48 protein-coding genes (2 of these 48 only partly in view) are annotated in these 57,671 nt (G+C 38.5%); 27 read left to right on the top strand and 21 right to left on the bottom strand.

The window, feature by feature from the left end:
* The 7 genes from murC to H4J38_RS02700 form a co-directional block, all read left to right on the top strand.
* Nucleotides 1–635, top strand: the final stretch of a protein-coding gene (gene murC, locus H4J38_RS02730; RefSeq protein WP_182130102.1) for a UDP-N-acetylmuramate--L-alanine ligase. The gene continues 826 nt to the left of window position 1, outside the view; 635 of the gene's 1,461 nt are visible here — the last part of the coding sequence; its start codon lies beyond the left edge, outside the window; it ends in the stop codon at nucleotides 633–635.
* Nucleotides 632–1,567: a D-alanine--D-alanine ligase gene (locus H4J38_RS02725; protein ID WP_182129207.1), complete on the top strand. Its 936-nt coding sequence runs from the start codon at nucleotides 632–634 to the stop codon at nucleotides 1,565–1,567. The genes murC and H4J38_RS02725 overlap by 4 nt, the downstream gene beginning before the upstream one ends.
* A 3-nt stretch (nucleotides 1,568–1,570) precedes the next feature.
* The gene (locus H4J38_RS02720) at nucleotides 1,571–2,350 is read left to right on the top strand and encodes a cell division protein FtsQ/DivIB (protein ID WP_182129205.1); all 780 of its coding nucleotides are present in this window, start codon (nucleotides 1,571–1,573) and stop codon (nucleotides 2,348–2,350) included.
* Nucleotides 2,351–2,355: 5 nt separating this feature from the next.
* The gene (ftsA, locus tag H4J38_RS02715) at nucleotides 2,356–3,591 is read left to right on the top strand and encodes a cell division protein FtsA (RefSeq protein WP_182129203.1); all 1,236 of its coding nucleotides are present in this window, start codon (nucleotides 2,356–2,358) and stop codon (nucleotides 3,589–3,591) included.
* A 78-nt stretch (nucleotides 3,592–3,669) separates the two neighbouring features.
* On the top strand, nucleotides 3,670–4,833 hold the full coding sequence (gene ftsZ / locus H4J38_RS02710; RefSeq protein ID WP_182130100.1) for a cell division protein FtsZ: 1,164 nt from the start codon (nucleotides 3,670–3,672) through the stop codon (nucleotides 4,831–4,833).
* Between the two features lie 136 nt (nucleotides 4,834–4,969).
* Nucleotides 4,970–5,887 (top strand): UDP-3-O-acyl-N-acetylglucosamine deacetylase, encoded by a 918-nt coding sequence (gene lpxC, locus H4J38_RS02705; protein WP_182129202.1) that lies wholly within the window; start codon nucleotides 4,970–4,972, stop codon nucleotides 5,885–5,887.
* 620 nt (nucleotides 5,888–6,507) lie between these two features.
* A complete protein-coding gene (locus H4J38_RS02700; protein ID WP_182129200.1) occupies nucleotides 6,508–8,196 on the top strand; it encodes a methyl-accepting chemotaxis protein in 1,689 nt (562 codons plus the stop codon).
* A 56-nt stretch (nucleotides 8,197–8,252) separates the two neighbouring features.
* Here H4J38_RS02700 and H4J38_RS02695 read toward each other — a convergent pair whose 3' ends face one another.
* Nucleotides 8,253–8,717 (bottom strand): DUF721 domain-containing protein, encoded by a 465-nt coding sequence (locus H4J38_RS02695; RefSeq protein WP_182129198.1) that lies wholly within the window; start codon nucleotides 8,715–8,717, stop codon nucleotides 8,253–8,255.
* Between the two features lie 77 nt (nucleotides 8,718–8,794).
* Between H4J38_RS02695 and H4J38_RS02690 the strand changes: the two genes are divergently transcribed.
* The 3 genes from H4J38_RS02690 to mutT all read left to right on the top strand — a co-directional run bounded on the left by H4J38_RS02690 (nucleotide 8,795) and on the right by mutT (nucleotide 13,056).
* Nucleotides 8,795–9,646 (top strand): M23 family metallopeptidase, encoded by an 852-nt coding sequence (locus tag H4J38_RS02690; RefSeq protein WP_259365364.1) that lies wholly within the window; start codon nucleotides 8,795–8,797, stop codon nucleotides 9,644–9,646.
* A gap of 126 nt (nucleotides 9,647–9,772) precedes the next feature.
* Complete coding sequence (secA, locus tag H4J38_RS02685; protein WP_182129194.1) at nucleotides 9,773–12,451, top strand: preprotein translocase subunit SecA; 2,679 nt, start codon at nucleotides 9,773–9,775, stop codon at nucleotides 12,449–12,451.
* A gap of 203 nt (nucleotides 12,452–12,654) precedes the next feature.
* Nucleotides 12,655–13,056: an 8-oxo-dGTP diphosphatase MutT gene (gene mutT, locus H4J38_RS02680; protein WP_182129192.1), complete on the top strand. Its 402-nt coding sequence runs from the start codon at nucleotides 12,655–12,657 to the stop codon at nucleotides 13,054–13,056.
* Between the two features lie 99 nt (nucleotides 13,057–13,155).
* Here the strand turns inward: mutT and yacG are convergent, their stop codons facing one another.
* The 9 genes from yacG to H4J38_RS02635 all read right to left on the bottom strand — a co-directional run bounded on the left by yacG (nucleotide 13,156) and on the right by H4J38_RS02635 (nucleotide 21,577).
* Nucleotides 13,156–13,392 (bottom strand): DNA gyrase inhibitor YacG, encoded by a 237-nt coding sequence (gene yacG / locus H4J38_RS02675; RefSeq protein ID WP_182129190.1) that lies wholly within the window; start codon nucleotides 13,390–13,392, stop codon nucleotides 13,156–13,158.
* A gap of 119 nt (nucleotides 13,393–13,511) precedes the next feature.
* Nucleotides 13,512–14,258, bottom strand: coding sequence for a cell division protein ZapD (gene zapD / locus H4J38_RS02670; RefSeq protein ID WP_182129188.1), 747 nt, complete (start codon nucleotides 14,256–14,258; stop codon nucleotides 13,512–13,514).
* Nucleotides 14,259–14,375: 117 nt separating this feature from the next.
* On the bottom strand, nucleotides 14,376–14,990 hold the full coding sequence (coaE, locus tag H4J38_RS02665) for a dephospho-CoA kinase (protein WP_182129186.1): 615 nt from the start codon (nucleotides 14,988–14,990) through the stop codon (nucleotides 14,376–14,378).
* Nucleotides 14,991–15,047: 57 nt separating this feature from the next.
* On the bottom strand, nucleotides 15,048–15,929 hold the full coding sequence (locus H4J38_RS02660; protein WP_404842581.1) for a prepilin peptidase: 882 nt from the start codon (nucleotides 15,927–15,929) through the stop codon (nucleotides 15,048–15,050).
* A gap of 130 nt (nucleotides 15,930–16,059) precedes the next feature.
* Nucleotides 16,060–17,316 carry a type II secretion system F family protein gene (locus H4J38_RS02655; RefSeq protein ID WP_182129184.1) on the bottom strand — a complete coding sequence of 419 codons (1,257 nt, stop codon included), beginning with the start codon at nucleotides 17,314–17,316 and terminating at the stop codon, nucleotides 16,060–16,062.
* Nucleotides 17,317–17,488: 172 nt separating this feature from the next.
* The gene (gene pilB, locus H4J38_RS02650) at nucleotides 17,489–19,198 is read right to left on the bottom strand and encodes a type IV-A pilus assembly ATPase PilB (protein WP_182129182.1); all 1,710 of its coding nucleotides are present in this window, start codon (nucleotides 19,196–19,198) and stop codon (nucleotides 17,489–17,491) included.
* A gap of 136 nt (nucleotides 19,199–19,334) precedes the next feature.
* Nucleotides 19,335–19,775 (bottom strand): prepilin-type N-terminal cleavage/methylation domain-containing protein, encoded by a 441-nt coding sequence (locus tag H4J38_RS02645; RefSeq protein WP_310733432.1) that lies wholly within the window; start codon nucleotides 19,773–19,775, stop codon nucleotides 19,335–19,337.
* A 392-nt stretch (nucleotides 19,776–20,167) separates the two neighbouring features.
* On the bottom strand, nucleotides 20,168–21,055 hold the full coding sequence (nadC, locus tag H4J38_RS02640; RefSeq protein WP_182129180.1) for a carboxylating nicotinate-nucleotide diphosphorylase: 888 nt from the start codon (nucleotides 21,053–21,055) through the stop codon (nucleotides 20,168–20,170).
* Complete coding sequence (locus H4J38_RS02635; RefSeq protein ID WP_182129178.1) at nucleotides 21,056–21,577, bottom strand: TIGR02281 family clan AA aspartic protease; 522 nt, start codon at nucleotides 21,575–21,577, stop codon at nucleotides 21,056–21,058.
* Between the two features lie 92 nt (nucleotides 21,578–21,669).
* On the opposite strand from H4J38_RS02635, the gene ampD reads away from it, so the two are divergent.
* The 7 genes from ampD (at nucleotide 21,670) to H4J38_RS02600 (ending at nucleotide 31,410) form a co-directional block, all read left to right on the top strand.
* A complete protein-coding gene (ampD, locus tag H4J38_RS02630) occupies nucleotides 21,670–22,257 on the top strand; it encodes a 1,6-anhydro-N-acetylmuramyl-L-alanine amidase AmpD (RefSeq protein ID WP_182129176.1) in 588 nt (195 codons plus the stop codon).
* A gap of 112 nt (nucleotides 22,258–22,369) precedes the next feature.
* Nucleotides 22,370–23,248 (top strand): beta-lactamase regulator AmpE, encoded by an 879-nt coding sequence (gene ampE, locus H4J38_RS02625; RefSeq protein WP_182129175.1) that lies wholly within the window; start codon nucleotides 22,370–22,372, stop codon nucleotides 23,246–23,248.
* Between the two features lie 722 nt (nucleotides 23,249–23,970).
* On the top strand, nucleotides 23,971–24,741 hold the full coding sequence (gene pdhR, locus H4J38_RS02620) for a pyruvate dehydrogenase complex transcriptional repressor PdhR (protein ID WP_182130094.1): 771 nt from the start codon (nucleotides 23,971–23,973) through the stop codon (nucleotides 24,739–24,741).
* A gap of 143 nt (nucleotides 24,742–24,884) precedes the next feature.
* A complete protein-coding gene (aceE, locus tag H4J38_RS02615; RefSeq protein WP_182129173.1) occupies nucleotides 24,885–27,560 on the top strand; it encodes a pyruvate dehydrogenase (acetyl-transferring), homodimeric type in 2,676 nt (891 codons plus the stop codon).
* 25 nt (nucleotides 27,561–27,585) lie between these two features.
* Nucleotides 27,586–29,256, top strand: a complete 1,671-nt coding sequence (gene aceF, locus H4J38_RS02610; RefSeq protein WP_182129171.1) for a dihydrolipoyllysine-residue acetyltransferase — start codon at nucleotides 27,586–27,588, stop codon at nucleotides 29,254–29,256.
* A gap of 240 nt (nucleotides 29,257–29,496) precedes the next feature.
* Nucleotides 29,497–30,927 carry a dihydrolipoyl dehydrogenase gene (lpdA, locus tag H4J38_RS02605; RefSeq protein WP_182129169.1) on the top strand — a complete coding sequence of 477 codons (1,431 nt, stop codon included), beginning with the start codon at nucleotides 29,497–29,499 and terminating at the stop codon, nucleotides 30,925–30,927.
* 138 nt (nucleotides 30,928–31,065) lie between these two features.
* On the top strand, nucleotides 31,066–31,410 hold the full coding sequence (locus tag H4J38_RS02600; protein ID WP_182129167.1) for a hypothetical protein: 345 nt from the start codon (nucleotides 31,066–31,068) through the stop codon (nucleotides 31,408–31,410).
* A gap of 249 nt (nucleotides 31,411–31,659) precedes the next feature.
* On the opposite strand, the gene H4J38_RS02595 is transcribed toward H4J38_RS02600, so the two are convergent.
* Both H4J38_RS02595 and H4J38_RS02590 read right to left on the bottom strand, forming a co-directional pair.
* On the bottom strand, nucleotides 31,660–34,455 hold the full coding sequence (locus tag H4J38_RS02595; RefSeq protein WP_182129165.1) for a bifunctional aconitate hydratase 2/2-methylisocitrate dehydratase: 2,796 nt from the start codon (nucleotides 34,453–34,455) through the stop codon (nucleotides 31,660–31,662).
* 386 nt (nucleotides 34,456–34,841) lie between these two features.
* A complete protein-coding gene (locus H4J38_RS02590; protein WP_182129163.1) occupies nucleotides 34,842–35,555 on the bottom strand; it encodes a hypothetical protein in 714 nt (237 codons plus the stop codon).
* Nucleotides 35,556–36,448: 893 nt separating this feature from the next.
* Here H4J38_RS02590 and H4J38_RS02585 point away from each other — a divergent pair.
* On the top strand, nucleotides 36,449–36,829 hold the full coding sequence (locus H4J38_RS02585; RefSeq protein ID WP_182129161.1) for a YacL family protein: 381 nt from the start codon (nucleotides 36,449–36,451) through the stop codon (nucleotides 36,827–36,829).
* 38 nt (nucleotides 36,830–36,867) lie between these two features.
* Here H4J38_RS02585 and H4J38_RS02580 read toward each other — a convergent pair whose 3' ends face one another.
* The 3 genes from H4J38_RS02580 to rapA form a co-directional block, all read right to left on the bottom strand.
* Entirely contained in the window at nucleotides 36,868–37,851 is a 984-nt protein-coding gene (locus H4J38_RS02580; protein WP_182129159.1) for a DUF3530 family protein, read from the bottom strand.
* Between the two features lie 116 nt (nucleotides 37,852–37,967).
* The gene (locus tag H4J38_RS02575; protein ID WP_182129157.1) at nucleotides 37,968–38,651 is read right to left on the bottom strand and encodes an RluA family pseudouridine synthase; all 684 of its coding nucleotides are present in this window, start codon (nucleotides 38,649–38,651) and stop codon (nucleotides 37,968–37,970) included.
* 93 nt (nucleotides 38,652–38,744) lie between these two features.
* Nucleotides 38,745–41,657: an RNA polymerase-associated protein RapA gene (gene rapA / locus H4J38_RS02570; protein WP_182129155.1), complete on the bottom strand. Its 2,913-nt coding sequence runs from the start codon at nucleotides 41,655–41,657 to the stop codon at nucleotides 38,745–38,747.
* A 414-nt stretch (nucleotides 41,658–42,071) separates the two neighbouring features.
* On the opposite strand from rapA, the gene H4J38_RS02565 reads away from it, so the two are divergent.
* The gene (locus H4J38_RS02565) at nucleotides 42,072–43,451 is read left to right on the top strand and encodes a PhoH family protein (protein ID WP_182129153.1); all 1,380 of its coding nucleotides are present in this window, start codon (nucleotides 42,072–42,074) and stop codon (nucleotides 43,449–43,451) included.
* Nucleotides 43,452–43,622: 171 nt separating this feature from the next.
* Complete coding sequence (locus H4J38_RS17340) at nucleotides 43,623–46,946, top strand: response regulator (protein ID WP_182129151.1); 3,324 nt, start codon at nucleotides 43,623–43,625, stop codon at nucleotides 46,944–46,946.
* Nucleotides 46,947–46,957: 11 nt separating this feature from the next.
* Here the strand turns inward: H4J38_RS17340 and H4J38_RS02555 are convergent, their stop codons facing one another.
* Nucleotides 46,958–47,917 (bottom strand): hypothetical protein, encoded by a 960-nt coding sequence (locus tag H4J38_RS02555; RefSeq protein WP_310733431.1) that lies wholly within the window; start codon nucleotides 47,915–47,917, stop codon nucleotides 46,958–46,960.
* Between the two features lie 257 nt (nucleotides 47,918–48,174).
* Between H4J38_RS02555 and H4J38_RS02550 the strand changes: the two genes are divergently transcribed.
* From H4J38_RS02550 to H4J38_RS02525, 6 genes are all read left to right on the top strand, one after another.
* Nucleotides 48,175–49,953: an acyl-CoA dehydrogenase C-terminal domain-containing protein gene (locus H4J38_RS02550; protein WP_182129149.1), complete on the top strand. Its 1,779-nt coding sequence runs from the start codon at nucleotides 48,175–48,177 to the stop codon at nucleotides 49,951–49,953.
* Nucleotides 49,954–50,486: 533 nt separating this feature from the next.
* Nucleotides 50,487–51,788, top strand: coding sequence for an alpha/beta hydrolase (locus H4J38_RS02545; protein WP_182129147.1), 1,302 nt, complete (start codon nucleotides 50,487–50,489; stop codon nucleotides 51,786–51,788).
* A complete protein-coding gene (locus H4J38_RS02540) occupies nucleotides 51,788–52,543 on the top strand; it encodes a VacJ family lipoprotein (protein WP_182129145.1) in 756 nt (251 codons plus the stop codon). The genes H4J38_RS02545 and H4J38_RS02540 overlap by 1 nt, the downstream gene beginning before the upstream one ends.
* A 152-nt stretch (nucleotides 52,544–52,695) precedes the next feature.
* A complete protein-coding gene (locus H4J38_RS02535; RefSeq protein WP_182129143.1) occupies nucleotides 52,696–53,469 on the top strand; it encodes a 1-acylglycerol-3-phosphate O-acyltransferase in 774 nt (257 codons plus the stop codon).
* Nucleotides 53,469–53,819, top strand: a complete 351-nt coding sequence (gene rraB / locus H4J38_RS02530; protein WP_182129141.1) for a ribonuclease E inhibitor RraB — start codon at nucleotides 53,469–53,471, stop codon at nucleotides 53,817–53,819. Before H4J38_RS02535 ends, rraB begins: the two co-directional genes overlap by 1 nt.
* A 74-nt stretch (nucleotides 53,820–53,893) precedes the next feature.
* Nucleotides 53,894–54,052: a hypothetical protein gene (locus H4J38_RS02525; RefSeq protein WP_182129139.1), complete on the top strand. Its 159-nt coding sequence runs from the start codon at nucleotides 53,894–53,896 to the stop codon at nucleotides 54,050–54,052.
* 72 nt (nucleotides 54,053–54,124) lie between these two features.
* Here H4J38_RS02525 and ccmE read toward each other — a convergent pair whose 3' ends face one another.
* From ccmE to ccmA, 5 genes are read right to left on the bottom strand one after another with little or no spacing between them, the layout of a single operon-like run.
* The gene (gene ccmE, locus H4J38_RS02520) at nucleotides 54,125–54,610 is read right to left on the bottom strand and encodes a cytochrome c maturation protein CcmE (protein ID WP_182129137.1); all 486 of its coding nucleotides are present in this window, start codon (nucleotides 54,608–54,610) and stop codon (nucleotides 54,125–54,127) included.
* A gap of 11 nt (nucleotides 54,611–54,621) precedes the next feature.
* The gene (gene ccmD, locus H4J38_RS02515; protein WP_182129135.1) at nucleotides 54,622–54,855 is read right to left on the bottom strand and encodes a heme exporter protein CcmD; all 234 of its coding nucleotides are present in this window, start codon (nucleotides 54,853–54,855) and stop codon (nucleotides 54,622–54,624) included.
* Complete coding sequence (locus H4J38_RS02510) at nucleotides 54,845–55,600, bottom strand: heme ABC transporter permease (RefSeq protein ID WP_182130090.1); 756 nt, start codon at nucleotides 55,598–55,600, stop codon at nucleotides 54,845–54,847. The genes ccmD and H4J38_RS02510 overlap by 11 nt, the downstream gene beginning before the upstream one ends.
* Before the next feature lie 4 nt (nucleotides 55,601–55,604).
* Entirely contained in the window at nucleotides 55,605–56,288 is a 684-nt protein-coding gene (ccmB, locus tag H4J38_RS02505) for a heme exporter protein CcmB (RefSeq protein ID WP_182129134.1), read from the bottom strand.
* 11 nt (nucleotides 56,289–56,299) lie between these two features.
* On the bottom strand, nucleotides 56,300–56,971 hold the full coding sequence (ccmA, locus tag H4J38_RS02500; RefSeq protein WP_182129133.1) for a cytochrome c biogenesis heme-transporting ATPase CcmA: 672 nt from the start codon (nucleotides 56,969–56,971) through the stop codon (nucleotides 56,300–56,302).
* Between the two features lie 330 nt (nucleotides 56,972–57,301).
* Between ccmA and H4J38_RS02495 the strand changes: the two genes are divergently transcribed.
* A protein-coding gene (locus tag H4J38_RS02495; protein ID WP_182129131.1) for a glutathione peroxidase crosses the window boundary here: on the top strand, nucleotides 57,302–57,671 show its 5' portion. It continues 209 nt past the right edge of the window; 370 of the gene's 579 nt are visible here — the first part of the coding sequence; the start codon lies at nucleotides 57,302–57,304; its stop codon lies beyond the right edge, outside the window.

Below are 57,671 nucleotides of genomic sequence, written 5' to 3'. Positions count from 1 at the left end.
CATTTGTTGTTGAACGAAAAGACAGCGCCCCATTAGCAATTAACGTTAACTTGCCGGGCGAGCACAACGTGCTAAATGCTCTAGCAGGTGTGGCAGTTGCCATTGATGAGGGTGTCGCTGAAAGCGCTATTCAGCAAGCTTTACAAAATTTTGCGGGTATCGGTCGTCGTTTTGAAAAATTAGCTACTTTACACACTGAGCAAGGTAAAATGATGCTGATTGATGATTACGGTCATCATCCAACAGAAGTCAAAGCTACAATAGCGGCAATGCGTAATGGCTGGCCAGAAAAAAGATTGATCATGGTATTTCAACCACATAGATATTCTCGTACGCGTGATCTTTATGAGGATTTTGTTGAAGTATTATCAGAAGTCGATTGCTTATTTTTACTTGATGTTTATGGTGCAGGCGAAGCGCCAATTGCCAATGCCGACAGTAAAAGTTTAGCGCGTAGCATTCGTCTACGTGGCCAAATAGAGCCAATTTATGTCAGTGACAGCGATAAATTAGCCGAATTAATCGCTGCACAATTAAAAGATGGCGATATGGTTATTACTCAAGGTGCCGGAAATATTGGCGCCATTGCACGTAGTTTAGCAACAGATAAAAAGTTAACGGTGGTTAAATCATGAAGCCTTTAATTGAGCAAAAATTAGCTGTTTTATATGGTGGTACATCAGCAGAAAGAGCGGTGTCACTTAATTCTGGTATCGCGGTTTCCAAAGGCTTAGAAGACGCTGGTTTTAATGTTCAGCTTATTGATACTCAAGATTATTGTCTGAGTGATTTGGTAAAACTTGATATTGACCGTGTGTTTATTGCTTTACATGGCCGTGGTGGTGAAGACGGTTGTGTGCAGGGCGCGCTGCAATATATGAATATTCCTTATACCGGTTCTGACGTATTAGGTTCTGCGCTATCGATGGATAAAATTCGCAGTAAACAAGTTTTTCAAGCATTAAATCTACCAACAGCTGCTTTTGAAATTGTTGATAAAGCCCATTATCGGACGGTAGATGCGGCGAAAATTTTACAACAGCTAGGCAATGTAGTCATGGTTAAGCCTGCTAATGAAGGTTCAAGCATTGGCATGTCTAAAGCCAATAATGCCGAAGAATTGCATCAAGCACTTATTGCTGCTTTTAATTATGACCAACAAATTTTGGTCGAAGCTTGGGTGCAAGGTCCAGAGTACACTGTAGCCATTTTAGGGCAAACGCCGTTACCGGTTATCCATATGGAAACGCCGAACGATTTTTATGATTACGATGCTAAATATAAATCTAACACTACACAATACCACTGTCCGTGTTCACTTTCTGTGGAAGACGAAGCAGAACTGCAATCTATTGCCTTAAAAGCATTTAATGCCACAGGCGCAAAAGGTTGGGGTCGTGTAGATGTTATGCGAAACGCCCAAGGACAATGGCAGATATTAGAAGTTAATACAGTCCCTGGTATGACAGAAACTTCATTAGTACCTAAGGCCGCTAAGGTTCACGGCTTAAGTTTTAGTGAATTAGTAACAGAAATTGTCGCGATAAGCGCAAAAGGTAGTGCGTAACGTATGGCAACTGCAATAGAAAAACAGCTTCCTTTAAAGGAAGAAGTAGCAAGTTTACACTGGTCATTTTGGCTAGGCGTTTCGTTTTTCGTTGCTGTTATTGTCGCTATATTATCGTTCGGAATTTTTTTGAATAAACGTTTAAGTTCTGAAGAGTCAGCGCCTGTTACGTCAATTTCGATCGCTGGTGAAATGCCTTACACCACACGTTTAGATATTGAAACGGCAATAGAGCAAGTGAACTTAGGTAATTTTTTCAACTTAGATGTAAATGATGTACAGAAAAAAGTGGCAAAGTTACCTTGGGTATATTCTGTTTCAGTACGAAAAAAATGGCCAGATGAATTGAAAATTTATGTTGTTGATCAAAAACCTATTGCCCATTGGAATGGTGATTTTTTGATTAACGCTAATGGCAAAGCCTTTCAGGCTGACGTACAGCGTTTAGCGGTAAAATTACCGGCATTTTTTGGTCCAGAAGGTAGCGAGCAAATAGCCTTAGAAAATTTTAGAAACCTGAACAAACTATTGGATTTTAGCCAATTAGCCATTGATGAATTAGTACTGACCGAGCGTTTTGCTTGGCAGTTTATCTTAAATGATGGAGTTACCATTAATTTAGGACGTGATAGTCGTGTTGAGCGTATACAGCGTTTTATGGACATTTATCCAGAAATTAAATTGAATAAAAAGGAGGGTCAACAAGTTGATTACGTTGACCTGAGATACGATACCGGTTTAGCCGTTGGTTGGAAAACCGCGGATAATAAAGAAAGAGTTTAACCTTAATGTCAAAAATAACTGAAAGAAATTTAGTGGTTGGATTAGATATTGGAACGTCAAAAATTTCAGTAGCTGTTGGTGAAATAACGCCTGATAACCAACTCAGTATCGTTGGTGTTGGTAATCAACCGGCACGTGGCATGGACAAAGGTGGCGTCAATGATTTAAACCTGGTAATTCAGTCTATTCAGCGCGCTATTAATGAAGCGGAATTAATGGCCGATTGCCATATTACCTCAGTATACCTTGGTATTTCTGGTAAGCATATTAGTTGTCAAAATGAGAACGGTATGGTGCCCATTAATGACAAAGAAGTCATGCAGGATGATGTTGATAACGTTATTCATACTGCGCGTTCAGTGCCTATTTCAGCTGAGCGACGCATGTTACATGTGTTACCACAAGAATACAGTATTGACTGTCAAGACGGCATTAAAAGCCCAATTGGGATGTCAGGCGTGCGAATGGAAGCAAAAGTTCATATCGTCACTTGTGCAAATGACATGGCAAAAAATATCGTTAAATGTGTTGAGCGCTGTGACTTAAAAGCTGATCAATTGATTTTTTCAGCACTTGCTTCTAGCTATGCCATTTTAACTGATGATGAAAAAGAGCTAGGTATTTGTGTTGTTGATATGGGTGCAGGGACAATGGATATCGCAGTTTTTACCGGCGGCGCTTTACGCCATACCGCAGTAATTCCAGTAGCGGGTAATCAAGTCACTAGTGATATTGCGAAAATATTCCGCACCCCGTTAAGTCATGCTGAAGATATTAAAGTGCAATATGCTTGTGCATTGCGCCAAATGGTTAGTATGGAAGAAAACATTGAAGTACCGAGTGTTGGTGGACGTCCGGCACGTTCTATGTCACGTCATACATTAGCTGAAGTCGTTGAGCCTAGGTATCAAGAATTATTTGAATTGATACAAGAAGAATTACGCGAATGTGGTTTAGAAGATCAAATTGCTGCGGGTTATGTTTTAACCGGCGGTACATCAAAAATGGAAGGTGTAGTAGAGTTTGCAGAAGAAGTTTTTCAAATGCCAGCGCGCGTAGCACAACCATCTGATGTATGTGGATTGAAAGAGTATGTTAACGACCCAACATACTCAACGGTTGTCGGCTTATTGCATTACGGCATGCAAGCAAGTCAGCAACAAAGCAATGAACAAAAGAAAAGCGAGTCAGTTGGTAGTATCGGCTCAAAAATACTGGCTTGGTTTAAAGGCGAATTTTAATTAGCGGCATTAGCGGTTAGTTAAAGGTGTAAAAGAGTTTTGGTGGAACAAAACGTAATAAAAATCGGAGATAATAAAATGTTTGAATTAATGGAAGATCACAACGAAGAAGCAATCATCAAAGTTATAGGTGTTGGTGGTGGAGGCGGAAACGCGGTAGAACATATGGTATTACAAACCATTGAAGGTGTTGAATTTATTACCGCAAATACCGATTCACAAGCACTTCGTAATTCGGCTGCGAATGTTACCTTGCAGTTAGGACACGATGTAACTAAAGGTCTTGGCGCTGGCGCTAACCCTGAAATTGGTCGTCGAAGTGCAGAAGAAGACAGAGAAACTATCAAAGAAGCACTTAAAGGTGCAGATATGGTGTTTATCGCCGCAGGTATGGGCGGAGGCACAGGAACAGGTGCTGCACCAGTTGTTGCTGAAATTGCAAAAGAAATGGGCATTTTAACTGTTGCTGTAGTCACTAAGCCATTTCCTTTTGAAGGCAAAAAGCGGATGAATTACGCTGATCAAGGTATTGAATTTTTATCAAAAAATGTCGATTCATTGATCACTATTCCAAATGAAAAACTATTAAAAGTATTAGGGCCAGGTACCAGTTTGCTAGATGCTTTTAAAGCAGCAAATAATGTTTTATTAGGTGCTGTTCAAGGTATTGCGGAACTTATTACTCGTCCAGGACTCATAAATGTCGATTTCGCTGATGTTAGAACCGTAATGTCTGAAATGGGTACGGCAATGATGGGCTCAGGTACAGCATCAGGTCCAGATCGTGCAGAAGAAGCCGCAGAAGCTGCAATTTCAAGTCCTTTACTGGAAGATGTAGATTTAGCAGGCGCTCGTGGCATATTGGTCAACATTACCGCCGGTATGGATATCAGCATTGATGAGTTTGAAACGGTAGGTAACATGGTCAAAGCTTTTTCATCTGAAAATGCCACGGTTGTTGTTGGTGCGGTTATTGATCCTGAAATGACTGAAGAATTACGAGTAACGGTTGTTGCAACAGGTATTGGCGCAGATCGTAAGCCAGATATTACGTTGGTTAACCCAACGCCTATCGCAGAACCACAAGTGGTCGGTGGTGATTATATCCCTAGTCCACAGCCAGAGCTTTCAGCGAACCCAGTTACTATGCCGGAAGCGAATGCTCAAGCGCAAAAAGTGGCAGCAACAGAGCTTGATGATTATTTAGATATCCCTGCATTTTTACGTAAACAAGCAGATTAATATCTGTTAATAAAGTTAAATAATAATGCTTAAAAAGTTGGAATATTGATTTTGTTAGGCTTTTTTGATATATTACGTCTCCGCTTAATTCAGTGGCGGCTAATTAATGCAAAATATAGGCTTAAGAAGGCTATTTATGATTAAACAACGTACGTTAAAAGACAGTGTCTCTGCCATTGGTGTAGGGCTACATAAAGGTGAAAAGGTGCAGATCACTCTCCGTCCTGCGCCTGCTAACACCGGTATTATTTTTCGCCGAGTCGATTTAGACCCCGTTGTCGATATCCCCGCGACTCCGGAAGCTGTTGGTGAAACTACCCTTTGTACGTGTTTAGTGAATGAGCAAGGTGTTCAGATTTCCACCGTCGAACATTTGCTCTCTGCTGTTGCAGGTTTAGGCATTGATAACCTTATTGTTGAGGTTGACTCGCCTGAAATTCCAATCATGGATGGCAGTGCTTTACCCTTTGTATATTTAATTCAATCAGTTGGCATTGAAACGTCAAATGTTGCTAAACGTTTTTTACGTATAACTAAAGCTATTCGTGTTGAAGAAGGCGATAAATGGGCTGAATTGAAACCATTTGAAGGCTTTCGAGTTAATTTTGCTATTGAATTTGAACATCCGGTTATTTCTAATACTTGTCAAGCGATGAGTATGGATCTTTCGAGTTGCTCATTCATCAAAGAAATTAGCCGTGCACGTACCTTTGGTTTTATGAAAGACATTGAGTTTTTACGCTCTCATAATCTAGCCTTAGGTGGCAGCTTAGAAAATGCCATCGTGTTAGATGAATATCGTATGCTTAACAAAGATGATTTACGATATGATGATGAATTTGTAAAACATAAAATTCTTGACGCTATTGGCGACTTGTATATGGGTGGTGTCAGTATTTTAGGTGAATTCAATGCCTTTAAATCTGGCCATGCATTAAATAACATGTTGTTACGTGAAGTATTTAAACAAGTTGATTGCTGGGAGTGGGTGACGTATGAAGATACGATTGAATCGCCTATTCAATTTCAAGAGATTAACGCAGCAGCTTTTTAATACGATTTAGTTGATAATTCCGAAAAATTAAAACCAGTCATGTACTGGTTTTTTTATGGCTATTAATTAGCCTGTACTCTAGAAGGTGTACTTGCAACTTAGAATGAAATAATCGATTTAGCACATTAAACAAAGGCTATAGCAAGCTTAACCTGATTGGTATAAGTTTCATTTTCTGCCATTATCAATGGTTTTAACGTTGGGCATGAGATAAAAGACAGTATTGAACAAATCTTACTTATCCAGAGTTAAAGTAATTTACGTATTGATTGCAAGTATATGAATTAAAAAGTAGGGTAGAACATTAATTTTCAACATTTCAACATTTCAACATTTCAACATTTCAACATTATTATACCAATTCCATTAAGTTTGTGATCTTGTTATAAGAAGGAACAAATAAATCAAGACGATCAATTGAATAATATCTGGCTATTGGGATTGAGCGTGCAGGTTTTTAGTTTCAGACAAAACCTAAGTACTCACATCCATTTGAGCAACGCAGGCTTGGTGTATGTTAACCAGCACAAGAGGCACTAATTTAATGGAATTGGTATTACTGGACTTTATTGGGCGAAGTATTACTTGACTTGAAAACACTTACATAAAGGATTATGACAATGGAACAACGTTCGCTAGGTTTTTCAACTCTGAATTTTAATATATTAATGCGACTGACGATGGTTGGTGTTATTGCTTGTATTGTCTTGGCAATTATTTTATTAAATGGTTTTAAAGCTGATGCTTTGCAAAGTATTGAGCAGCAAAGTAATGAGCAAATTCAGCGCACAGTGTTAATGTTTATGGTTTCAACTGTAAAATTTAATGATGAATTTACCCGTGAAAGTGATGCCGATAAAAAAGCTATTATTCATAGCAACTGGATAAAAACCATTGAAGCAGTCGATACTGCCATTACCCATGATTTTGGCGAAGACATTCCACGGGTTAGGTTATTTACCGATGAAAAAGCCCTTAATTTAACCTCATTTGGTAAGTCCGTCACAGCAACTCAAACTGCCTTTGAAAGAAGCGCGATCGAACAATTTTCGCAAGGAAAGTTAAGCGCAATCACGACACTCAGTGATGACTATTATAAAATATCTATACCACTAATGAGTAATATGCATGATGGCTGCGCAAGTTGTCATAGTATTCCAATATCTGAAGAGAAAGTGTTAGGCGGCCTTGCTGTCGTGACAAATATTAAATCTAAAATGATACAAGCCCATGATTGGGCATTAAAAATGAGTGGATTAGTTTTTGTTATTTTTGCGATTGTTATTGCCATAGTATACTACTTTCTATATCACAATGTTTCTCGTCCCATAGCTAGCTTAACAAAGCACACACAAGCGATGGCAGACAAGTTGAAACAAGGGAAGCTAGTCGCTTGGCAAGACCAAGAGGCTAAGTATGAAATAGGACTGTTGTCGTCAAACATTCAAACCTTACAAAGTGTGCTTTATAACGTGTTAACAGATATTAAAACTCAAGCCAGTGATGTTGATGAACACGCAAAAACGACATTGGTGATCGCCGAAAAAGCCCAAAAGAATATTTTTACTCAGCGCGCAAATATAACTGATATTTCTAATGCCATTGCAGATTTAGAGCAAGTAAGTAGCGACGTTGCTGTTAGTGCTAACAATACTACCTCAACCACGCAAGTGATTACTCAGGGGATAACTGATAGCTATGAGAAGATGCAAGAAACCTTACAAGCTATTCATTTTTTATCAGACAACATCCAAGAAGCCAATGAAGTTGTAGGCCACTTATCAAAGCGCAGCGAAAGCATTGGTAGTATTATCAGTACGATTGATAGCATTGCTGAACAAACTAATTTATTGGCCTTAAATGCCGCTATTGAAGCCGCACGCGCTGGTGAGCAAGGTCGAGGCTTTGCTGTTGTCGCAGATGAAGTGCGAACATTAGCGCAGCGCACACAAACCGCTACTCGGGAAATAAATCAACTCGTAGGTGACTTACAAACTGGCAGCCAACAAGCAAATGTAGTGATGAAAAATAGTAGAGGAAAAGCCAAAGATACGGTTGATAATGCGCTGCAGGCAAGCGAGAGTTTGCAACAAGTAACCAAGCAAATAACCACGATTAATGAACTCAATGAGTATATTACCAAGGCCGCAGATCAACAATCATTAACCATTACTTCTTTAGCTAAAAATATCGAAGATATTTCTTTAATTAGTAGTGAAGTATTATCAGGTGCTGAAGAGACAGTGACACAGACGCAAAAATTGGGTGTTATTTCCAATAAACTCGATAATTTAATTGAAATTGAATAAATGGTCCAATTTTAACCTTTAAAGAATAGGCGCTGGTTGAGGCGCCTTTACTCTGGTTATTTTTTCTCAGCGTGAGCGGCTAATTTCTCTAGTTTTTTTCGTAAACTATCGGGTGCGGTTTCAGCTATTTTTAATAATTGTGCGGCAGTTGCTGCTGAAATTGTCGAATTAATGGCGTTAGGTATAACAGTTTTTTCCGGCACTTTATTGCGAAAAGGGGTGATTTTAATTTCTACCTGATTAAACACATTGTCAGTAACTTGGGTTAATTCTCGGCAAATATTCATTCTTTCGAATTGCAAACGTTGGCTCCAAACGGCAGAGTTTACCTCAATAATAATAGCATTAGCCCTGAAATTTGCTATTTTCCAGACATCTGCTGGTAGGTCGGGGCAAATTTGTCGTACAATGTCTGACAATACTGTTAAAGAGTTGGTTTTTGCGGCTATTTGTGCCAAAGTGCCTGACGTTGAATTAAACAGCGCTGACATGTCTATAGGGATTCTAGATTTTCTTGCCATGAGTCAGCTCTGAACTAAACGATGAATGAATTATGAGTTTAACATTACTATACCGTGGAAAGAACGTTAGATTTTCAATGAAGCTAAATAAGCTACATTGGCTATCTGCACTTGCTGCCTTTGCCTTGATTTCTGGTTTTATTGTTCATTTAATTGCTTCTGCAGATGATGTGCCACAAAATCCGACATACACAATGTCCAGCCTTCCCAACATTGATGATCCTAAAGTAAATAGCCAAGTAACGGCAGTAACCATGAAGTTGGCGGAATTACAAAGCCAAGTACTGAGGTTAAATGCCTTAGGTGATCGCTTAGCAGAAGAAGCTAGCATTCCAGATAATGAGTTCAATTTTGAGCAATCTCCCCCAAGTGGCGGACCCATGATTGATAGTAACGACAATAAGCAAGAAAGCTTAGATGAATTACTACACAATATTACTACTTTAGGGGAAACGCTAGGACATGAAGAAAAACAATTAAAAATGCTTGAATCTGTCAGTTTTGGACACCATATAGAGAATACACGGTATTTATCTGGTCGACCAATTACTAAGGGATGGTTGTCATCGTATTTTGGTATACGTAAAGACCCTTTTAACGGTAAGCCTTCAATGCACAAGGGTGTAGATTTTGCTGGCAGTGAAAATGCTGACATTATTGCTACGGCTTCAGGTGTTGTGAGTTGGGCCGGTGATCGTTATGGTTATGGTAAATTAATTGAGATTAATCATGGTGATGGCTTAAAAACTCGCTACGGCCACAATAAAGTAGTTAAAGTATCTGTAGGCGATGTTGTTAACAAAGGTCAAGTTATTGCGAAGATGGGTAGTACAGGACGCTCAACAGGGCCACACGTACATTATGAAATTTTACGTAATAACCGACAAATAGATCCAAAAAAATTCGTTTATCGAAAAGCAAAACAATAATTTTTGCTCGAATTTCAGTTGTTTAAAATATAACTGAGATTACAATACTAAGTAAGTTTATGTGATCGGCTCTGCCGATCATTTTATTTTCAGTTGAAGATATTCTTCTCAATATGGTTTAACACGATGTTTGTAAATTTAATGACGAAACTGTTTGGTAGTCGAAATGATCGATTACTTAAACAAATGCAGAAAGAAGTAACTAAAATTAATGCGCTAGAACCCGTTTTCGAAGCACTCAGTGATGAAGAACTAAAAGCAAAAACACCTGAGTTTAAAGAACGCGTTGAGCAAGGAGAAGAGCTTGATACTATTCTTCCTGAAGCCTTTGCGGTAGTACGTGAAGCGAGTAAACGTGTATTTAGCATGCGTCATTTTGACGTGCAAATGATCGGTGGCATGGTACTTAACTCTGGAAAAATAGCAGAAATGCGCACCGGTGAGGGTAAAACACTTACCGCTACCTTACCAGCCTACTTAAATGCCCTAACCGGTAAAGGTGTGCATGTTATCACGGTGAATGATTACCTTGCTAAACGTGATGGTGATTGGTGTCGTCCATTATTTGAATTTCTAGGCATGACCGTAGGTTGTAATGTTGCGGGGATGGCTCCAGATGACAAGCAAGCTGCTTATAATTCTGATATTACTTACGGTACAAACAACGAGTTTGGTTTTGATTACCTGCGTGATAACATGGCTTTTTCTCCAGAAGAACGGGCTCAAAAACCGTTAAACTTTGCTGTGATAGATGAAGTAGACTCGATACTGATCGATGAAGCGCGTACACCACTCATTATTTCTGGACAAGCAGAAGACAGCTCTGAACTCTATCGTAATATCAACCTCGTTGTACCAACATTAGTGCAACAGGAAGAAGAAGATAAAGAAGGCGAAGAAAGCACAGGCGACTTCACCATTGACGAAAAAGCCAAACAAATTTATCTAACCGAGCTGGGTCAAGTTCATATCGAAGAAATTATGATCGAAAAGGGCTTAATGCAGCAGGGAGATTCACTATACTCAGCAGCAAATATAACCTTATTACATCATGTTATGGCTGCGTTGCGTGCACATAAGCTATTCCAAAAAGACGTTGACTACATTGTAAAAGACGGCGAAATAGTAATCGTTGACGAACATACAGGTCGTACGATGGAAGGGCGTCGTTGGTCAGAAGGTTTACATCAAGCTGTTGAAGCAAAAGAAGGTGTAGATATTCAAAATGAAAACCAGACACTTGCGTCAATTACCTTCCAAAACTTTTTCCGCATCTATAATAAACTGTCAGGAATGACAGGTACTGCCGATACAGAAGCATTCGAGTTTAATCATATTTATGGTTTAGAAACCGTAGTAATTCCAACAAACCAGCCAATGGTGCGTAAAGATTTACCTGATTTAATCTACTTAACGGCTGAAGAAAAATTTGAAGCGATTTTAGAAGATATTAAAGATTGTGTTGAGCGAGGACAGCCAGTATTGGTGGGTACAATCAGCATTGAAACCTCTGAATTTTTATCTTCATTTTTAAAGAAAGAAAAAATCAAACATAAAGTACTTAATGCTAAGTTTCACCAGCAAGAAGCCGAAATTGTTGCTGATGCCGGTAAAATAGCTGCGGTAACCATTGCCACTAATATGGCGGGTCGTGGTACCGATATTGTACTAGGTGGTAACTTAGGCACAACACTTGAAAAGCTTGATAACCCAAGCGAAGAAAAAATTGCAGAAGTTAAAGCCGCTTGGCAAGAAGAGCACGACAAAGTCTTAGCTGCTGGTGGTTTGCATATTGTTGCAACAGAGCGTCATGAATCTCGTCGAATAGATAACCAATTACGTGGCCGCTCGGGTCGCCAAGGTGATGCTGGTTCAACCCGTTTTTATCTATCAATGGAAGATGGTCTGATGCGAATTTTTGCTTCAGAACGTATTACCAATATGATGCGTAAACTCGGCATGGAACGTGGCGAAGCCATAGAACATCCTTGGGTAACTAAGAGTATTGAAAACGCACAACGTAAAGTTGAAGGTCGTAACTTTGATATTCGTAAGCAATTACTTGAATTTGACGATGTTTCAAACGATCAACGTAAAGTCATTTACGAACAACGTAATGAATTAATGGATGAGGCAGATATTGCTGACGTTATTAAAGCAATCCGTGCTGACGTAGTAAACGGTTTGATCGCCCAACATATTCCACCACAATCATTAGAAGAAATGTGGGATGTTACTGGCTTAGAAGAGCGCTTTAAAGGCGAACTTACGCTTGAACTTCCTATTTCGAAGTGGCTGGAAGAAGATAGCAATTTACATGAAGAAACTTTACGTGAAAAAATTCTAGATGAAGTAGATGCAAGTTATGCTGCCAAAGAAGAAATGGTGGGTGCTGAGGTTTTACGTCAATTTGAAAAAGCAGTTATGTTACAAAGCTTAGACTCGCATTGGAAAGAACACTTAGCGGCAATGGATCATTTGCGTCAAGGTATCCATTTACGTGGTTACGCGCAAAAAAATCCTAAACAAGAATTTAAACGTGAGTCTTTCGAATTGTTTGCTGAATTGCTCGATAACTTAAAATATGACGTTATTGGTATTTTAAGTAAAGTTCAAATTAGAGCAGAGTCTGATGTTGAAGCGGTTGAAGAGCAACATAGAAAAGCTGATGAAGCGCCAAAAGAGTTTAAGCATGAGTCAGCTTCTGAACCAGAACAAGCGGCAATGCCACGTGTTGGGCGAAATGAGCCCTGTCCATGTGGCTCAGGTAAAAAATACAAGCAGTGTCACGGTAAATTAACCTAAACATTTCGCGAGTAAATTGTTTGTTATGCCAGTCAATTGACTGGCATTTTTATATTCAGACATGCTGTATTTCCAAGCATGATCAGTTTTTTGTAGATAGGGCTTAGGCCGGAGCCGCTCAGCGTCTATGTAGGCGATTAACGCAATGGACTAGCAGTTATTTGCAGCGGGAATACACTTTTAGATAGGTAGTTAGGTTAATTATGAAAAAAATAGTGCATGTCGCTGTTGGGGTGATCAAACACAAAGATAAGTTTTTTCTGACTAAGCGATTAGCGGATAGCCATCAAGGCGGAAAATGGGAGTTTCCAGGTGGCAAAGTTGAAGAAAATGAAACTGTCCATCAAGCGCTTCATAGAGAGTTAAAAGAAGAAGTTGCCATAGATACGCTAACTTGCACATCGCTAATGCAAATCAGCCATGATTACGGCGATAAAAAGGTACTACTAGACGTATTTGTTGTTGATAACTTTACTGGTGAAGCAAAAGCTTTAGAAGGACAGCAATCTGGTTGGTTTACTTTAACTGAATTTGAAGCGTTAAACTTTCCGGCAGCTAATAAAGCGATTATTGAAAAGCTGCAACAAAACTATCAGTCATCATAATCAGTAATTTTTAATAGAAGTCACTACCAGTAAATGTTGTAAACTATTCGCTGCAACAATACCTAAAGTATTACCTTTAGGTGATTTTAGACGTAGTTATTACTCAGGGTCAACAAAGAATTTATTATGCTGTAAAAACTCAGCTTCTAAAGCATCGAGCATTTCTTCATTTAAGTCGACTGCACCTTGTACGGGTTGACTAATTTTATGATTTTCGTCGGCCCAATCACCAATATCTATTAACTGACAACGTTTACTACAAAATGGACGGTATTGACTCTCTTCTTGCCAAATCACTTCTTTTTTACAAGTGGGACAAGCTACTTTTAGTGCCATAAAAATTATTACTAGCGGAAAATTGTAGAGACATTATAAGAAATATTTAGCTAAGCAGCTAGATATTGTTTAACTTTCGATAGAGCAGGCTAAGCTAGTTAATCTAATACTGAAAACTATTAGCATCGTGCTAACTGGAATTTTGTCGCTTGTTTGGAATATTTTCGTCCAGCTTCATTACATGGCATCATAAAACGGATAGAGTAGCGAAAACGATTGCCGCTAATGGTTGGGTAAAAAGGTAAATTATCAGCCACTTTAATGCGGATTAATATTAAACCTTCACCATTATCTTGGTAAAATCCGCTCTCGGTGGTTATTTCTTCGAATGCAGCTCGTTGACGAAGAAACATCAAGTTAAGCGATAAAGCGGCATTAATTTGTTCAAGTAGCGATAACCAGTGGCGGCATTGTGCTTCAACTTCAGTGCTAGGTTGGTTTAACCAAAACTGTAATTGTGGAAGATCAAAAAGTGAACTACCACCTTGAATAACAAAGCGTTGCTTTAAGCCAGTTAAAAATTTATCAGATTTTAACTGTAACCACTGGGCGTTATGCACTTTTAATTTACTGGAAAGTTCGACTGTCTTTTGTAAGTTGTTTTCAAGGGCTGCGTTATCAATATCTGGGTTTTGCGACCATATCACTAAATTTTGCTCTAACTTTTCTAAATCTTTAATCAAATCCCCACGAATATCATTACGTTCTAAAGTATCTAAAATGGCAAATAAAGCATTAAAAAACACACTGTGACTGGTGATAATATTATAGTGTAAACAGTCTGTCGCTTGAGCAAATAGTTGCTCGAGTTTTAAATAGTTACGTATACGCTCATTAAGCGGATGTTCATACAATATTGCAGTCATATTTTAGAAACTTTGTCGAAGGAAATAGCGAGCCATACCTTTATAGTAACCATAGCAGGGCAAAATGGCGAATTGTTTTGTAAAAACACGTGTTTATAAGGGCTTATTTATAAAGGGCTATTTATCAAAACTGAGCGCGAGTGAATGGTATTTTTGATCCAAACTTATCACCTGTTGGCGAATATTATCTAGGCTAGCATCTTGGTTGTGGATAATGTCATCAGCAAAGCTCAGCCGCTGTTCGCTCGACATTTGGCTAGCAATGATGCGCTTGATCTCTGCTGCTGAACTTGGATCGCGCGCTACCGTGCGAGCAACTTGGCTTGCTTCGTCTACATTAATCACTAATACGCGGTTAACTAATTTCTGCAAATTATTTTCCAGCAGTAACGGGGCGACTAATATGCAATAGCTGCTTGTTGCCTGTGCTATCTGGGCGAGAATTTCTTGTCGAATTAAAGGGTGTAATAAACTATTTAACCAAGCTTTATCATCAGCTTCACTAAAAATACGGCTGCGTAGTTTAGCTCTATTGAGCTGGCCATTACTCTCAATAAAGTCAGCCCCAAAATAAGTTTTAATGGCAGTCAGTGCTTTACTGCCAGGCTCTACAACAATACGGGATGCAATATCAGCATCAATAATATCAATACTTAACTCGGCAAACATATCGCTTACCGTAGTTTTACCGCTGCCTATTCCGCCGGTTAAACCGATTATATATCTAGACATCACTAAATTCAGTCATAACTGGTTCGTAAATAACTAATCCAAACATAACAAAATAGCCTAAGTTAGCGTGCTTAGGTACCAAGACCAAATGCCATTACCCCAAAGCAAAGTAATCCAACCCGCTAGCGCTAAATATGGACCAAACGGAATAGCTTGTTCTCGCTGATGATTCTTAAATACCATCAAGCTAATACCAATTACCGCGCCAACGGCTGAAGCCATTAAAATCAACAAAGGCAGTAATTGCCAGCCTAACCATGCGCCAAATAGAGCTACTAGCTTAAAGTCACCATGTCCCATACCGTCTTTGCCAGTAATTAACTTAAATAGCCAAAAAACGCTAAATAAGCTCATGTAACCGGCAACTGCGCCTATAACAGCGTCGTGTAACGGAACAATTGCCCCATTAATGTTGACCAATAAACCCAACCATAATAATGGCAGAGTTATTTGGTCAGGCAATAACATGTGATCAACATCAATTAAGGTTAAACAAATTAAGCCCCAAGTTAACACTAACAGCATCAGCGTGGTTAAGGTAACACCGTAATTTGCAGCGATAACAACACTTAATATAGCCGTTGAGAGTTCTACTAATGGATATCTAAGCGATATTTTATTCTGACATTGGCTGCATTTTCCACGTAAAAATAACCAACTGAACACGGGAATGTTTTCGTAGAAACGAATTTTATGTTGGCATTTAGGGCAGCTAGAACTTGGCGTTGAAAGCGTAATAGAACTATCGTCAGATTTTATCGGCTTAGCTAACTCATCAGCTAAAAATTCTCGACATTCACTTTTCCAACCTTGTTCTAGCATTTTTGGTAAGCGGTAAATAACCACATTTAAAAAGCTACCAATGAGCAAAGAAAAAACAAAGACAATACCGTAGAAAAAAGCCGTAGAATTTGTCATAAGGGTAATAAAGTCAGTCAAAAGAATAGCCTCGAAATATATGAAACATTAAATAAGTTAAATGCTAATAGGATAAGTTTAAACGATAAAAAAACGATGACACGCATCGTTTTAATTTATTGTTTAAAGCTAGCGTCTATTGTTAGGTTTTTTACACCACCATACCAATTTGAAATATTGGTAGGTACATAGCAATAATTAAACCGCCAATAACCACACCAAGCACTGCCATAATCATAGGCTCTAGCAGGGTTGTTAAGTTATCAACAGCATTATCTACCTCTTGTTCATAAACTGTGGCTACTTTTGCTAGCATATCGTCGACGGCACCCGACTCTTCACCAATGGCGACCATTTGAATAACCATATCAGGAAAAATAGCACAATTACGCATAGCTAAATTCATTTGCATACCCGAAGTTACTTCAGCGCGGATCTCTAAAATAGCATCACGAAAAACTGCATTACCAGAAGCGCCTGCAGCAGACTCTAAAGCGTCGGGTAAAGGTACACCAGCAGCAAACGTTGTTGAAAGTGTTCTGGCATAACGGGCAACCGCTGCTTTTTTTAGTACATCACCAACAACAGGCAGTTTTAATATTTTTTTATCGACACTATCACGAAAGCTCTGGCTGTTTAAATGCGCTTTTTTATAAAGGTAACCAGTAAGGAAGATAGCTCCAAGGCCAAAAAACCAATAAGCTTGCATAAATTCTGATATGGCAATAACCAATTGGGTGAATGCAGGCAATTCTGCACCAAAACTAGCAAATATTTCTTGGAAAACTGGTACAACAAAAATTAATAAAATGGCGGTTACAACAAAGGCAATAACTAATACAGAGATAGGATAAGTCATCGCTTTTTTAATTTTAGCTTTTAACGCTTCAGCTTTTTCTTTATAGGTAGCGATGCGTTCGTATATAGTTTCCAGTGAACCTGACTGTTCGCCTGAATTAACTAGGTCACAATATAAATCATCAAAATACAGTGGGTGTTCACGTAAACATTCAGAAAGCGGGATACCCGATTGTAATTTGTTACTGATAGTCCCTAATAGTTTTTGTACATTGCCATTGTTATGGCCAGAACCGATCATTTCAATAGTTTGTACTAAAGGTACGCCAGCGGCTAGCATGGTAGCAATTTGTCGGGTAATAACGGCGATATCAACCGGTAAAATTTTCTTTTCACCGCTCATACCAAATAAAGGCTTAGCTTTTTTATTGATTTTACCTGGGGTTATACCTTGCTTGCGCAGTTGGGCTTTAAGCTCCAAAATGCTGGTGGCATTGAGTTCGCCACTAATTTTCTTACCTTTTCGGTTTAGCCCTTGCCATTTATAGACATCAAGCGCTTTAACTTTACTTTTTCTATCTTTTGTTTTTATCGTAGAAGAAACTGCCATTCACTTAACCTAATTTTGTAGTGTCTAGAAAGAAGTTAGTCTTAACTTTAGGAATAAAATACATTATTTTTTATTACAGTTAGCTTATATCTATTGTTTACACTTGGCAATTTTTATCAAACTAAGCCTAATCATGCTAAAGAAGGAGTGATCAAGCGCATAGATAAAAGGGTTAAGCGTTAGTAACTCGATTAATTTCTTCTAAACTAGTTACCCCTAATGCCGCTTTTTCTAATCCAGACTGTCGTAAATTGTTGTAACCTTCACGCTGGCATTGAGCCGCAATATCTAAAGAGTTCGAACCTGTCATAATTAAATTGGCGGTAATATCGCTAATTTTTATTACTTCATAAACACCGACACGACCTTTATAGCCGCCAGTGCAAAGATCGCAACCAACGGGTTTAAATAATTTTATTTCGGATAGTTGCTCAGGTAAAAAACCTTGAGCTAACAACTCACTCTCAGGAATATGTTCTTCCTCTTTACATTGCATGCACAAACGTCTAGCTAGTCGTTGTGCGATAATAATGGAGACTGAACTGGCAACGTTGTAAGAAGGTACACCCATATTAAGTAAACGGGTTAAGGTTTCTGCAGCAGAGTTAGTATGTAATGTAGATAACACTAAATGACCGGTTTGTGCGGCTTTAATAGCAATTTCTGCTGTTTCTAAATCTCGTATCTCACCGACCATAACTATATCGGGATCTTGACGTAAGAATGAGCGCAATGCACTGGGGAAGGTTAAACCAGAACGAACATTTATTTGTACTTGGTTAATACCATCTAAGTTAATTTCAACCGGATCTTCCGCGGTTGAAATATTACGTTCTTCGGTATTTAAAATATTTAAACCGGTATAAAGTGATACGGTTTTACCTGAGCCGGTTGGCCCGGTCACTAATATCATACCTTGTGGTTGTGCTAGCGCGTCCATGTAAATTTTCTTTTGTGCTGGCGCATAGCCCAGCATGTCAATACCTAACATGGCACTTGACGAGTCAAGAATACGCATTACAATTTTTTCACCCCACATCGTTGGCAGGGTACTAACACGAAAATCAATCGACTTCTTTTTAGATAATGCTAGTTTTATACGGCCATCTTGTGGTACTCGGCGCTCAGCAATATCTAACTTCGACATGACTTTTAAGCGTGCGGCCATTCGAGATGCAAGGGATACAGGAGGTTTGGCAACTTCGTTTAAAATGCCGTCAATACGAAAGCGAATACGGTAAGACTTTTCATAGGGTTCGAAATGTAAATCAGACGCACCTTTACGAATGGCGTCGAGTAATATTTTATTAATATAAACAACGATGGGTGCATCATCTTTATCGCCATTACCACCGATATTGTCTTCTTCTTGGCGTTCATCTTGAACATCTATGCCAGATAATTCTTCCGCGTCCATATCTGAGATATCAAGAGCATCGCTGTCTTGTTCTAATATTTTCTCAATACAGTTGCTTAACGCTGTTTCACTGGCAATAACCAACTCAGTAGAAAAACCCGTGTTAAATTGAATTTCTTCCAGGGCATCAAGATTAGTAGGGTCTGACATGGCAACAAATAAAATTTTACCACGCAAATATAACGGCAGGGCATTGTGTTTACGAATTAATTTTTCGTTACGAACACCTTCAGGCACCAAGCTGCTATCAAAATTATCTAAGTCGATTAACGGGCAGCCAAAACTTCGACACAGCGTGCTGGCTATGTCATCGGCATTAATGCTTTTATCTTCAACTAAGTATCGTATAAAAGGTTTATTTTGTTGAATAAAATCTGCACTAATTTTTTCCGCTAGATCACCAGGCACAATATTATGCTTAGATAAGGCGGAAAGTAGGCTTGATTGTTGATGAAGTCCTTTCATAGATCTCTTAATAAAACTATTAATAACTGCAAGTTACAGTGTAACTATTTTAGTTAGGAAAAACAAAAAACAATTCTTATTAATTTTTAGGTATAAAAAAAGCTCCTAAAGGAGCTTTTTATTAAGATTCTAAGTGTTACTTACAGAAGCCTGAAGTTGCACAGCCACCGGTTTGAGCCCATGTTACTTGACCAGCGGCCATAGTTGGAGTCAATAAATAAGTATCGGCAACCTTAATACCGTTAACAGCATTAGGTGTTACAGTAATAATACCTGCACCCGTTACTGTTAATGTGTTTACACTCGCCGCACCAGTTGCGCCTAACGCTAAAGCTGCAATTTCTTTATTGTCGGTAGTATTACAGGTAGCTAATGCAGAACTAATTTGTGCACAAACTTCAACGGCTGATTTAACACCTGTTGCTGATTGAGATACTTCAGTATAAGCCGCTTTTGCTGTGTATGTTTGGTAAGCAGGTAATGCTACCGCGGCTAAAATACCGATAATCGCAACAACAATCATCAATTCAATTAGGGTGAAACCTTGAGCTTTTTTCATTGTATTTAGTTTTTTCATCGTTATAAATTCCATTCATTATTACGGGGGCTGAATTGATATTGCGATAAAATTTACCAAATGTAAAACATTGTTACGCTTTTTTTTAAGTTTTTTTTAAGTTTTTTACAATTTATCTCTCTTTTTACGCTTTAATTGCTAAATTTCATCTGCTTTTAAAATTAAGCATGGATATTGTTTTGATTAGTATCAAGTTTTAAGCCTTAAGCTGTCTGTAGAACGAAAACAGCGCACTATGTGGGAATTGTTTTTAACTGAAGTTAGGGCTATTTTTAAGCTCTCAGCCATCAGCTATCAGTAAATGAAAAAACAAGTCGCTTTAGAGATTGTTGTTTTCACTGAAAGCTTTGAACTGACAGCTTAAAGCTGATTATTTATGGCAGGGTTTTGATTTAAACAAAGCGCATCGACAGATCAACCGCTTGGATATGTTTGGTTAATGCACCAACAGAGATAAAGTCGACGCCGGACTTGGCATAATCTTTTAACGTGCTTAACGTCATATTGCCAGAAACTTCTAATTTAGTGCTACCGGCTGATATTTCGGTGGTTAGCTTAACGGCTTGTTCGATCATTTCGGTGCTAAAGTTATCTAGCATAATGATGTCGGCACCTGCGTTTAGTGCTTGAGTTAACTCAGCGATACTTTCAACTTCTACTTCAACGGTTTTGTCCGCATGATTAACACGCGCTGTGCTAATGGCTTTGCTAATACCACCACAAGCGGCAATATGATTTTCTTTAATTAAAAACGCATCGAATAAGCCAATTCTATGATTAACACCACCGCCACAAGTTACCGCGTATTTTTGCGCGCTACGCAGTCCAGGTAAGGTTTTACGAGTATCAAGTAATTTAGTAGTAGTACCTTCAAGGTGTTTTACGTATGAGCTAGTTACTGTTGCAGTACCTGAAAGACTTTGTAAAAAGTTTAAAGCGGTGCGCTCGCCGGTTAATAAAATGCGGGCATTGCCTTCCAATTCAAAGAGTGTGGTGTTGGCTTTTACGTGTTGACCATCGTTTACATACCAAGTGATTTTGGTTTCAGTATGGTAAATACTATCAAGCTGTTTAAATACTTCATTTACCCAAGCTACACCACAAACAACACATTCGTCACGACTGATAATGTTGGCTACTGCTTGGTTTTGTGCCGGAATAAGTTCGGCTGTAATATCACTACTAGCGGCGAGTTCGTTATAGGTATTTACGCCTAAGTCTTCACATAATGCCCAAGTTACGGTTTTGGTGATGTCGTTTAATAATGATGCTGGTAACATTTAAAGCTGCTCTCGTAAAATTAGTTGTTTTCCGGTTTGGCTAAATTCTACTCTTTTTAGGGCGCTCATGCCCAACAGAATTTCATCAGCAGCCATACTCGGGTTAATATTGGCCGCGACATTATATAGGTAGATATTGCCAATGCGTAGTTCATTTATCTCGGTTTGGTAAACGGTAATAGTGCCATTAGCGGTTTGCACTCGCATCTGCTCTTGAGCTTGCAGGGATAAGGTCTCTGCTATATGTGCTGGAATTGAAACGTGTGTTGCACCGGTATCAAGTAAAAAAGTGACTTGTGTGCCATTAATTGCGCCATTGGTCACATAATGCCCCTGCCGGTTTTGCTGCAACATAACTTCTGCTTTACCATTAGCCTGCAATGAAAGCTTGGGTTCTTGATTTGGGTTGTATTGCTCGTCCAACAAGTCTTGAAATACAAACACTAATAAAGCTATGCCGATAATCCAAGCTATCCAGACAAAACCTTTGCCAAAGCTTGCTGTAGTGTCATTTTTTGTCATACATGTCCAACGGTTAGATTAATATAAAATCTTGTTCTAATGATAACTTTACTATGTAATAGTGCATTGATAAACAAACTGTGAATTATTGTATGTCATTTCTGCAAGATGACCGAAAAAATATCCCTGAACTAGCGATTAAAAATGGCTGGCTAACTGATGTCGAAATTCAAAAATCTAGCCATTGTGAGCCTAGAGTTGAAAATGAAACGGTTAATTTATTGGTTGTGCATAATATTTCATTGCCACCAGGGAAATTTGGCGCTAATCATATAACTGACTTTTTTCTTGGTAATTTAGATCCAAACATTGACCCTTACTTTGAAGGTATATATAGCATACGTGTATCAGCGCATTGCCTTATTCAGCGTGATGGCAATATTGTGCAATATGTTTCTTTTAATGATAAAGCATGGCATGCGGGCGTTTCGACTTACAAAGGACGAGAAAAGTGTAATGACTTTTCAATCGGTATTGAGCTGGAAGGCACAGATGATATTTCCTATACTAAAGCACAATACCAGCAACTTAGCCGCTTGAGTCAATCTTTGATTCGCGTTTATCCTGAATTGGAAAGTAATATAGTTGGGCATTGTGATATAGCACCGGGGCGTAAAACGGATCCTGGCGAAGCGTTTGATTGGCAATACTATCGGGCTTTATTGGTCGGGGAAAACTGACAAATAAGCTGAGAAAAAGCTATCAGCTTTCAGTAAAACAAACGGCAGTAGTGAGTTGGCGATAACTGACAGCTTAAAACTTAAAATTTACTTAATATATGGATAATTAAAAATGAGCTTAATTAGTTTGTTAATTGCACTGGTTGCTGAACGCTATTTGTCTTCTAGCGCTTGGCAATTTGATACTTTATACCAACGATATATGGCAGTGATTAAGAAAACTAAATTGCTTGCTAATTATCGAAATTTTGCGGTTTTAAGTTATGGGGTAATTTTTATTCCTGTGCTTGGTTGTTATTTTTTATTAGGGCAAATTGACAACGCTTTGCTTTATTTAATAGCATCAACATTAATACTGATTGTTTGTTTCGGTTGTATGAAAACGCGCGACACGTACAAAAGTTATTTGGTTGCAGCTTTTAAAGGTGAATTGACCAGTTGTGAGTTGCACCACTTGCAACTGCAACAAGATAAAAACATTGCTAACATGGGATTTGGTCAAGCAATGGTTTGGCTGAACTATCGTTACTTTATTGCCGTTATGCTATTTTTCGTGTTATTTGGTCCGGCTGGTGCATTGTTTTATCGCCTATTAACCACGGTTAATGAATGTTCAAATGATCAAGAAACTACCACGGATGAACAGAACGACAATGCCGAACTCGATACTAAAAATAGACAGGATACTTGCCAATCCAATCAGCAATTATTATTTTGGGTAGATTGGTTACCCGTTAGGCTTGTTGCTTTTGGTTATATGTTTGTTGGCCACTTTTCGAAAGCCATGCCGGTTTGGATCGAAAATTTATTTGAGTTTGAAAAGCCGCCCAGCAAAGTATTAATAGACGTTGCTCAAATGTCTGAAGACTTTATGGTCGATGCTGATGATTGCACTGCTGAACCTTGTTTATTAGTTAAACTAGCAAAGCGGACATTGTTACTATTTTTAGCAGTAATCGCGGTATTAACCCTGACAGGCATACTTTCCTAAGTGATTTATTTAATAGCAGCACCTCTTAGTTAACAGTGCTGCTATTGAGTAAATCCTTACCTGAGTAAAGTTATTAGCCTTAATTTAATTAGATAAAGCACTACGTATAACTAAGGTGCTTAATACGCTCTTTTTGACTCTACCTGTGTTAAGTGCTCGTATATGCCTAAAATTTAACAGCTACGAATGTAATACGACTATTATTTCCTGCAGATTGCGTGCCCTTCTAAATGCAAAAACTTACTGTAAAAGTAATTCTGAATTAACCACACCTTAATACTATTGAGCAAATTATTGTATGGCTAATACAGTACATTGCTAATACTGAACTCTGTCCCATTGTAATCGCTGTATTCCATGTTCAATATTACTTTGCTTTTAATGCAGTAGTATTAAGTCTCCAAGGTCTATTCCACGAAGTGAAATCGAAAAAGTTTATTATGCTAAGAAAGTAACCGCTATATTATTTTGCACCTATTAGCTTTAGTACCTGATTGAGTTGCTGTTTCATGCTACTCCTCTACTGTTAAAGGAATAGCTTTATAGAATTACTAGTTGTCGATAAATTGCTCACTGTATTTACAACGCCATATTCATTTGTTACATTACAACTGAAAAAATCAATTGGTAAGACCAATTTACCATGTGAATTTTTAATTGAGTTAATGAATTTAGATGCAATATATCTGAATAATAAAGGGTTTTAAATGTCAATTCCGAGTATTAAAAAGCCGGTAAAGCAAGCTAAGTTGTCAGATGTTATTTTGGCTCAGCTTGAGACTATGATCCTAGAAGGTAGTTTAAAGCCTGGGCAAAAATTGCCAGCAGAACGAGAACTAGCCATACAGTTTGATGTTTCTCGACCGTCATTGCGTGAAGCAATGCAAAAGCTAGAAGCAAAAAATTTAATTACTCGCCGCCAAGGTGGCGGTACTTTTGTCAGCGATAAAATTTTAGGTGGGCTGTCAGACCCTTTGTTTGCTCTAATGGCGAACAATAAAGAGTCACAGTTTGATTTGTTAGAATTTCGCCATGGCATTGAAGGTATGTCAGCTTATTATGCTGCAATGCGTGGTACACAAGCTGATTTTGATGAAATTCAACGTAAACATGACAGCATAGGTACAGCGCAGTTAGAAGACAGTTACCGCCTTGAAGCTGAATCCGTTTTCGATTTTTACCTCGCTATATGCGCCGCTAGCCACAATGCGGTTATTTTACATTTAGCCCATAGCATGGCGCCGTTGTTGATTGACAATATTGAGAAAAATTTAACTATTTTGGCTAAGCGACCTGATGTGTTCAGCCAAATATCTGATTATCGTACGCGTTTAATGAGTGCGATTGTTAGTGGTAAGCCCCAAATCGCCTGGGGTGCTAGCCATAGGCATTTAGCCTTTATTGAAGAAGTGCTATTAAAAATGTCGCAGGAAAACAGTCGTATGGAACGTTCTATACGCAGAATGAAACGACCGCAGGTCGATAGCAATTAACCAAATTAATTATCGATTAGAGACAAGTTACTCAATCGAATTGGTTTGAAAAAATTAAAACGAGTTAAGGATATCTGCTTAAAAACAGCTATCTTTAAACCACTAAATTTACTTAACAAACAATAATTGGAGACTAAGTAATTATGTCTGAGCTCCCAAATCTAGATATTGATTCAATGGAAACCCAAGAATGGTTAGAATCAATGGAGTCTGTGTTAGAAAATGAAGGCCCAGAACGTGCCCATTTTCTACTTGAAAAGTTAATCGATAGAGCCCGTCGTAGCGGTACTCATTTACCGTTTGACGCCAAAACAGCTTATGTAAATACCATTCCACCTGGCTTAGAACCGCATATGCCGGCTGACCAAACAATAGAGGCCCGTATTCGTGCGGCTATTCGTTGGAATGCTTTAGTGTTGGTATTACGCGCCTCTAAAAAAGATTTAGATCTTGGCGGACATATTGGCAGCTTTGCGTCTTCTGCAATGTTATATGATGTCGGTTTTAACCATTTCTTTAGAGCCGCTTCTGATAAAGATGGTGGTGACTTTATTTTTGCTCAAGGTCATATTTCTCCAGGTATTTATTCTCGTGCCTTTATGGAAGGACGTTTAACTGAAGATCAAATGAATAACTTCCGTCAAGAATGTGATGGTAAAGGTTTATCTTCATATCCACATCCGCATTTAATGCCCGACTTTTGGCAATTTCCAACTGTTTCGATGGGTTTAGGTCCACTACAAGCTATTTATACTGCTCGTTTCTTGAAATATTTAACCGATCGCGGTATTAAAGACTGTTCAGGCCAACGAGTTTATTGTTTCTTAGGTGACGGCGAAACTGATGAACCTGAATCATTAGGTGCTATCGGCTTAGCGACGCGTGAAGGTTTAGATAATTTAACATTTGTTATTAACTGTAACTTACAGCGTTTAGATGGCCCTGTTCGCGGTAACGGTAAAATTATTCAAGAACTTGAAGGCACATTCCGTGGCGCAGGCTGGGAAGTGGTTAAAGTTATTTGGGGCTCATACTGGGATGCGCTAATTGCACGCGATACTTCTGGTAAATTATTGCAACTAATGAGCGAAACAGTTGATGGTGAATACCAGAACTGTAAAGCTAAAGGTGGTAAATACACCCGCGAAAATTTCTTCAATAAATATCCTGAAACTGCGGCACTAGTAGCTAATATGTCAGATGAAGATATCTACCGCTTAAACCGTGGTGGCCATGATCCAGTTAAAGTTTACGCTGCTTACAAACGTGCGATAGAAACCAAAGGTCGTCCAACAGTTATCTTAGCTAAAACAGTTAAAGGTTTCGGTTTAGGTGCATCAGGTGAAGCATTGAATATTGCGCATAACGTGAAGAAAATGGACGTTGATTCGCTTAAGCATTACCGTGACCGTTTTAATATTCCGGTAAGCGATAATGAGATTGCTGACTTACCTTTCTTCAAATTTCCTGAAGATAGTGAAGAATTTAAGTATATGAAAGCGCGCCGCGAAGCATTAGGTGGTTCATTACCTGCACGTCGTGTGCAAGCAGAAGAATCGCTTGATATTCCAGCATTAAAAATATTTGAGCCTATTTTAAAAGGTTCAGGTGAGCGTGAAGTATCATCAACAATGACTTTTGTTCGCGTACTTAACAGCTTATTAAAAGACAAGAAAATCGGTAAGCGTATTGTGCCAATTATTCCTGACGAAGCGCGTACTTTTGGTATGGAAGGTTTATTCCGCCAAGTCGGTATTTATGCTAGCGAAGGTCAAAAATATATTCCACAAGATGCTGACCAAGTTGCTTATTACCGTGAAGATAAGAAAGGCCAAGTGTTACAAGAAGGTATTAACGAACTAGGTGCTATGGCGTCTTGGGTTGCTTCTGGTACGTCTTACTCAACCTGTAATGCAACAACAATTCCATTTTACATTTACTATTCAATGTTTGGTTTCCAACGTGTTGGTGATTTAGCATGGGCTGCTGGCGATAGCCAAGCACGTGGTTTCTTGTTAGGTGCTACGGCCGGTAGAACAACACTTAATGGTGAAGGTTTACAACATCAAGATGGTCATTCACATGTGCAAGCGGGTTTAATCCCTAACTGTGTCACTTATGATCCAACTTACGGTTATGAAATTGCGGTTATCGTGCGCGAAGGTTTACGTCGCATGTATGAAGAAAATGAAAATGTTTTCTTCTACTTAACGCTAATGAATGAAAACTATCAACACCCTGCTATGCCAGAAAATAAAACGGTTGAAGATGAAATCATTAAAGGTATTTACCAACTTGAACGCGTTACAGCTAAAAAATCTAAAGCGAACGTGCAATTAATGGGCTCAGGTACAATTTTGCAGAAAGTACGTCAAGCAGCACAAATTTTGTCAGCTGATTACGGTGTATCGAGTGATGTATATTCTGTCACTTCATTTAATGAATTGGCACGTGAAGGACAAGAAGTTGCGCGCTGGAACATGCTACACCCAGAAAGCAAACAAAAAACAGCCTATCTTTCTAAGATAATTACTGCAGATAAAGGCCCAGCCATTGCAGCAACTGATTATGTTAAAAACTATTCTGACCAAGTGCGTGCTTATATCAATACCGAGTATCGTGTATTAGGTACTGACGGTTTTGGCCGTAGTGATAGCCGTGACAACTTACGTCAACATTTTGAAGTTGATCAAAACTACATTGTTGTTGCTGCACTTTATGAATTGGCAAACCGTGGTGAGATTAAAAGCAAAGTGGTAAGTGAAGCAATTAAACGCTTTAACATTGATGTTGACAAACTTAACCCGCTTTACGCGTAATTAAGACTAGATAAGGAATTAAGAAATGTCTGATATTGAAAAAATTCTAGTCCCTGATGTCGGTGGCGATGAAGTTGAAGTTATCGAAATATGCTTTGCAGTTGGTGATAGTTTAGAAGCTGACGAAGGTATTATTACGGTTGAAACCGATAAAGCATCAATGGATATTCCAGCCCCGTTTGCTGGTGAACTTGTTGCCCTATCAGTTAAAGTTGGCGACAAGATCAAAGAAGGTGATGTTATTGCCGAAATGAAAGGCGCTGCAGAAAGCAATGCTGAAGCTGAAACAGAATCTACAGAAGTGCCTGCTGAAGCAGAGTCAGAGCCAGAAGAAAAGGCTGAAGCATCTACTGCTGAACCTGCAGCAGAAGAAGCGCCGGTTGTGGCTGGCAGTAGTGAAATTATCGAAATAGCCGTACCTGATATTGGTGAAGATGGCGAAGTTGACGTAATCGATGTGCTAGTTGCTGTTGGTGATGTTATTGAAGCTGAAGATGGTCTAATTACCTTAGAAACTGATAAAGCCACCATGGATGTGCCATCGTCACATGCCGGGACGGTCAAAGAAGTTTTAATCAGTACTGGTGATAAAGTTAAGCAGGGTTCTATTGTTATAAAGCTTGAAACATCTTCGGGTGCGCCGGCTGAGACTGAAGCGCCTGTTGCTGCTCCAACTGAAGCACCCGAAGCTGAAGCTACACCAGCGCCAGCTGCTAAAAAACCAGCGCCTGTACCTCATCATCCGCAAATGGGATTAACCAATGCTGGTGCTATTTATACTTCACCTTCGATTCGTCGAATAGCGCGTGAATTTGGTGTTGATTTAACATTAGTTAAAGGCTCTGGACGTAAAGGTCGTATTTTAAAAGAAGATGTACAGTCATATGTTAAATATGAATTGTCCCGTCCGAAAGCTAATGCCGGTAGTTCAGTAGCATCTGGAGAAGGTGGTTTACAAGTTGTTAAGGCTAAACAAATTGATTTTGCTAAGTTTGGTGAAGTTGAAACGAAAGCGCTAACACGCATTCAGAAAATCTCTGGACCATTCTTACATCGCAACTGGGTAACGATTCCACATGTTACACAATTTGATGAAGCTGATATCACTAATGTTGAAGCATTCCGCAAAGAGCAAAATGTTATTTGTGAAAAACAAAAGCTCGGTTTTAAAATCACGCCATTGGTGTTTATTTTAAAAGCGGCGGCAGACGCGCTTAGAACCTTCCCGGTATTCAACTCAAGCTTGAGTGAAGACGGTGAAAGTTTAATTCTTAAAAAGTATATTCACATTGGTGTTGCGGTTGATACACCTAATGGCTTAGTTGTACCGGTAGTGCGTGATGTTGATCAAAAAGGCATTCACCAGTTATCACGTGAATTACTTGAAATTAGTATGAAAGCACGTGACGGCAAGTTAAAAGCGACAGATATGCAAGGTGGCTGTTTTACTATTTCAAGCCTGGGTGGTATTGGCGGTACGGCCTTTACGCCAATCGTTAATGCACCAGAAGTGGCAATTTTAGGTGTTTCTAAATCAGAAATGAAACCTAAATGGAATGGTAATGATTTTGAACCTAAACTCATGTTACCGTTATCTATGTCTTACGACCATCGTGTAATTGACGGCGCATTAGCAGCACGCTTTACTGTACATCTGGCAGGAGTAATGAGCGATATTAGAAAGCTCATTTTATAATTTGCCTTGATAAGTCAGTAATATGACATAAAGTTGGTAGAGTGAAAGGAATGAGTTAATTTTCACTTTACCAACTTTTCGCTAATTAAAAGATAGCGATTCTAGTGCGGTTTAAGTAAAATCGCCGACAAGTAAGATATAATGAAATGCTGAACATATTAACGGTTAACACTTTTAATCAATGCTCGGTATATATAGGCTGGTAAACCAGCAATAAATACATCAATTTTTGAGGTTAGCATGAGTAACGATATTAAAACTCAAGTAGTAGTTTTAGGTGCGGGTCCTGGTGGCTATTCAGCAGCATTTCGCGCAGCAGATTTAGGTTTAGACGTTGTATTAGTTGAAAGCCGTGAAACGCTGGGTGGCGTTTGTTTGAATGTGGGTTGTATCCCTTCAAAAGCACTTTTACACGTAGCTAAAGTTATTGACGATGCAGCAGCAATGGCATCTCATGGCGTTACTTTTGGTGCACCTAAAATTGATTTAGACAAAATTCGTGGCTGGAAAGAAACCGTTGTTGGTCAATTAACCGGTGGTTTAGGCGGTATGGCTAAAGCACGTAAAGTTAAAACGGTATTTGGTTACGGTAAGTTTACTTCAGATAAAACTGTTGAAGTAGAAGGCGCTGATGGCAAAACGACTATCACGTTTGATAATGCAATTATTGCTGCCGGTTCATCAGTGGTTGATTTACCTTTTGTACCAACTGAAGACCCACGTGTTATCGACTCAACAGGTGCTTTAGAGTTGCAAGACATTCCTGAAGAAATGTTGGTACTTGGTGGCGGTATTATCGGCCTAGAAATGGGTACTGTATATAGAGCTTTAGGTTCAAATGTTTCAGTTGTAGAATTTGCTGATCAATTAGTACCTGCTGCTGATAAAGACATAGTGCAAATTTACACTAAGTACAACAAGAAAAAATTCAACATTATGTTGTCAACTAAAGTAGTTGCGGTTGATGCTAAAGATGACGGTTTATATGTTACTTTTGAAGGCAAAAATGCCCCAGAAGGACAAGTACGTTACGACAAGATTTTAGTTGCGGTTGGCCGTAAGCCAAACGGTCACTTAGTTGCTGCAGACAAAGCTGGTGTTAATGTTGATGAGCGTGGCTTTATTAACGTAACCAATGAACTTCGTACTAACGTTAATCACATTTTCGCGATTGGTGATGTTGTTGGCCAACCTATGTTAGCCCATAAAGCCGTACATGAAGCGCATTGTGCTGCTGAAGTTATCGCAGGTAAGAAACATACTTTCGAACCTCGTTGTATTCCTTCAGTTGCTTATACCGATCCAGAAATGGCTTGGGCAGGCGTGACAGAAAGCGAAGCGAAAGAGCAAGGTTTGAATATTGAAGTAGCTAACTTCCCTTGGGCTGCTTCTGGTCGTGCCATTGCTTCTGCGCGCACCGAAGGTAAAACTAAGATGATCTTCGACAAAGAAACTGGCCGTGTTTTAGGTGGTGCTATTGTTGGTATCAACGCTGGTGAAATGCTAGGTGAAATTTGTTTAGCGATTGAAATGGGCGCAGATGCTGAGGATGTTGGTTTGACTATTCATGCTCACCCAACGTTAAATGAATCGATCGGTTTAGCTGCAGAGATTTTTGAAGGCTCAATTACTGATTTGCCGAACGCGAAAGCAGTTAAAAAGAAAAAATAATTTTTTAATTTATCATTTAAGTTAATCAATTTAAAAGCCAGCAAAAATGCTGGCTTTTTTGTGCGTTAATTTGGCTATAGATCTACTGCGCGACTATACTGAGTATAAAAGCTTAACCTTGATTTATAAGGAATTATAATGATGAAAAACATAATATATATACTTTTCTCGCTATCATTAACAGCATGTTCAAGCCATATCGAAACAGCTAATGGTGCCTCTCAGTGGGACTTTGATCATCAAATACAATTTAAACAAACAGATTTAAAAGGCGGTAAGCACCATCTTCAAGTTATTGCTAAGCAAAATACTGAGTTTAGTAAGTTGGCCACTTTTTTAATGCGTCGGTCGTTACGAATATGTAAAAGTTACGGCTTTAAAATTGAAGTGTTAGAAGGGGTTGAGCGCTTTGATGATAAATTATCATTTCCTAATATGATTATGCCTTCATTATCTGCGAATATTGAATGCCATAATCCGTAGTGTTTTGAATGTTTTCTACAGTCAGTAATAAGTAAAAATAAAGTAAGTATAGATGTACTGAGGTGTTAAATTAATTTTACTGCTAGCTAATATCAATTTAGTGAAGACATAAAAAAGGTGACTTATATTAAGTCACCTTTTTTCGTATTTAACCTTCAGTGTTCTCTCAACTCTTGATTTAAGTACTGAGTCGAACACTTAATCTAGCTAACGTTAACGAGCAATGTTAGTTAGAACGCAAGGTAAAGCTTATACCATGTTAATCGGTACGTACTTAGTGCTCATCTCTTCTGTAGGAGGAGCGAAGCGAGTTAAGTCAATACCTTCAACAGCGGCTTTGTATTCTTCGATTGTCGGGAAACGACCCAGTACCGATGAAAGCACAACTAAAGGTGTTGAACCTAATAATGACTCACCTTTTTTCTCAGCGGTATCGGCTACAACACGACCTTGGAATAAGCGCGTTGATGTTGCGATAACCGTATCGCCAGGTTCAGCTTTTTCTTGGTTACCCATACATAAGTTACAACCAGGGCGCTCTAAATACATGATGTTTTCGTACTTAGTACGTGCAGCACCTTTCGGGTTAGCATCATCAAATTCAAAACCAGAATATTTACGCAAAATATCCCAATCGCCTTCTGCTTTAAGTTCATCAACAATGTTGTAAGTTGGTGGCGCTACAACTAATGGCACTTTAAATTCAACTTTGCCATTTTGCTTTTCAATGTTACGTAACATTTGAGCGATGATTTGCATGTCACCTTTGTGCACCATACAAGAGCCAACAAAGGCTAAGTCGACAGTTTTTCCGTTGTAGAATGATACTGGGCGAATAACATCATGGGTGTAACGCTTAGATGCATCATCGTTGTTTACATCAGGGTCAGCAATCATTGGTTGGTCGATAACGTCTAAGTCGATAACAACTTCTGCGTAGTATTTAGCTGCATCGTCAGGTGCTAGTGCTGGACTAGTGCCTGATTTAACTTCTTCAATACGCTTGTCAGCTAATGCGATTAAACCGTTAAGCGTTTTTGCTTCGTTTTCCATACCCTTGTTGATCATGATTTGGATACGGCTCTTAGCAAGCTCGATTGATTTAATTAAGGTTTCATTATTTGAAATACAGATTGAAGCTTTTGCTTTCATTTCTGCAGACCAATCAGTGAAGGTGAATGCTTGGTCAGCCATTAAAGTACCAATATGTACTTCGATGATACGACCTTGGAATACGTTTTCACCACCAAACTGTTTAAGCATTTGTGCTTGTGTTGCATGTACAACATCACGGAAATCCATGTGACCTTGCATATGACCTTTAAAGGTAACTTTAACAGACTCTGGAATTGGCATAGCCGCTTCACCTGTCGCCAATGCGATCGCAACAGTACCTGAATCGGCACCAAATGCTACACCTTTAGACATACGAGTATGCGAGTCACCACCAATGATAATAGCGCGGTCATCGACAGTAATATCATTTAATACTTTATGAATTACGTCAGTCATCGCGTGGTAAACACCTTTAGGGTCACGCGCTGTGATTAGACCAAACTTGTTCATGAAGCTCATGAGCTTAGGAATGTTCGCTTTAGCTTTGTTGTCCCATACAGATGCTGTATGACAACCAGACTGGTATGCGCCGTCAACTAAAGGAGAGATAGTTGATGCTGCCATCGCTTCTAGCTCTTGGCAAGTCATAGGGCCTGTAGTGTCTTGTGAACCAACAATGTTTACTTTAACACGAACATCTGAACCTGCATGAAGGTCGGTTTCAGAAAGAACACCAACAGCATTTCTGTTGAATATTTTTTCAACGGCAGTAAGGCCTTGACCTGCATGTGAAATTTCTTTCGAAGCAGCATAAACAAGTTTAGTTGCTACACCTAAAGCCTCAGAGGCAAAAGTTTGTAGTTTTTTACCAAATACAACAGCGTAAGAACCACCTGCTTTCATGAATTCCACTTTTTGTGGAGTGAAAGCTGAAGAGATGTCTGCTAGCTCTTTATCACCGTTTAATAACTTCTTCGCTTTAGTATCAATCGTTAACACAGTGCCGGTAGCAACTGAGTATGCTTCTTCTAATACGGCATCGCCATTGTCGTCAACAACAGTGTTACCGTTTGCATCGACTTTCTTAACCCAGTTTTTAAGATCAAGACCAATACCACCAGTTACATCAACAGTCGTTAAGAAGATTGGAGAAATACCGTTAGTACCCGCAACTACAGGAGCAATGTTAATAAATGGCACGTATGGGCTTGCTTGTTTACCGGCCCAAAGTGCTACGTTGTTAACACCAGACATACGAGAAGAACCAACACCCATCGTGCCTTTTTCCGCAATAAGCATGACTTTTGCTTTAGGGTGCTTAGCTTGTAATGCTTGTATTTCCTTTTGTGCTTCAGGCGTGATCATACACTGGCCGTGTAACTCACGGTCAGCACGAGAATGCGCTTGGTGACCTGGAGAAAGTAAATCAGTTGAGATATCGCCTTCACCAGCAATATAAGTTACAACTTCAATTTTTTCTTCAATGTTAGGCAGCTTGGTGAAAAATTCAGCTTCTGCATAACTTTCTAAAAGATCTTTAGCAACGGCGTTGCCTGCTTTAAAGGCTGCTTCAAGACGAGCTGTATCAGCATCGTATAAGAATACTTGAGTTTTTAATACGCTAGAAGCTGGTGTTGATAATGCTGAATCGTCACTTAATGCTAGATCAAGTAGCACTTCGATAGATGGACCACCTTTCATGTGTGATAGTAGTTCAAAAGCAAATTCAGAGGTTATTTCTGCTACAACTTCTTCGCCTAAAATGATTTTTTTCAAAAAAGCGGCTTTTTGACCGGCAGCACTTGTAGTACCTGGTAACGTGTTATAGATGAAGAAATTAAGTGAATCAGCTCTGTGCTCATGGCTTGAATCTTTAATTTGTTCGATAATTTCTGCTAATAATTCAGCACCATCAATTGGCTTAGGTGCCAGGCCTAGTTCATTCTTACGATTTTCAATTTCTGCTATATATTCTAAATACAGGCTCATTAAATACTCCCTCTAGCTATAGTATGCTAATAATAGTTATTAGCAGGACAAATTATACCCCCTAGTTTACCTGATTTTTTGCCTGCGACGAATCATTAGATTAAATAAGCGTTATTCACACAAATTATAGCTAATAGAAGTTCTAGTTATAGTGGTTATATTGCATTAGAGGTGGCATTTTTTCATTGTAAATTTTAATGAAGAACCCATTTTAGAAAAAATCAGATTAATGACCTACTATAATCGTCAGTGCATAATCTCTGTGATACTTTCTGTCTGTAGCTCCCACTAATTTAGAAAACATAATTGAACGACTACTTTTGAGGTGCTTTTTATAAAAAAAGTTATAAAAATTGCATTTTATTGTGGTTTACACGGCTAGAAAATTAATCTTTACCTAGTTTATTTTTAACTTTTTTCATATGTTCACGGAAGCTTTTATCGAACTTAGACTCACCACAGCTAAAATATTGCGTTGATGAACCTTCACTTAAACCGTAGGCGCTCATATCTTGTGTAATAGAGCATGTGCCATCATCACCCTTGGTAATCTCTATTCCTGCGCCCATGTTTTTAGTGTTTTTTTCGCGTTCTTTTTCTTCATCTTTTAACGGTACCGAATGAGGAACCGACTTTGTGTTGGTATTAAAGACTGAAGGTGGTTGATAGCTTTGATAAGGATTATTTGTCTTTGGAATAGAATTTTTATTCAGTTGACTGCGAAGCTTTTGTAATTGGATGAATCTGTCTAGTTTTCTTTGTGCGGGTTCTGGCAATGGTTTTGGTTGTGATGTTTTAGGCAGCGTTTCAGGTAATTCGATGACTTTACTTGCCTCATCTTTAAATGATTGTAATGGAGGCTCTTCAATAACATTTTTTGTGCTTACGGACGTTGATGTTTTCTTAACAGTAACTTTCTTAAGGTCTTTTATTGTGTCAGGTGTGGCTTTAGTTATTAATTCTTTTTCGGCTGGTTTTTCTTCAACAGTATTTTGCTTAGTTTTTTCTAAATTAGGCGCATAATAGATGAAGCTTTTTATCGGTGGTTTATTAGATATTGTTTTGTCTATTATTGATTTGTTCGACTGAGTTATAAGCATAACAAAAAGTATCAGGCCGTGTATAAGTAGAGAAAATATTACAGCGGTGTAAGTTCCTTTTCGCACAATGATATCAATATCAGATAAATAGAAGGTAATTTATAGACGCGATAGCACGATGTAAGTTCAATTGAAATTCAACTCAGCTTCTCACTTTCTTTAAAATAGTCTCTAGTTTACCTTGGTCAGATAAGACCTTTAAGGCTTTTGACAAATGTGTGATTTTTTCGGATCGCAATAGTCATATCGGCTTGGCCATTTATAGAAGGGCAAAGCATCGGTCCAAAGGGCAATATATAAAACTAACATTTATGTTTAATTGGGCAACCAGTGCATTAGCGATATTAATGTTTTTACCTATAAATATCCAGTCAACAAAATTAGAAAATGGTGGCTCAATATGCTTTGCAACAATAACATCGGGTAACGGTTGAACTGCTACTTTAAAAGGTATAAAAAGCAAAAATAGAGACAACCCAAATTAGGATGAATCAGCAGATAATTGTTTTGAATTAAACGGTTTTTTGCTAATAAAAAATTATGTTTAATCGTTGTGAGAAAAAATTTCCCTATTCTGCAGCACTAAATAACTAATCTATTTATTAATCTTCGTTATCTCGTGTTAAAAACTCTGGTTTTGCTACAATTAAGTTATGATATTTATTAAAACAATGTCCTAAATGAATAGAGTAAATTTTCTTTAAAGTATGGTGGTTTCTTAGGCTAACTTTATTGCTTTTAAATACGATTGAAAGCACTGCTGCTAATACTAAGTGAAAATCACCTAACCAAAAACCAAGCGGGTTTAATAAATCAATCTAAGCGATCAGGTTATATAATCCAATGGGTAAAAATAGGGTTTCCCCCTAAAGATTTTTCGGAATGAGGTATTTATGGAATATCAATTTATAGATGATCCAATCACTGGTGGTGCTATCGCTAAATTTTCACTTGATCATGAAGTTATTGGTCCATGGTTAGAAGTTGAAGTGGGCACTGATGCAGTAAAACTAGAACAATTATTAACGGCTATGGCCGAAATAGAGCAAGAGAAAAAATCTGAGGTCACAATAACCGGTAACGAATACACTGTGGTTTTTAACCGTGGAGATGTAACAGTACAAACCAATGCTAGTATGGACGGAATAGAGGTATTGCCAGATTCATTAATTGAAGAAGATATTGATTTTGATCAGCAGGATTCTTCATCTTGTGGACGTGAAGACTTTCGAGAAATTTTATTGTCTTGGGCAAAGTTCGTCGGGAAAAAGTAGTTATACAGAAGTTACCTTGTTTTTAACTTAAAAAACCATTACCAACCGATAGCGCTAAGCCAATTTATAATTTCTGTTGTTAAGGTGTTTTTAGGGTAGTAAGCGGTTACTTGATTGTTTAATTGCTTTTGTCGGTAATAAACTTTCAGCTGCCTCTTAGCGGCATGTTTTCTGATGACAGCGTTTGCTAGTACTAAGCGGTGATCGCGCTTTAAATATAAATCGAGTATTGGGTAATCTGTTATCGCTAGTTGTTGCGCTATTTTGTCGCTTGCCGGTATTGTCGGCATATAGCTACTAAGCATAACAAGCGCACCAGGTGAACCCACTAAATCTTGTTGATAAATGTCGAGCAAGACAGCGCTATGATTACCTTCTGCGACAACAATAATTACCCCTGGATAAGTTTTGGCTTTTTCAATAACCGCAAGCATAATATTGGCAAATTTTTTGCTGTAGCTTGCTAACACTTCAATATTTTCAGTGCTGCGCTCTTCAACTGTTAATGCTTGTGACGGATAGTTAGTTGGCTTATTTGGCGGATGCAAGGTGATGGTTGTCCAGCCATGTTGCGGCATATTTTTACGTAACTGATTGAGGGCGTTAGGCGTTGCGATACTTTGTTGCCAATCAGGAATTAACACCATCACGCCTTGATTAATTGCTGTGGTGTTTTCATTAATTACCGTTAGATAATTGTCATTACCGACAAGTAATGGTGTAATTTTTTCTTGCGTTAAGTAATGTTTAATATCTTGCTGTTGTTGTTGAAATGAATCAACAGGAGGGTTAATAATAACGTGGTGTTGATGTTCATCTTCAGTGTCTTTTACAGACTCAGCGTCAGTTTTTTCAACCTCGGTTTCAGTGCTTTTAGTTGCTTCAGATTCGATGTTAGCCTTTTGCTCAGTCTTTTCTGCTTGCTCTTCTTGGGCTGGCTCAAATGCATGAGCGCTGTTAACCAGTATGGTCGATGCCACTAATGTGATGAAAAAAAAGATGGGTTTTATTTTCAAGCGCATAAAGACATTTTCCTCAGACAGATAATTGATTAACAAGCTGGTTTTACCAAACGCGATATAACGTTATTATCGACGATAGCGCACTTTTCTTTAATTAACCTCTACAACTTTTGGTGTTAATCAAAAGGGCAGGCTTTTGTGAATGTTAAAGTTTGTTCTGTAACTGGATGCGTTATTTGTAGCATTTGAGCATGCAATTGCAAGCGATTACTACTCGTTAACGCTTGCTCGTGAGCATAAAGTCTGTCACCTAATATCGGATGACCAAGAAATAGCATGTGCACTCGTAGCTGATGTGAACGTCCTGTTACCGGTGTCAGTTCTACTAATGTTGTTATTTGGTTGTCATCATTTTCGCGATAACTTAATACTTTGTAATGGGTTAATGCGGCTTTTCCCTGCTCATGATCCACTTTTTGTTTCGGTCTATTGGGCCAGTCACAAATTAAGGGTTGCTCAACAGAGCCTTGAGCTTTTTCAACTTTACCAAAGACACGAGCAATATAACTTTTTTGCGTTAAGCGTTTTTCAAACTGACGGCTAATAGCAACATGAGCGGGTTTATTAAGGGCCATTAAAATAATGCCCGATGTCGCCATATCTAATCTATGTACTATCGTTGCTGTAGGCAGCACTTTTAATACTCTATTTTGTAAACAGTCTTGATGCTCAGGTAAACGGCCAGGTACGGTGAGTAAACCGCTCGGTTTATTGAGCACGACAATATCATTATCTTGATAAACAATATCAATATATGGACTCATTGGTGGCTGATAAATAAAGTCAGGGTTAGCACCCATCTTATTTTTTCCCTATTGAACTTTCAGTTAATTCAAGCGAAAAGGCTACACAATATGCGTAGCCTTAATATTTTTTACTCAGTGCTTAATTAGCTAGTTGCTAACCACAATTAAACGTACAGCTTCAAACTGAATTTGTGCTTTTTCAATGTATTCAGCTAAGGCATTTTTCTGCATCAGAATAAAGTCTATTTCCTGCTGACGTACACTAGGGTTTATTGCTTTAAGCGCGGTTAAACGTTGATGTTCTTCATCCATCGCCACTTGCATACCAGCAAGTGCTTTTACTTGGATGGATTTAATTTGCTGCTCTGCATGGGCCTCTGCTTTGGCAACTAACGGCGCAACTTGGCTTCTCAGCGCCTTAACTAATTGCAGCGCCACTTGTTTTTTCACCGGAGATAATTGTTGATCTAAAACAGATTCGCTGACTTTATCCGCCAGATCATTGCCGCTTTTGTCGACTAATATGCGAATAGGTGTGGTAGGTAAGTAACGGCCCAGTTGCAAATTACTTGGTGCGATAGCTTCTAAGGTAAATATGCACTCTAAGAAAAATGTTCCTGTTGGTAGTGAGGGGTTTTTCAAGATACCAATGCTGGAGTTACCTATCTCGTCAGAGAGTACGAGATCCATAGCACCACGAACCATAGGATGATCCCAAGTAATAAGCTGATAGTTTTCAACAGCTAATGCGGTGTTACGATTAAATGTAATCGTTGTGCCGTCTTCCGGTAAACATGGGAAATTGGTACACAACATATGCTCAGAAGGTTGCAGAGCAATGGCGTTATCCGCTTTATCATCTTGTTGAATGCCAAAAACATCGAGTAACTGAAACATAAATTGTGGTAAGTGAATTTGCTGATCGAGCTGTTCTATTTTCTCAACTAACGCATGTGCCTTACCTTGGCCAGAAGAATGCAGCTCAAGTAATTTATCACGACCTGTTTCTAAGTCTTTTTTAATGGTTAAGTGCTTTTCATGGCTTTGTTTGATCAAATTTTGCGCTTCGTTAGAGTCCCAACTGGCGCTAAGCGCTAGGTCAAATAAACTTTCACCAAAGGCGTTAAAAACCGCATGGCCGGTAATACAGGTATGTTCAAACGCGTTTAATGCTTGTTTATACCATTTAAACAGTAAACTCTGCGCAGAATCTTCAAAGTAAGGTACGTGAATTCGAATAATTTCTGTTTGACCAATACGGTCTAAACGGCCGATACGTTGTTCCAGTAAATCTGGGTTGCGCGGTAAATCAAATAACACTAAATGATGAGCAAACTGGAAATTACGGCCTTCACTACCAATTTCAGAACACAATAGCACTTGGGCGCTATCTTCATCTTGAGCAAAGTAGGCGGCAGCACGATCACGTTCAAAAATACTTAAACCTTCATGAAATACTGCTGCGCGCATGCCTTCTTTAACGCGTAATGCAGTCTCTAAGTCGATTGCTGTTTGCGCATTTGCACAAATAACTAATACTTTTTCTTTTTTCAGTGACTGTAAAAGCTCAATTAAATAATCGACACGTGGGTCAATATCATACCAATCTTCATGACTGTTTAAACTGAACAATGTTTCTGGCGTAAAAATAAGTTTTGCTTGTGCTTGTGACTTTAAATCTTCAGCAGTGCTTGATAATAATAATTCATTGATCGCGTCTTGATAGGCTTCTGGCATTGCCAGTGGCGCAGCATGCAATTCACGACCAGGGAAACCTTTAATAGTATTTCGACTATTACGAAATAATATACGGCCGGTGCCATGACGATCCAATAATTGATCCAGAATATGTTGGCGAGCATTTTTTTGCTCACTTTGTTCTGAATGATTTATAGCCGAGATATGTTCGCTGACATCAGCTTCGTGTAACAAAGTGGTTAACGTTGTTAGCTGCTCATTCGTTAATGGTTCATCGGTGATCAAAGTATTTGCCGCATCAGCCACTTCAGTATAATGCAGTTCTTCTTCGGTGAATTTTTTATAGTCAAAAAAGCGATCAGGGTCAAGTAAACGCAAGCGAGCAAAGTGACCTTCATGACCTAACTGATCAGGTGTTGCTGTTAACAATAAAACCCCAGGAATGGTTTGTGCTAACTGTTCAATGCATTGATATTCAATGCTGGCATTATCTTGTTGCCAATTTAAATGGTGCGCTTCGTCGACTACCATTAGATCCCATTCTTCATCAATTATCGCTTCATACCAGCGTGGATTTTTGGTAATAAAGCCAAGATTAACTAGCACCAATTGTTCTTGGCTAAATGGATTTTCACCGTCACCATTATCTGAAGTTTCTTCACAGCGACTTTCATCAAAAATACTAAACGGCAAATTAAAACGGCGTAGCATTTCAACCAACCATTGATGCATCAGTGATTCAGGTACAATAATAAGCACACGTTTAGCTCGGCCTGTCACCAACTGTTGGTGAATAATTAAGCCGGCTTCAATGGTTTTACCTAAACCCACTTCATCGGCTAATAAAACCCGAGGTGCGAAACGACTACCGACTTCTTCAGCAATATATAATTGATGCGGGATCAAGCTAACACGGCCACCGCTAAGGCCTGTTAAATCAGATTGTTGCTGGCTAAATTGGTGCTGTAAGCAATCTTTACGTAAGCGAAACCAATCAAGGCGATCAATTTGCCCGTTAAGTAGGCGATCATGAGGTTTATTAAATTTAATGAAATGATCAATCATCATCTCTTTTAGTGAGCAAGCTTCGCCTGTGTCTTTTCTAACACCAAAGTAGGTCAATAAATTATTATTCTCTTCAAAAGATTCGACGGTAAGCGACCAACCTTCATGACTTGGAATATTATCGCCAGCATTAAAAATAACGCGCGTTAAAGGTGCATTATCTATGGCATATTGTCTTGCATCCCCTGTAGCCGTAAATACGATAGTAACAAAACGACCTTCGACAGCGGTAACTGTACCTAGTCCTTGATCTGACTCACTATCACTAATCCAGCGTTGTCCAGGGTAAAATGACATAGAAAAAAACTCCAACTCAATAACTCGTGTAAAAAAATACACGTCAAAAAAAGGGCGCTATAGTATCGTTAATCATAGAAGTGATCATTAAATAAATCAGCAAAATAGTACTTTTTTTACTTAAAGTTTATAGAATTTAATTATGTTTTCACCAAGAGAACATTCTCAGCGCAATAATGACTGATGCTGTTTAGCGTTTTATCAGCAAAAAGCTACTTGCTTGCCTAAAAATAAACTGTAAAGTGGTTGTAAGCTTAATGGTAAAAGCTGTTTTTATAGTTGTATAACCAATTTTAAAAACTAAAAAGTAATTAAATTATTTTGGCTAGATGAGTTATCAACTTTTTGTGGTTTCTAGCAGCTGTTTTTTATGAACAATGCTGTGGAGCCTTCAACTTGGGAAAGGACTTGCATATGACAGCAAATAAAATTATTTATGTTTTAGATACCAATATCTTATTACACGAACCCTTCGCCTTCCTCTCATTCAAAGAACACGATGTTGTAGTACCCATGACGGTATTAGAGGAATTAGATTCTATTAAAGACCGCAACAAAGATGTTAGCCGTGATGCGCGAGTTGCCATCAGAGCGCTTGAAGACACCTTAGTAAATGCGACACCAGAACAAGTGCTTTCAGGCGTTAAATTACCGCAAAATGATGACCTGCACCCAAGTGGATGTTTATCCATTTTTAACGATTATGCTTTAGACGCAAGCAAGGTGAAATTGTCTTTCAATGAAAATGATAATCGCATTATTAGTACCGCTATTTATTTACAAGCACAAAACCCAAAAAATAAAGTCGTGTTGGTAACAAAAGATATCAACATGCGTTTAAAGGCAAAAGGCGCTGGACTTGCTTTTGTTGAAGATTACCGCACTGATCAACTGATTGATGATATTCAGTTTTTAACTAAAGGTTACCACCAATTTTCAGGCGACTTCTGGCAACATGTCAAGGAGTGTGAAAGTGAAACAGAGGGTCGCAACACTACACACTATATCAAACGTGATTTGTTACCTAATTGTTATATGAATGAATACCTGATTGATGAAGGTGAACACTTTGCAGGTAAAGTAACTGGGTGGGATGATGAAAAATTAGCGATAACCGATTTGAGTCGTGAACGCTTAATGGCAAAACAAGCTTGGGGAATTCATCCAAAAAATATTTATCAAGGCATGGCAATGGATGCCTTGCTAGACCCAACCATTGATTTAGTTATTCTAACCGGTCCTGCTGGGTGCGGTAAAACCTTACTTGCCTTAGCTACGGCGTTAGAGCAAGTCATTGAACGCGGGTTATACGATAAAATTATCGTCACGCGCAGTACCCCTGAAATAGCAGAATCAATAGGCTTTTTACCGGGTACCGAGGAAGAGAAAATGGCGCCTTGGTTAGCGGCAATAACCGATTCTTTAGAAGTGCTACACAAGCAAGATGAAAATATGAACGGTAGTCTTAACTATATTATTGATAAAGCGAATATTCAGTTTAAGTCGGTCAATTTTATGCGTGGTCGCAGTATACAAAACTCTCTAGTGTTACTCGATGAATGTCAAAACCTAACCGCTTCACAATTAAAAACCATAATTACCCGTTGCGGCGAAGGCACAAAGATAGTTTGTTCCGGTAATTTAGCGCAAATTGATAGTAACTATTTAACCGCTGTAACATCTGGTTTGACCTACATTGTTGAACGCTTTAAAGACTTTTCGGGTAGCAGTACCGTCAATTTAAATGGTGTTGTGCGCAGTCGTTTAGCGTCATTTGCAGAAGAAAATTTATAAGGAATAGCTTTGCGGTGATGTTATACCTGTTGCAGCTATATCGCCGTGAACCTTTTCAGTACTAGCCTCAATCACTACTTTGATTTAATATTAAGGCATAAAGTTAAACTTAATTTGCTATGAGTGAAGTCTCAACACACTTTAGGTTTATATAATAAATAGGGCTTATTAGTGTTAGCAGAAAATTCAAAAGAACAACTTTTTCAACGCTACAATAAATCGGTGATCGTGGTTTTTTCAAGCATTATGCTACTGACCTTCATTATTACGCTTTATAATTATTATCTCGCTCGTGAAGCTCAACGAAATTATAAATTAGCGGAGATAACCGAATATAGCTTTCAGCTCAATAATAAACTTACCAGTACCTTAGAAACCCTGACAGGTATGCGGGATTTAGCCGAATATTATTTGCGCTTTCCTGCTGAGATGCCAAGCAAAATTCCATCTTTACGGCAGGAAGGAAAATACTTTTACCTCAATAAAGTACGGCAACAGTTAAGCACCAGTGATCGTATTATGAGTGGGAATATCACAGGTATTGGTCGTATTGATCAATTTAATCAATCATTTAAAAATGAGTTGATTATGGCGAATGCATTAACGCCGGCATTTGTTACAGCGCAGAAGTCGATCAAAGAAGCTAACTGGCTATATTATATTTCATTGCGACGGTTTGTTAATTTATATCCTTGGGTGCCGAGAAGTATTTGGCAATATAATGATAAAAGCTTAATCAATGATTTAGTACCTAAAGTCAAAGCCGCAAAACTTAAAGGCGAAACATTTTGGTCTCGCCCTTATGTTGACTCTGCCGGGAAAGGTCTTAATGCGGCTTTGGGTATGGGGGTATATTTAAATAATGAGATGAAAGGTGCGCTATTAATTGATATCAATATGGCAGGTTTATATAGCTATTTGCCAAATGTCAGCGATGAAGATCATGGCTACATTATTGTTGATAAGCATAGCCATGTTTTATTGCATAAAAACAATGCAAATTTAACCTTGAATATGGGCACGGCATTTAGTGACGTAGCACCGGAACAATTAAACCAACTTAGTTATCAGTCGTTATTAAATATAGGGCCAAGCTCAGAAGTTGGTGACTGGGCTGTACAGCAAATAAAGCTGCCTATTAACGATTGGGTTTTATTAGAATACCATCGAAAAAACATTTACTATGGTGCGATTAATCAACGATTTATCACTATATTTATCGGCATTTTTTTCGGTTTGTTAAGTTTGTTAATCGTCGTTTATTACGTTACGTATCGCTCATTTATTGCACCATCGAAAAAATTTATTAGTCACATTGAATATTGTTCAGTTGGCGACCCCGGTAAAGTCAAACCCTCTGAAGAGTGGCGTCATTGGTTTAAAATTGTTGAAGATTTATTTGGCGACAATCGCAGTTTAATGCAGCGTTTAAAAGATCAAAACAATGAGTTAGATCTGAGAGTAAAAGAAAAAACTCAGGCCTTATTATATAAAAGTGAGCAACACCAACGTGACTATGCTCTTTTGCGCTCAGTCATGGATGCTATTCCAGACTATATTCTATTTAATGATCAACAAGGCCGTTTGATTGGGTGTAATCAAGCGGTTGAGCAACTGGTATTACAAAAAGAAGCTGATATTTTAGGTAGCCAAATAAATGATTTTATTGCCAGTGATATTGGCGAAAAAGTTGCCCAGAGTATTGGTAAAAATCAACTCGATAATTCAGCTACAGTGCATCATCAAACCGTTACTACCGAGCATAATACCTACGAAATATATCAAGCTCCGTTTTACAATGAACATAAAGAACCCCTCGGCAGTATTATTTTAATTCGCGATGTTACTAAGCAATTTGAGATTAACCAAGCCTTGCAGCGCGCGAAAAACCAAGCTGAAGAAGCCAATCAAATTAAAAGCCAATTTTTGGCGAATATGAGCCATGAAATTCGCACACCCATTAATGCCATTCAGGGAATGTTTTTTCTGTTACAGCAAAGTAGGTTAAACAAAGTGCAAGACCAATACTTGGGTAATGCACAAACGGCTTCAAAGACATTACTTTATTTAGTGAATGAATTGCTTGATTCGGCAAAAGTAGAATCAGGAAATATGTCAGTACATAAAGAACTTATCGAACTGGAAAACATAGTATCGCAAGCACTTAATTTAAATATTGCCGCATTAGTTGGTAAAGATTTAAGTTTAAGTGTCGCCATTGATAGCCAAGTGCCATTGTACATTCATACAGACACTATGCGTTTAGTACAGGTGCTGAGTAATTTACTTAATAACGCGATAAAGTTTACAGAGCGAGGCGCAGTATCACTTAGCGTATCATTATCTAGCACGATTAACGGCTTGGCTGATACGAATAATATGTCGATTTTATTTAAGGTGAAAGACACTGGTATTGGCATAGAGAAGTCAAAACAAGCAGGGTTATTTGAAGCATTCAAGCAAGCTGATGAGTCGATGACCCGGGTTTATGGTGGCACTGGTCTGGGATTATCGATATGCCAACATATTACACAGTTACTGGGCGGTGAAATATCCATTAGTAGTACTTTTGGCCAAGGCGCTGAGTTCACTTTAGCTCTACCTATTGAAATGTCGAATAATGTTGCTTTTGACAGCGGTTATTCTGAGCGATGTTTGACTCAATTTAGGCCGCAATTTTCGACCAGTACTGTGATTAATTTTGCGGTAAATATACCGGAAAAATTACGAGAAAACTTTACCGACATTGCACAACCCATTGTGGATATTTCTCGTCTTAAAATGCTGGAATCTGTTAAGGGTCAAGCACATAAAATATTATTGATTGATAGCAGTCACTATCCACAAGGATTTACGACAACTGAATTGGCTGTAATACAGCAAGAAGTTGCTGTACTTGCGTTATGTCAGCCGGTGGCAAGCGTTATTGCCTTTGAATTACTTGAACAACTCAATCTACATAAGATTAATTACCTACTGCTACAGATGCCTTTGTATCGTGATGTTATTGCCAAGTTAGCCAAAGAGCTTTGTCGGGTTTCATCAAATGAAACTCTAAATGATCCGATATTAACTGATAGTGCTGAAGTTGATACTACACAGCCAGCAGCAAGCCTAAACGGGCTGAAAATATTATTAGTTGAAGATAATCTTGTTAACCAGTTGGTGGCGAGTAAATTATTAGAATCGATGCAGGGCAATGTGGTTATTGCGCAAAATGGTCAAGAGGCGTTAGATAAACTCCCATTAGACAACTTTGATATTATTCTTATGGATATTCAAATGCCTGTTATGGATGGCTTAACTGCAACTCAACATATTCGCGCCCAAAAACAATATAACAGCTTACCTATTATCGCCATGACAGCGCATGCGCGTGAAGAAGATAAGCAGCAATGCTTAGCGGCCGGAATGAACTTACATATCTCTAAACCCATCAGCCTAAATATACTACGTGATAGTATTTTGTCGCAATGTGTCGATATGGGCCATTAATGTAGTCTTTATTAATCGCTAGGTTCGGCAAAAAATGCTTCAGCATAATAGCGGCCATTGCGTATGGCAAATTCAGAGCTTGCAGACAACTCACCAACACGCATCATGGCTGGGCCCGTTGGCTCCGCCAAAATGTAATCTAGGCCATCACGAGTAATCGTTAGTTCGCCACCTTTGCTTGGCGTGTTAATGGCGAGCAGGGCGTGATTGTCGATAAAAACTAACAGCATTTTCATACGGGGCATTAGGGCTCTAAAAATAGCAGCGGTAAGGGTTACTTTACTGTCACAATCGCCTTGGTTTTGCCAGAGAATTTGCAGTGGTGGATTAAAGCCAGCACCTGTTGATGTAACTCTCGACTCCAAAGTTGAATAAGGAATACTTTGGACAAACCCAAGTACATAATCACTGACTATTCTTACATTTTTATCGGAAACATTGTCTAGAATAAGATTTTTCAAAACGGAAAGGTCAGTAACTGAGGTTTGAGCAAAGCGAACGTGATCGGGCTTAATGGCTAAGTTGTTATCATAAGAAACAAATTGCGTATAAAAGTTACTCGCTAAATGCTCTTGCATGAAGTCTTTTTCAAGTTGCGCTATGGTTTGATAGACTTGGTCAAGTGCTGATTGGTTTTTACTTTTCAATTCAATTTGGAAATTATCATCACGGCCTATAAACTTTACCTTTACATTATCTATAGGGTTTTGAGTGAGTTTTTGTCTGATTTTTTGATCAATATATTTTTTGGCGTGTATCGCTTTGTAACTTTTAAAGTTTCTAAAACGATCAAATATTTTTACTTTTTCTAACGCAAAGCTCAACGATTGTGGTTGTTGGGCTTGATCTAGCCATTGGTAGTTAAATTGCACATACTCATCTGTCGTTTGTTTATTAAAATCGAGCTGTTTCGCCCGAGTTACAATAGGCAAACATAAAATTAAAATAACTACAGCACCAAGAAATTTCACCACTTACCTTTATCGCTAAATATCAACCTCTCAAGCTTATACCAATTGAAATAAATAATCGATCATTCTGCTCAGGACTGAACACTCACTATCTAGGTTACTTGCAATTACACACAGCAGTTATTGCTAAATAATATGCTGCTGCATTGTCCTTCTCGTATGATAATTTCTCGTTTTAGCTTTACTTTTACTGTGTTTAATATATATTCAAACAAGTGTTTTAATTAATTGTTTAAATTACCTGTTCGGAGAAAATAATGGCTGATTATCAAGTGCCTTTGAAAGATATGAATTTTTTGTTATACGACGTATTTAATGCCGATAAATTATGGCAGTCATTACCGGCGTTAGCTGAACGGGTAGACCGAGATACTGCAGAAGCAATTTTACAAGGTTGTGCAAAAATTGCCGAACAAGAAATAGCGCCATTATCACGCAACGGTGATGAAGTAGGTGTTACTTTTGATGCTGGAAATGTCACTACGGCACCTGGCTATAAAGAAGCCTTTAAAACTTATGCTGAAGGTGGCTGGACTTCATTAGGCGGAGACCCTGACTTTGGTGGCATGGGTATGCCTAAAATGTTGACTGCATTTCATGAAGAGATGTTATGTTCGGCTGATATTTCATTCTCTCTTTACCCTGGCTTAACAGCTGGCGCAGGCTTGTCATTGGCAAAACATGGCAGCGAAGCATTAAAAAGCCGTTATTTAACTAGAATGTATGCTGGTGATTGGGCAGCAAGTATGTGCTTGACTGAAGCACATGCCGGAACTGATTTGGGCATGATCAGAACGAAAGCAGTACCACAAGCTGATGATAGTTATTTAGTCTCAGGTACAAAAATATTTATTACTGCGGGTGAGCATGATCTGACTGAAAATATTGTCCATTTAGTGTTAGCTAAATTACCTGATGCACCCGATGGTCCACGTGGCATTTCATTGTTTTTAGTGCCAAAATTTCTTGTTAATGACGATGAGACTATTGGGGAAAAAAACAACGTAAGCTGTGGTTCTATCGAACATAAAATGGGTATTCATGCTTCAGCTACTTGTGTAATAAATTTTGATGGCGCCAAAGGTTATTTAGTTGGCGAGATAAATAAAGGCCTAGCGTGTATGTTCACTATGATGAACTTTGAACGTATTGGTGTTGGTATTCAAGGTTTAGGTGCGGCAGAACGCTCGTATCAAAATGCCTTAGAATATGCCAAAGATAGAATTCAAGGGCGTTCATTATCAGGTGTTAAGTCACCAGATGCTCAAGCTGACTCGTTATTAGTGCATGGCGATGTGCGTCGTATGCTATTAAACATGAAAGCATTAAATGAAGGCTCGCGTGCTTTATCCACTTATATTTCAATGCAGTTAGACATTGCGACATATGGTACAGGTGAAGCGCAAGAAAAAGCAGACCAACTGGTTGCATTGATGACACCTATTGCCAAAGCATTTTTCACCGATCTTGGTTTTGAAAACACAGTTGCAGGACAACAAGTTTTTGGTGGTCATGGTTACGTAAGAGAATGGGGCCAAGAGCAATTAGTGCGAGATACCCGTATTGCACAAATCTATGAAGGCACTAACGGTATTCAAGCCATGGATTTATTAGCGCGTAAGGTGGCAGGTAGTAAAGGCAAATTCGTGTTGGTGTTTCTTGAAGAAGTTCGTGCTTATATTCAAGAAGATAAAATTGAGGCTATGCAGGAGTTTACTAAACCTCTTGCTAAAGCCACAGATGAGCTTGCTGAGTTGACAGAATACTTATTGACGGCAGCACAAGCCTCTCCAGAAGAACTAGGTTGTGCAGCGAATGACTATTTACATGTTTTTGGTTATACAGCAATGGCTTATATATGGGCTAGAATGGCGGAAGTGTCACTTGCAGCTAATGATGATAAAACTTTCCATGAAAGTAAAATCCGTACGGCTCGTTACTTCTTTGCTAGATTATTACCGCGTTGTCAGTCGTTGATCATATCAGCGAAATCTGGCCAGAGTGCAGTGTTTGATATTGCCGAGGAGCTTTTTTAAGCGACTTGCTTTATTGCCCATTAAAAAAGCCAATTCCTTAACTTTGAATTGGCTTTTTTATTATTTGAAGCTAAGTTTTATAACCCATCACCTTCTTAGTTAATTTACTACTTGGACCCTTAGAGGGCTTATGTAAAGTAATTACATTGTGTTATTTCTCTAGCAACATCATCACACTTTCTTTTACTAATAAATTTACTGTGGGAACAAGCGAAACCGCTGCCTCATGAGTGATAATTAAACCCAACTTAAGATAATTTAAGCTTTAAATTAGATACTTTTATGCTTTCAAAAGATAGAATGTGTAAATTGTTCATTAAGATAGATAAAACTTTTAATTTCCTGGTTAAGATAACGTTTCAGCATTTCAAATTGTTATAAGTAAGGTTGCACAATAAGCTGCTTTAAGCCTGTTTATGTTCTCAGTAATGCTAGATATTTAGCTATTTTCGACTTTGACAACCTTGAATTTGTTAATAGTAGCTAACGAATAAATTGAAATTTTTAAACACACGTAATTAGGGAGAAACTCCGTGCGTATTTTGAGCGTTTTACTCGTCATTATTTTAGCAGCATGTAGCAGTATGGAAGATGAAGTTGAGGTCGAGGTTGCTCTACCTGTATGCGATTTTGAATATTCTCGTTATCAAGCAACGGTAACGGGCTACTGCCAAGAACCTGCTGCAGACCTTCCAGAATCATTAGACGTTATTCATAAGCGTATAACGATTAAACCGTTAGATGAAATTTCTGAGGTGTTTTGGTTTAACAAAAAAATGAAATACTCGCTAATAAAACAAGAAGCTACTGCCCCGCTTATTTTTATTATTGCAGGTACTGGAGCAAGTTACGATAGTGCGAAAATGGTCAGCCTACAAAAAAGTTTTTTTCAACAGGGTTATCATATCATTTCAATATCATCGCCAACGTATGCTAATTTTATTGTTAACTCTCCTAACACTAAATACATGCCGGGTGATTTAGCGCATGACGCAGAAGATTTATACAAAGTAATGAATTTGGTTTGGGCACAAGTTCAATCGGAAGACGAAGTGGAGGCATCATCATTCTCTATTACCGGTTACAGTTTAGGTGGTGCGCATTCGGCATTTATAGCGTTACTTGATGAAGAAGAGCAAGTGTTTAACTTTGAAAAAGTACTGCTGATTAATCCGCCAGTAAGTTTATATAATTCAGTGAGTATTTTAGACCAATATTTTGACCTACGTAATAACCGAGAAGCCTCGGTGGCAATGTTCGATGAAATATTTGCACGCTTTTCGAATATTTATTCAATGCAACGATCTTCAACATTTGATCAAAGCTCAATATATAATTTATTTAAAAATGCAGAGTTGACTGAAGATGAGTTAAAACTGCTCATTGGTGCCTCATTTAGAATGTCGTCATCAGATATGATATTTGCCATAGATGTTAGCTTTAATACCGGTGCTATCACCTATAAAAACCACACCATAGACAAACTTGAGAGTTTGACCCATTCAATGCAACGAGCCAGTGATATTACTTTTGGTGATTATTTTGATCGCGCTATGCTGCCAAGGGCTCAGCGCGAAGATGCTAATATCACAAAAGCGGATTTGATCCAACGTTACAGCTTACATGCGATTGAAGATTATTTAAAAGCATCAGATAAAATCTACCTGGTGACCAGTCAAGACGATATTATTTTACAGGCAGGCGAGGTGGAGTATTTGCAGTCAATTTTTGCTGAGCGGGCGAAAATATTTCCTCGTGGTGGACATTGCGGTAATCTCGATAGATTGAGTTTTGTTGAGTATTTACAGGCGACTTTCCAAGGAGAGAGAAATTAATGCCAGCGTTTTCAAATAAGTGTATTAATTATATACCCATAATATTTTGTGTTTTATTAGCTGCTTGTTCTTCAGTGCCCAAATTGGAAAGTGGGGCGGTAGCACCAATAGTTGAATTACCTGAAGATCGCGAAGAGCTCGGACTGTTAAGTGCATATAACGATCCATGGGAAGGATTTAATCGTCGTATGTATTATTTTAATGCTAAAGCCGATGAATACGTTTTATTACCGATAGTTGATAGGTATAAGCAAATAACCCCTGATATTGTTGAAACAGGCTTAAGTAATTTTTTTAATAATTTGGGTGAAATATCGACTTTCATTAACTCGTTATTGCAGTTTAAATTTTCAGTGGCAGGTGAAACCTTTGGGCGCTTCACACTTAATTCAACGCTAGGCCTAGCGGGATTAATCGACGTCGCAACTCCTATAGGCTTTGCTGAACAAAATGAAGATTTTGGCCAAACACTTGGATTTTGGGGCGTAGGTTCTGGGCCTTATTTAGTGTTACCTTTATTGGGGCCTTCGTCACTGCGTGACGCCACCGGATTAGTCTTTGACGCATTAGCTGATCAACAATCTATGGATGTACTTGGCATGAAGTCTGATGAGGAACTCTACCTTTCACTGGTTAATAGTATCGATGCTAGAGCCAGATTGCCGTTTCGTTATTACGCATCGGGTTCCGCATTTGAATATGAATACTTGAAATTACTTTATAAGAAATACCGTGAAATTCAGGTGGCTCGTTAGCCTAGATTAAGGTTCAAGCTTATACTAAAGTAATTCAGCCTGTGTGCAGCTATACATAGGAATGTGGTTCGGCTATAACAATGCGTTGTAGGTTTAGCTATTTTATCAATTAAAGGTATAATCACGCCTCATAAATTTTCTAGGAATGTCTTTTGTTAGCTGTAATTCGTGTCATTTTGATGACTTTAGCTTTAGTTTTCATCTCTCTATGCTCTATTTTGTTCTGTTTGATCCGACCATTTCATCGCGACAATGTCCATCACACAGCTAAATACCTTGGTAAAGTTTCAAAAATTTTAGGCTTAGAGGTTGAAATTAGAATACCTGAGTCGACAAAAAATATTGGCCCAGTGGTCTACATTTGTAATCATCAAAATAGTTATGATATTTTTACTGTCCCTGCTGCAGTGCAACTCGGTACGGTCAGTGTTGGTAAAAAAAGTTTAAAGTGGATCCCCTTTTTTGGTCAAATGTATTGGCTAACCGGTAATATTTTAATTGATCGAAAAAATAAAAATAAAGCAATGAATACCATAGATATGACCGCCAACAAAATCCGTGAAAAAAAATTGTCTGTGTGGTTATTCCCAGAGGGCACACGTAGTTATGGTCGTGGTTTATTGCCTTTTAAAACTGGCGCGTTTCGTACTGCAGCAAAAGCAGAGGTGCCGATAGTGCCGGTTTGTGCCAGCAACACCCATAAAACCATCGACTTGAATCGTTGGGATAACGGTAAAATGATTGTTGAATTTTTACCACCAGTATATTTATCTAACGAAGATAAAGACAAAATTCGCACTATAACCAATAAAACGCACAGTGATATGTTGGTTAAAATTAAAGAATTAAGCTTAGAAACTGGCCATGAGCTGCCAGTAGTAAATGACAAAAAATCACAAAATAAGCAAACAAGTGAGAGCAAGTAATGATTGATGAAGAATTGCAACAATGGAAAGAGCACACGGAAGAATTAATCGCCGTGTTGGTTGAAGATGGCACGAATGAAGAAGTTCACCATACTATTGAACATCACTTTTCGAGTGTTGATTTTGATATTCTAGAAAAAGCAGCGATTACAGCATTTAAAAGTGGTTTTGAAATTGAAGAGCCAGAAGAAGCTGAACTGGAAAATGGCGAGAAAGTTTTTGCTTTCGACATTATTACTGAACAGGCTTTAGACTTTGATATTATTTTTGATGAAACAAAGAAAATGTTCGAATTAGCAAAACAATGCAAAGTTGATTATGATGGTTGGGGTACATATTTCGAAGAATAATTATGACCAATTGCATTAAGTAAGTGAGCGATTATTGATTTCAATAGTAAAAATTTTGAATAAAAGGTTACCCGATGGAATGGTTAAATACTTTACTACGGCCTGAGACGTTAGCGCTATTAATTCCGATTGTAGCTATTATTGGTGCATTTTCAGTCTCGGCGCTAAAAGCACATCACCGGCATCAAGAGCGTATAGAAAAAATTAAAAATGGCTTTAATCCTGATTCATAAAAAAACGCAAAGTGCTGACACTTTGCGTTTTTTTTTATTGGCTAGTCTGCTATTAGTGCGAGTTAATTAACCTTAATAACTCGTTTTTACAGGCTTCTCACCCATATCGTCAGCCAACTCTTTTGGCATATAATTTTCATCATGCTTCGCTAGAACTTCACTTGCTTCAATCATATTGCCATTAACTAAAACGCCATTAGCGACAATACCTTGTCCTTCACGAAATAAGTCAGGCAATATGCCGTCATAGGTAACGGTAACTGTTGGATCTGTCTGTGAGAAGCTAATAGGCATTCTCATATCGGCTAATTTAAAGCTTACTTTTAAACTCTCACTATCCCGATGGACACTACCCGGAACGACTAAACCACCAATACGCAAGCGCTGGCCATTAATCGCTTTAAGGCCACTATCTTCTTTACCTTTATATATCTCAGAAGGTTTATAAAATAAATCAATATTTTGACTTAAGGCATACAAAACAAGCCCAGCTACAACACCTAAGCCTATGATCAATGAAGTTACTATGGTTAATCGTTTCTTACGACGGGGATTCATGCTGCTACCTCTTAAATATTATTACTGATGTCAGTACTGGTTTGTGCTTTTTGCAGCTCGGCCGCTTGACGTAATTTTGCTTCACGCTTAATGCGCTGGGCTATTTGTTGTTTAATTTTTTTATGGCTATTAATACTAAAAAAAACCAAAAGTGCTAAGGCAATAATACTCACGCCATAAGATAACCAAACATAGAAACCATAACCGCCCATATCTAGAAAAGCACTGATACTATCAAACTGCATGTGTTTGCTCCTCAGTAGTCACTAGTTCTCGTACCCAAGGTCGCATACTGTTGCGATTTAAAATTTCTGTGCGAAAACGCAGACATATTAAGGTGGTTACTAAAAAAGCAAAGCCGATAAAGCAAACTAAAAATGGCCAAAACATATCGGCAGTCATCGAAGGTTGACCTAATTTACTTACCGTTGCACCTTGATGCAGTGTGTTCCACCATTCAACGGAATACTTAATAATTGGCAAGTTAATTACGCCAACTAAGGCGAGAATACCCGCTGCTTTTCCGGCTAGAGTTTTATCTTCAAAGGCATTATGTAAAGCCATAACACCTAAGTATAAGAATAATAATATCAGTTCAGATGTAAGCCTAGCATCCCAAATCCACCAAGTACCCCACATAGGTTTACCCCATGCCGCGCCGGTTAACAGTGCGATAAAAGTAAAGGTCGCGCCGATAGGTGCCATAGCCGCCGCTGAGGCGTCTGCCAGTTTTAATTGCCACACTAAACTGGATAATGCGGCAATGGCCATGCCTAAATATATCCCCATCGACAACATCGCCGCAGGCACATGCAAATAGAAAATTCTAAAAGTATCGCCCTGTTGATAATCTGCAGGGGCAAAGAGCAAGGCCCAGGTAATACCTATGGTTAAAAACGCAAAAGCAAAGCGTGCACACCAAGGTAGAATTTTACCGGCAAAATGATAGCTAACCTCAGGATTTGCATAAGGGTGTAACCACTTCCACATCATATTAATTTGTACTCACTTTCAGCGCTGCGCTAACAGCAAAGGGGGCCAAGGTTAACGAGGCAAAAAATATTGCCGCGATTATAGCAAGTTGTCCGCTATAAGGTAAGTTCATTGCTGCAGTGTCAATTGCACTGGTAGCAAAAATGAGCACGGGAATGTAAAGCGGGAGCACCAGTAAGCTTAAAAGCACGCCGCCTTTTTTAATGCCTACGGTTAAGGCAACGCCAATTGCACCTAACAAACTTAATACCGGGGTGCCTAATAATAGTGTCAACATGAGTGCACCGTAGCTACTCTCATTTAAATGCAGTAATACTGCTAGTAATGGCGCGATGAGTATTAAAGGTAATCCGGTCAGTAACCAGTGGGCAAAAATTTTGGCCAGTACTAAAATAAATACCGGATGCGGGCTTAAAAGCATTTGTTCAAGTGAACCGTCTCGGTGATCTGACTTAAATAGCCTATCCAGTGACAGTAATGTTGCTAGTAAAGCCGCAACCCAAATAATGCCGGGTGCAATGCGTGATAATATTGTGCTTTCTGGACCAACACCTAACGGAAAAAGCGTTACCACAATAACAAAGAACAATAATGGGTTGATAATGTCGTCGCGATGACGAAAAGCGATCATTAGATCTCTTTTAACAATTAAAGCAAAGGCCGCACGGTAAGAAAGTTGTGTCATGAATAATTACCCTAATAAAACCGATAAGCTAAAGTGACTTTATTTACTCGCTCTGCGGGTAATGAAAGATCTTGATGGGTAGTTAATATGACACAGCCGCCATTATCGGCATGTTGTAAAAATAGTTGTTCTAATTTTTTAACACCTAACTTGTCTATAGCGGTGAAGGGTTCATCCAAAATCCAAATTTTAGCATTGCTTTGCCACAAACGCGCCAAAGCAATGCGGCGGTGTTGTCCGGCACTTAAATGAGAAGCAAGCGCATCCTCAAAACCCAATAAGTTAACTTCTGCTAATGTCGTTTCGGCTGTGTTGCTAGCTAAACCATGCAAAGCAAGATTAAACTCAAGGTTTTCTTGGGCGGTCATTTCGTCTTTAACGCCGGGTAAGTGCCCTAAATACAGTAAATCTTGATGGAATACTTCGCGGTATTGAGCAATATTTCTATCTTGAAAATAAACGCAGCCGTCATAAGGCTGAGACAGACCCGCAAGAATACGCAATAAACTGGTTTTTCCTGCGCCATTCGGCCCCTCAATTTGCAAAATATCGCCCGCACAAACACTTATATTAAGCGCTTCAAACAACACACGCTCTTCACGAATACATGTTAAGTTATTGGCACTTAACAAGCTATTCGCATTTGGTGTATATACTTTGTTTTCGGTGTTTTGCTTTGACAAACTTTTTCACTTAACTGTTACATGTAGGTATTGTTAAACGTTGGTATGGGGATAATAACAACGATTAGCTTTGATTTATATTTCATACATTGACACTCATCGCTGCACGTAATGCGTATGATACTATATCGTTCAATAAAGGCTAGTAACAGATTTTCCGTACATCTTTCTTACATAAGGCATTTTAAATTTCGTTAAGTGATCAATTCATTAATTCAATTCGTATAACATTTTAATTAAATTATTAGCATATTATCAGCAAGATGGATAATTCCTTTGCTTAATGAATTACGATAATATGTCACAAGAAAGAGGACTTAAAGGAAGCTTATGAAAAACTTATTAGTGATTACCCTTATTGCTTTAACGGCTTTTAGCGTTAGAGCACAGGCTGAAGTAGATACGACTAAGAGCCTTGAGGTTGACGAGTCATCGCAATGCTTAGCATTTATGCAGCACAGTGAAAAAAAGCTTCATGCAAAAGAGATACTTGATCTTTGTCAGTTCACGGCCGGAAAAGCAATATTAATAGTAAACACCGCAAGCCATTGTGGTTTTACACCCCAGTTTAAAGCGCTTGAAAGCTTGCACAAAGAATATAAAGAAAAAGGCTTAGTTGTTATTGGCTTTCCTTCAAATGATTTTTTTCAAGAAGAAGATGAGGAAAAAGATACGGCTGACATCTGCTTCGTTAATTATG

This window comes from Colwellia sp. BRX10-3, from assembly GCF_014077505.1.
Classification (GTDB): domain Bacteria; phylum Pseudomonadota; class Gammaproteobacteria; order Enterobacterales; family Alteromonadaceae; genus Cognaticolwellia.
This window is presented reverse-complemented; position numbering and strand designations above follow the sequence as displayed.

Coding starts and splice junctions, on each gene's coding strand:
- coaE (WP_182129186.1), bottom strand. CDS start 14,990: ATGTCTAGATATATAATCGGTTTAACCGGCGGAATAGGCAGCGGTAAA.
- H4J38_RS02725 (WP_182129207.1), top strand. CDS start 632: ATGAAGCCTTTAATTGAGCAAAAATTAGCTGTTTTATATGGTGGTACA.
- H4J38_RS02550 (WP_182129149.1), top strand. CDS start 48,175: ATGGCTGATTATCAAGTGCCTTTGAAAGATATGAATTTTTTGTTATAC.
- rraB (WP_182129141.1), top strand. CDS start 53,469: ATGATTGATGAAGAATTGCAACAATGGAAAGAGCACACGGAAGAATTA.
- H4J38_RS02700 (WP_182129200.1), top strand. CDS start 6,508: ATGGAACAACGTTCGCTAGGTTTTTCAACTCTGAATTTTAATATATTA.
- nadC (WP_182129180.1), bottom strand. CDS start 21,055: ATGTTACCAGCATCATTATTAAACGACATCACCAAAACCGTAACTTGG.
- ccmE (WP_182129137.1), bottom strand. CDS start 54,610: ATGAATCCCCGTCGTAAGAAACGATTAACCATAGTAACTTCATTGATC.
- ampE (WP_182129175.1), top strand. CDS start 22,370: ATGAGCTTAATTAGTTTGTTAATTGCACTGGTTGCTGAACGCTATTTG.
- H4J38_RS02580 (WP_182129159.1), bottom strand. CDS start 37,851: ATGCGCTTGAAAATAAAACCCATCTTTTTTTTCATCACATTAGTGGCA.
- H4J38_RS02600 (WP_182129167.1), top strand. CDS start 31,066: ATGATGAAAAACATAATATATATACTTTTCTCGCTATCATTAACAGCA.
- pilB (WP_182129182.1), bottom strand. CDS start 19,198: ATGAAAGGACTTCATCAACAATCAAGCCTACTTTCCGCCTTATCTAAG.
- H4J38_RS02655 (WP_182129184.1), bottom strand. CDS start 17,316: ATGGCAGTTTCTTCTACGATAAAAACAAAAGATAGAAAAAGTAAAGTT.
- H4J38_RS02595 (WP_182129165.1), bottom strand. CDS start 34,455: ATGAGCCTGTATTTAGAATATATAGCAGAAATTGAAAATCGTAAGAAT.
- secA (WP_182129194.1), top strand. CDS start 9,773: ATGTTTGTAAATTTAATGACGAAACTGTTTGGTAGTCGAAATGATCGA.
- lpdA (WP_182129169.1), top strand. CDS start 29,497: ATGAGTAACGATATTAAAACTCAAGTAGTAGTTTTAGGTGCGGGTCCT.
- H4J38_RS02510 (WP_182130090.1), bottom strand. CDS start 55,600: ATGTGGAAGTGGTTACACCCTTATGCAAATCCTGAGGTTAGCTATCAT.
- H4J38_RS02585 (WP_182129161.1), top strand. CDS start 36,449: ATGGAATATCAATTTATAGATGATCCAATCACTGGTGGTGCTATCGCT.
- H4J38_RS02525 (WP_182129139.1), top strand. CDS start 53,894: ATGGAATGGTTAAATACTTTACTACGGCCTGAGACGTTAGCGCTATTA.
- ftsA (WP_182129203.1), top strand. CDS start 2,356: ATGTCAAAAATAACTGAAAGAAATTTAGTGGTTGGATTAGATATTGGA.
- ftsZ (WP_182130100.1), top strand. CDS start 3,670: ATGTTTGAATTAATGGAAGATCACAACGAAGAAGCAATCATCAAAGTT.
- H4J38_RS02575 (WP_182129157.1), bottom strand. CDS start 38,651: ATGGGTGCTAACCCTGACTTTATTTATCAGCCACCAATGAGTCCATAT.
- ccmB (WP_182129134.1), bottom strand. CDS start 56,288: ATGACACAACTTTCTTACCGTGCGGCCTTTGCTTTAATTGTTAAAAGA.
- H4J38_RS02645 (WP_310733432.1), bottom strand. CDS start 19,775: ATGAAAAAACTAAATACAATGAAAAAAGCTCAAGGTTTCACCCTAATT.
- H4J38_RS02565 (WP_182129153.1), top strand. CDS start 42,072: ATGACAGCAAATAAAATTATTTATGTTTTAGATACCAATATCTTATTA.
- yacG (WP_182129190.1), bottom strand. CDS start 13,392: ATGGCACTAAAAGTAGCTTGTCCCACTTGTAAAAAAGAAGTGATTTGG.
- ampD (WP_182129176.1), top strand. CDS start 21,670: ATGTCATTTCTGCAAGATGACCGAAAAAATATCCCTGAACTAGCGATT.
- zapD (WP_182129188.1), bottom strand. CDS start 14,258: ATGACTGCAATATTGTATGAACATCCGCTTAATGAGCGTATACGTAAC.
- H4J38_RS02590 (WP_182129163.1), bottom strand. CDS start 35,555: ATGCTTATAACTCAGTCGAACAAATCAATAATAGACAAAACAATATCT.
- H4J38_RS02695 (WP_182129198.1), bottom strand. CDS start 8,717: ATGGCAAGAAAATCTAGAATCCCTATAGACATGTCAGCGCTGTTTAAT.
- H4J38_RS02690 (WP_259365364.1), top strand. CDS start 8,795: ATGAAGCTAAATAAGCTACATTGGCTATCTGCACTTGCTGCCTTTGCC.
- rapA (WP_182129155.1), bottom strand. CDS start 41,657: ATGTCATTTTACCCTGGACAACGCTGGATTAGTGATAGTGAGTCAGAT.
- H4J38_RS02635 (WP_182129178.1), bottom strand. CDS start 21,577: ATGACAAAAAATGACACTACAGCAAGCTTTGGCAAAGGTTTTGTCTGG.
- ccmD (WP_182129135.1), bottom strand. CDS start 54,855: ATGCAGTTTGATAGTATCAGTGCTTTTCTAGATATGGGCGGTTATGGT.
- aceE (WP_182129173.1), top strand. CDS start 24,885: ATGTCTGAGCTCCCAAATCTAGATATTGATTCAATGGAAACCCAAGAA.
- lpxC (WP_182129202.1), top strand. CDS start 4,970: ATGATTAAACAACGTACGTTAAAAGACAGTGTCTCTGCCATTGGTGTA.
- H4J38_RS02720 (WP_182129205.1), top strand. CDS start 1,571: ATGGCAACTGCAATAGAAAAACAGCTTCCTTTAAAGGAAGAAGTAGCA.
- H4J38_RS02540 (WP_182129145.1), top strand. CDS start 51,788: ATGCCAGCGTTTTCAAATAAGTGTATTAATTATATACCCATAATATTT.
- mutT (WP_182129192.1), top strand. CDS start 12,655: ATGAAAAAAATAGTGCATGTCGCTGTTGGGGTGATCAAACACAAAGAT.
- aceF (WP_182129171.1), top strand. CDS start 27,586: ATGTCTGATATTGAAAAAATTCTAGTCCCTGATGTCGGTGGCGATGAA.